Annotated in this window: 56 protein-coding genes, 1 tRNA gene and 2 pseudogenes (1 of these 59 only partly in view); 5 read left to right on the top strand and 54 right to left on the bottom strand. The window is 56.9% G+C overall.

All coding sequences use genetic code 11. From position 1 onward, the window contains the following. Window positions 1–613, top strand: the 3' portion of a protein-coding gene (gene panC, locus KORM41_RS03485; protein ID WP_068144762.1) for a pantoate--beta-alanine ligase. 245 nt of this gene lie to the left of the window's left edge; only the last 613 of its 858 coding nucleotides appear in the window; its start codon lies off the left edge, out of view; its stop codon occupies window positions 611–613. Between the two features lie 38 nt (window positions 614–651). On the opposite strand, the gene KORM41_RS21685 is transcribed toward panC, so the two are convergent. Then, the gene (locus KORM41_RS21685) at window positions 652–1,986 is read right to left on the bottom strand and encodes a winged helix-turn-helix domain-containing protein (RefSeq protein WP_068144560.1); all 1,335 of its coding nucleotides are present in this window, start codon (window positions 1,984–1,986) and stop codon (window positions 652–654) included. A gap of 182 nt (window positions 1,987–2,168) precedes the next feature. Between KORM41_RS21685 and KORM41_RS03495 the strand changes: the two genes are divergently transcribed. Further along, window positions 2,169–3,539 (top strand): S41 family peptidase, encoded by a 1,371-nt coding sequence (locus tag KORM41_RS03495; RefSeq protein WP_068144565.1) that lies wholly within the window; start codon window positions 2,169–2,171, stop codon window positions 3,537–3,539. A 98-nt stretch (window positions 3,540–3,637) separates the two neighbouring features. Here KORM41_RS03495 and KORM41_RS03500 read toward each other — a convergent pair whose 3' ends face one another. From KORM41_RS03500 to KORM41_RS03520, 5 genes are all read right to left on the bottom strand, one after another. Next, window positions 3,638–5,293, bottom strand: coding sequence for a M20/M25/M40 family metallo-hydrolase (locus tag KORM41_RS03500; RefSeq protein ID WP_068144568.1), 1,656 nt, complete (start codon window positions 5,291–5,293; stop codon window positions 3,638–3,640). Between the two features lie 36 nt (window positions 5,294–5,329). Then, window positions 5,330–6,130: a response regulator gene (locus KORM41_RS03505; RefSeq protein ID WP_068144571.1), complete on the bottom strand. Its 801-nt coding sequence runs from the start codon at window positions 6,128–6,130 to the stop codon at window positions 5,330–5,332. A gap of 12 nt (window positions 6,131–6,142) precedes the next feature. Continuing rightward, a complete protein-coding gene (gene mgtE / locus KORM41_RS03510; RefSeq protein ID WP_068144575.1) occupies window positions 6,143–7,615 on the bottom strand; it encodes a magnesium transporter in 1,473 nt (490 codons plus the stop codon). A 177-nt stretch (window positions 7,616–7,792) separates the two neighbouring features. Continuing rightward, window positions 7,793–7,879 (bottom strand) — tRNA-Leu (locus KORM41_RS03515). A gap of 115 nt (window positions 7,880–7,994) precedes the next feature. Further along, the gene (locus KORM41_RS03520) at window positions 7,995–8,237 is read right to left on the bottom strand and encodes a FliM/FliN family flagellar motor switch protein (RefSeq protein WP_068144577.1); all 243 of its coding nucleotides are present in this window, start codon (window positions 8,235–8,237) and stop codon (window positions 7,995–7,997) included. Window positions 8,238–8,419: 182 nt separating this feature from the next. Here KORM41_RS03520 and lipB point away from each other — a divergent pair. Further along, a pseudogene (gene lipB / locus KORM41_RS03525) lies at window positions 8,420–9,055 on the top strand (lipoyl(octanoyl) transferase LipB); the annotation flags it as partial. Between the two features lie 158 nt (window positions 9,056–9,213). On the opposite strand, the gene KORM41_RS03530 reads toward lipB, so the two are convergent. From KORM41_RS03530 to KORM41_RS03585, 12 genes are all read right to left on the bottom strand, one after another. Beyond that, the gene (locus KORM41_RS03530; protein WP_068144581.1) at window positions 9,214–9,507 is read right to left on the bottom strand and encodes an acylphosphatase; all 294 of its coding nucleotides are present in this window, start codon (window positions 9,505–9,507) and stop codon (window positions 9,214–9,216) included. 10 nt (window positions 9,508–9,517) lie between these two features. Further along, window positions 9,518–10,681, bottom strand: coding sequence for an acetylornithine deacetylase (gene argE / locus KORM41_RS03535; RefSeq protein ID WP_068144582.1), 1,164 nt, complete (start codon window positions 10,679–10,681; stop codon window positions 9,518–9,520). 1 nt (window position 10,682) lies between these two features. Further along, entirely contained in the window at window positions 10,683–12,668 is a 1,986-nt protein-coding gene (gene accC / locus KORM41_RS03540) for an acetyl-CoA carboxylase biotin carboxylase subunit (protein WP_068144584.1), read from the bottom strand. 12 nt (window positions 12,669–12,680) lie between these two features. After that, entirely contained in the window at window positions 12,681–12,917 is a 237-nt protein-coding gene (locus KORM41_RS03545; protein WP_068144587.1) for a hypothetical protein, read from the bottom strand. Further along, on the bottom strand, window positions 12,910–13,131 hold the full coding sequence (locus KORM41_RS03550) for a hypothetical protein (protein WP_068144590.1): 222 nt from the start codon (window positions 13,129–13,131) through the stop codon (window positions 12,910–12,912). Before KORM41_RS03550 ends, KORM41_RS03545 begins: the two co-directional genes overlap by 8 nt. Window positions 13,132–13,154: 23 nt before the next feature. Beyond that, complete coding sequence (locus KORM41_RS03555; RefSeq protein WP_068144593.1) at window positions 13,155–14,687, bottom strand: acyl-CoA carboxylase subunit beta; 1,533 nt, start codon at window positions 14,685–14,687, stop codon at window positions 13,155–13,157. Between the two features lie 105 nt (window positions 14,688–14,792). After that, a complete protein-coding gene (locus KORM41_RS03560; RefSeq protein WP_068144596.1) occupies window positions 14,793–15,506 on the bottom strand; it encodes an ATP12 family chaperone protein in 714 nt (237 codons plus the stop codon). Between the two features lie 3 nt (window positions 15,507–15,509). Next, the gene (locus KORM41_RS03565; RefSeq protein WP_068144599.1) at window positions 15,510–15,959 is read right to left on the bottom strand and encodes a hypothetical protein; all 450 of its coding nucleotides are present in this window, start codon (window positions 15,957–15,959) and stop codon (window positions 15,510–15,512) included. Between the two features lie 4 nt (window positions 15,960–15,963). Beyond that, the gene (locus tag KORM41_RS03570) at window positions 15,964–16,638 is read right to left on the bottom strand and encodes an HAD-IA family hydrolase (protein ID WP_068144602.1); all 675 of its coding nucleotides are present in this window, start codon (window positions 16,636–16,638) and stop codon (window positions 15,964–15,966) included. Then, entirely contained in the window at window positions 16,635–17,615 is a 981-nt protein-coding gene (locus KORM41_RS03575) for an RluA family pseudouridine synthase (protein WP_068144605.1), read from the bottom strand. The genes KORM41_RS03570 and KORM41_RS03575 overlap by 4 nt, the downstream gene beginning before the upstream one ends. Continuing rightward, on the bottom strand, window positions 17,612–17,989 hold the full coding sequence (gene crcB, locus KORM41_RS03580; protein ID WP_068144607.1) for a fluoride efflux transporter CrcB: 378 nt from the start codon (window positions 17,987–17,989) through the stop codon (window positions 17,612–17,614). The genes KORM41_RS03575 and crcB overlap by 4 nt, the downstream gene beginning before the upstream one ends. A gap of 77 nt (window positions 17,990–18,066) precedes the next feature. Next, complete coding sequence (locus KORM41_RS03585; RefSeq protein WP_068144611.1) at window positions 18,067–18,951, bottom strand: hypothetical protein; 885 nt, start codon at window positions 18,949–18,951, stop codon at window positions 18,067–18,069. Window positions 18,952–19,109: 158 nt separating this feature from the next. On the opposite strand from KORM41_RS03585, the gene KORM41_RS03590 reads away from it, so the two are divergent. Next, window positions 19,110–20,840 (top strand): bifunctional metallophosphatase/5'-nucleotidase, encoded by a 1,731-nt coding sequence (locus tag KORM41_RS03590; protein WP_231727120.1) that lies wholly within the window; start codon window positions 19,110–19,112, stop codon window positions 20,838–20,840. A gap of 2 nt (window positions 20,841–20,842) precedes the next feature. Here the strand turns inward: KORM41_RS03590 and KORM41_RS03595 are convergent, their stop codons facing one another. The 7 genes and pseudogenes from KORM41_RS03595 to KORM41_RS03625 all read right to left on the bottom strand — a co-directional run bounded on the left by KORM41_RS03595 (window position 20,843) and on the right by KORM41_RS03625 (window position 27,230). Continuing rightward, a complete protein-coding gene (locus KORM41_RS03595; protein WP_068144617.1) occupies window positions 20,843–22,174 on the bottom strand; it encodes a replication-associated recombination protein A in 1,332 nt (443 codons plus the stop codon). A gap of 2 nt (window positions 22,175–22,176) precedes the next feature. Beyond that, on the bottom strand, window positions 22,177–23,637 hold the full coding sequence (locus KORM41_RS03600; protein WP_068144765.1) for a DegQ family serine endoprotease: 1,461 nt from the start codon (window positions 23,635–23,637) through the stop codon (window positions 22,177–22,179). Between the two features lie 174 nt (window positions 23,638–23,811). After that, window positions 23,812–24,279: a hypothetical protein gene (locus KORM41_RS03605; RefSeq protein ID WP_068144621.1), complete on the bottom strand. Its 468-nt coding sequence runs from the start codon at window positions 24,277–24,279 to the stop codon at window positions 23,812–23,814. Next, window positions 24,276–25,082 carry an FAD:protein FMN transferase gene (locus tag KORM41_RS03610; RefSeq protein ID WP_068144623.1) on the bottom strand — a complete coding sequence of 269 codons (807 nt, stop codon included), beginning with the start codon at window positions 25,080–25,082 and terminating at the stop codon, window positions 24,276–24,278. Before KORM41_RS03610 ends, KORM41_RS03605 begins: the two co-directional genes overlap by 4 nt. Further along, a complete protein-coding gene (locus tag KORM41_RS03615; protein WP_068144627.1) occupies window positions 25,075–25,617 on the bottom strand; it encodes an FMN-binding protein in 543 nt (180 codons plus the stop codon). The genes KORM41_RS03610 and KORM41_RS03615 overlap by 8 nt, the downstream gene beginning before the upstream one ends. Window positions 25,618–25,638: 21 nt before the next feature. Then, window positions 25,639–26,577, bottom strand: a pseudogene (locus KORM41_RS03620) (DUF6662 family protein). 125 nt (window positions 26,578–26,702) lie between these two features. Beyond that, the gene (locus KORM41_RS03625; protein ID WP_068144629.1) at window positions 26,703–27,230 is read right to left on the bottom strand and encodes an NUDIX hydrolase; all 528 of its coding nucleotides are present in this window, start codon (window positions 27,228–27,230) and stop codon (window positions 26,703–26,705) included. A 128-nt stretch (window positions 27,231–27,358) separates the two neighbouring features. On the opposite strand from KORM41_RS03625, the gene KORM41_RS03630 reads away from it, so the two are divergent. Beyond that, window positions 27,359–28,414, top strand: coding sequence for an acyltransferase family protein (locus KORM41_RS03630; RefSeq protein ID WP_068144631.1), 1,056 nt, complete (start codon window positions 27,359–27,361; stop codon window positions 28,412–28,414). Window positions 28,415–28,471: 57 nt separating this feature from the next. Here the strand turns inward: KORM41_RS03630 and KORM41_RS03635 are convergent, their stop codons facing one another. The 29 genes from KORM41_RS03635 to tuf form a co-directional block, all read right to left on the bottom strand. Further along, a complete protein-coding gene (locus KORM41_RS03635; RefSeq protein WP_068144632.1) occupies window positions 28,472–29,527 on the bottom strand; it encodes a calcium-binding protein in 1,056 nt (351 codons plus the stop codon). A gap of 243 nt (window positions 29,528–29,770) precedes the next feature. After that, entirely contained in the window at window positions 29,771–30,193 is a 423-nt protein-coding gene (rplQ, locus tag KORM41_RS03640) for a 50S ribosomal protein L17 (RefSeq protein ID WP_068144636.1), read from the bottom strand. A 133-nt stretch (window positions 30,194–30,326) separates the two neighbouring features. After that, the gene (locus tag KORM41_RS03645) at window positions 30,327–31,343 is read right to left on the bottom strand and encodes a DNA-directed RNA polymerase subunit alpha (RefSeq protein WP_068144638.1); all 1,017 of its coding nucleotides are present in this window, start codon (window positions 31,341–31,343) and stop codon (window positions 30,327–30,329) included. 89 nt (window positions 31,344–31,432) lie between these two features. Then, on the bottom strand, window positions 31,433–31,822 hold the full coding sequence (gene rpsK, locus KORM41_RS03650) for a 30S ribosomal protein S11 (protein WP_068144641.1): 390 nt from the start codon (window positions 31,820–31,822) through the stop codon (window positions 31,433–31,435). A 51-nt stretch (window positions 31,823–31,873) separates the two neighbouring features. After that, entirely contained in the window at window positions 31,874–32,242 is a 369-nt protein-coding gene (gene rpsM, locus KORM41_RS03655) for a 30S ribosomal protein S13 (RefSeq protein WP_068144644.1), read from the bottom strand. 114 nt (window positions 32,243–32,356) lie between these two features. After that, window positions 32,357–33,004: an adenylate kinase gene (locus KORM41_RS03660; protein WP_068144647.1), complete on the bottom strand. Its 648-nt coding sequence runs from the start codon at window positions 33,002–33,004 to the stop codon at window positions 32,357–32,359. Then, window positions 33,001–34,332, bottom strand: coding sequence for a preprotein translocase subunit SecY (gene secY / locus KORM41_RS03665; protein ID WP_068144649.1), 1,332 nt, complete (start codon window positions 34,330–34,332; stop codon window positions 33,001–33,003). The genes KORM41_RS03660 and secY overlap by 4 nt, the downstream gene beginning before the upstream one ends. Window positions 34,333–34,384: 52 nt before the next feature. Further along, the gene (gene rplO, locus KORM41_RS03670; RefSeq protein ID WP_068144652.1) at window positions 34,385–34,840 is read right to left on the bottom strand and encodes a 50S ribosomal protein L15; all 456 of its coding nucleotides are present in this window, start codon (window positions 34,838–34,840) and stop codon (window positions 34,385–34,387) included. Window positions 34,841–34,863: 23 nt separating this feature from the next. Next, entirely contained in the window at window positions 34,864–35,052 is a 189-nt protein-coding gene (gene rpmD, locus KORM41_RS03675) for a 50S ribosomal protein L30 (RefSeq protein WP_068144658.1), read from the bottom strand. A gap of 6 nt (window positions 35,053–35,058) precedes the next feature. Beyond that, window positions 35,059–35,631, bottom strand: coding sequence for a 30S ribosomal protein S5 (gene rpsE / locus KORM41_RS03680; protein ID WP_068144662.1), 573 nt, complete (start codon window positions 35,629–35,631; stop codon window positions 35,059–35,061). A gap of 23 nt (window positions 35,632–35,654) precedes the next feature. Beyond that, entirely contained in the window at window positions 35,655–36,008 is a 354-nt protein-coding gene (gene rplR / locus KORM41_RS03685) for a 50S ribosomal protein L18 (protein ID WP_068144664.1), read from the bottom strand. Between the two features lie 12 nt (window positions 36,009–36,020). Then, complete coding sequence (gene rplF / locus KORM41_RS03690; protein ID WP_068144667.1) at window positions 36,021–36,554, bottom strand: 50S ribosomal protein L6; 534 nt, start codon at window positions 36,552–36,554, stop codon at window positions 36,021–36,023. A gap of 15 nt (window positions 36,555–36,569) precedes the next feature. Further along, window positions 36,570–36,968, bottom strand: coding sequence for a 30S ribosomal protein S8 (rpsH, locus tag KORM41_RS03695; RefSeq protein ID WP_068144671.1), 399 nt, complete (start codon window positions 36,966–36,968; stop codon window positions 36,570–36,572). A gap of 12 nt (window positions 36,969–36,980) precedes the next feature. Continuing rightward, complete coding sequence (gene rpsN, locus KORM41_RS03700; RefSeq protein ID WP_068144676.1) at window positions 36,981–37,286, bottom strand: 30S ribosomal protein S14; 306 nt, start codon at window positions 37,284–37,286, stop codon at window positions 36,981–36,983. A 24-nt stretch (window positions 37,287–37,310) separates the two neighbouring features. After that, the gene (rplE, locus tag KORM41_RS03705) at window positions 37,311–37,871 is read right to left on the bottom strand and encodes a 50S ribosomal protein L5 (protein ID WP_068144679.1); all 561 of its coding nucleotides are present in this window, start codon (window positions 37,869–37,871) and stop codon (window positions 37,311–37,313) included. Further along, window positions 37,864–38,181 (bottom strand): 50S ribosomal protein L24, encoded by a 318-nt coding sequence (gene rplX / locus KORM41_RS03710; protein ID WP_068144682.1) that lies wholly within the window; start codon window positions 38,179–38,181, stop codon window positions 37,864–37,866. Before rplX ends, rplE begins: the two co-directional genes overlap by 8 nt. Beyond that, the gene (gene rplN / locus KORM41_RS03715; RefSeq protein WP_068144685.1) at window positions 38,182–38,550 is read right to left on the bottom strand and encodes a 50S ribosomal protein L14; all 369 of its coding nucleotides are present in this window, start codon (window positions 38,548–38,550) and stop codon (window positions 38,182–38,184) included. Window positions 38,551–38,596: 46 nt separating this feature from the next. Next, window positions 38,597–38,833 (bottom strand): 30S ribosomal protein S17, encoded by a 237-nt coding sequence (gene rpsQ / locus KORM41_RS03720; RefSeq protein ID WP_068144687.1) that lies wholly within the window; start codon window positions 38,831–38,833, stop codon window positions 38,597–38,599. 11 nt (window positions 38,834–38,844) lie between these two features. After that, complete coding sequence (gene rpmC, locus KORM41_RS03725; RefSeq protein ID WP_068144690.1) at window positions 38,845–39,036, bottom strand: 50S ribosomal protein L29; 192 nt, start codon at window positions 39,034–39,036, stop codon at window positions 38,845–38,847. A gap of 19 nt (window positions 39,037–39,055) precedes the next feature. After that, complete coding sequence (rplP, locus tag KORM41_RS03730) at window positions 39,056–39,466, bottom strand: 50S ribosomal protein L16 (protein ID WP_068144693.1); 411 nt, start codon at window positions 39,464–39,466, stop codon at window positions 39,056–39,058. Window positions 39,467–39,497: 31 nt separating this feature from the next. Beyond that, window positions 39,498–40,193: a 30S ribosomal protein S3 gene (gene rpsC / locus KORM41_RS03735; RefSeq protein ID WP_068144697.1), complete on the bottom strand. Its 696-nt coding sequence runs from the start codon at window positions 40,191–40,193 to the stop codon at window positions 39,498–39,500. Next, on the bottom strand, window positions 40,193–40,573 hold the full coding sequence (gene rplV, locus KORM41_RS03740; protein WP_068144700.1) for a 50S ribosomal protein L22: 381 nt from the start codon (window positions 40,571–40,573) through the stop codon (window positions 40,193–40,195). The genes rpsC and rplV overlap by 1 nt, the downstream gene beginning before the upstream one ends. A 2-nt stretch (window positions 40,574–40,575) precedes the next feature. Then, complete coding sequence (rpsS, locus tag KORM41_RS03745; protein ID WP_068144706.1) at window positions 40,576–40,857, bottom strand: 30S ribosomal protein S19; 282 nt, start codon at window positions 40,855–40,857, stop codon at window positions 40,576–40,578. A 12-nt stretch (window positions 40,858–40,869) separates the two neighbouring features. After that, window positions 40,870–41,706, bottom strand: a complete 837-nt coding sequence (gene rplB / locus KORM41_RS03750) for a 50S ribosomal protein L2 (protein ID WP_068144710.1) — start codon at window positions 41,704–41,706, stop codon at window positions 40,870–40,872. A 3-nt stretch (window positions 41,707–41,709) separates the two neighbouring features. Beyond that, window positions 41,710–42,003 carry a 50S ribosomal protein L23 gene (locus tag KORM41_RS03755; RefSeq protein ID WP_068144713.1) on the bottom strand — a complete coding sequence of 98 codons (294 nt, stop codon included), beginning with the start codon at window positions 42,001–42,003 and terminating at the stop codon, window positions 41,710–41,712. Further along, the gene (rplD, locus tag KORM41_RS03760; protein WP_068144717.1) at window positions 42,000–42,620 is read right to left on the bottom strand and encodes a 50S ribosomal protein L4; all 621 of its coding nucleotides are present in this window, start codon (window positions 42,618–42,620) and stop codon (window positions 42,000–42,002) included. The genes KORM41_RS03755 and rplD overlap by 4 nt, the downstream gene beginning before the upstream one ends. Before the next feature lie 5 nt (window positions 42,621–42,625). Next, window positions 42,626–43,378, bottom strand: coding sequence for a 50S ribosomal protein L3 (gene rplC / locus KORM41_RS03765; protein ID WP_068144722.1), 753 nt, complete (start codon window positions 43,376–43,378; stop codon window positions 42,626–42,628). 5 nt (window positions 43,379–43,383) lie between these two features. After that, complete coding sequence (rpsJ, locus tag KORM41_RS03770) at window positions 43,384–43,698, bottom strand: 30S ribosomal protein S10 (RefSeq protein WP_068144725.1); 315 nt, start codon at window positions 43,696–43,698, stop codon at window positions 43,384–43,386. Between the two features lie 53 nt (window positions 43,699–43,751). Beyond that, complete coding sequence (gene tuf, locus KORM41_RS03775) at window positions 43,752–44,942, bottom strand: elongation factor Tu (RefSeq protein ID WP_068144728.1); 1,191 nt, start codon at window positions 44,940–44,942, stop codon at window positions 43,752–43,754.

The raw sequence follows: 44,942 nt of genomic DNA on the forward strand, positions 1-44,942 counted from the left end.
CCGGAAAAAGCTGGCCGATACACCCGCAAGCCTTGTGTTTGCCCCAAACGGCGCTGAAATGTACCGCACCGGGCACGCCTCCACCGTAACCGTAGCGGGCCTGACAGACCGCTTCGAAGGCGCGTCCCGGCCCGGCCATTTTGACGGCGTCGCCACGGTGGTGACAAAACTGTTGCTGCAGTGCCTGCCGGACGTGGCCATCTTTGGCGAGAAGGACTATCAGCAGCTGGCGGTGATCCGCCGCTTTGTCGCAGACCTTGATATCCCGGTGGAGATCATGGGCGGCGCGCTGATCCGGGAAAGCGACGGCCTCGCGGCCTCCTCCCGCAATGCTTATCTGAACGCTGAAGAGCGGGCGATCGCAGGAAAATTCAATGTGATTTTGAAGGAACTGGTCGCAGATGTCTCAGCCGGCGCGGACTTGCGCACTGCGGAACAAGCCGCCAGTGACAAGCTGCTAGAAGCGGGTTTCAAGGCCGTAGATTATGTCTCAATAGTTGACGCCAACTCATTGGAAATTATTGATAAAATCACCACACCTGCACGCGTGTTGGCGGTCGCCCGCATCGGCAGTGTGCGCCTGTTGGACAATATGGCGATAGAGGCCCGCTGAAGCCTCACCCTTGCGCACAGCACCTTTTAGCTTTGAGGCTACCGGGCGACCGGCGCGTCTTCACACCCATGTTCCGGGCCAAGTTTTTCGACCAATACAGAACACAGCTGCTCGGCCTGAGCCTCGTCTCCAGCCTGCCTCAGGATCGCGGCAAGGTGCTTGGTCGCCTCAGGTTCATAGGGCGCGATTTCAAGCGTGCGCCGATACCATAGCTCGGCTTCTTCCAGCCTGCCGGCGTCCTCTTTTTTCTTGCCTATAAGAGCACCAATCGCCGCTTGCCAAGGGCCGACCCGTTGCGGTTCCTGGTCGTAAACCTGACCCATGGTCTCAAATGCGGCCTCCAGCATCAGGACGCTCTGCTGCTGATCGCCCTTGATGTCGTATATCTCGCTCAGATTGACCATCGACTCCCAGGCGGTTTCATCAACCTCGATGGCGCGCAGATAAATCTCTTCGGCAAGGTCGATACGGTTCTGCATCGCATAGACCAACCCCAACGCCTTCAGGGCGTCGGCGTCCCTTGGGGTCAGCCTTACTGCCCTTTCGGCCAGGGCTGTCGCCCGTGCAAGTATCCTCATGGCCGAATCCGACTGGTGCATGTCACGCGAAAGCGCCTCCTGCACGCTGCTGGCCCCTGTGGCGAAAGGCGTGCTTGGCCACCTGATGACACGCTGCACCAACGCATTGGCAAGCCCGGCCTGTGCCGCCGCCAGGTCTGTGTCCAGGGCCAATGCCTTTTCATAAAGCGCGATGGCTGTTTCATTGTCCTGTTGCGTGAACTGCATATAGAGATCATTTGCCCGCGCTGTCAGTGCCGCGGCCTTCGAAGGCTCCGCCTCTCTGGGCTTCAGCACAATGAAAAGGGCCAGGGCGACAACGGTCGCAAGCCCAACAACAGCCAGCAGGACGGGTATCTTTGGGCTGGGCTTCGCGCTGACACCTGCCGTTACCGGCAACAATAGGCGGTATCCGCGGCGCGGCAGTGTCTCGATATAGGCCGGGTCTTTGGCGGAATCGCCCAGCGCAGCCCTAAGGCGGGACACTGTGCGGGCAACAGTATCCTCGCCAACCACCACGCCTGCCCACAGGCGTTCCTCTATCTCCCTGCGCGATAGGACCGCACCGTTCGCCACCGCTAGCAACAACAACAAGCCCATAACCTTGGGTTCAAGCGATACTGTTTCATCGCCCCGCACAAGCCGGCCAGTGTCAGGATGGACAGTCCAGTCGCCCACTTTGAAGGGCACTTGCTGCGGTATTTGCTTCATATTCTTCATGCTCATGAAGCGGATAGTAGCGGAGACAAATTCCAAAAACAGCAGGAATTTCAATGTTGTCAGGCTTTCGTCAGGAATAAAGGAGCCGCCCCACATGGACACGGTTCGAGATTGCCCGCATGACCGATGCATCGAGTTTCCATGTGGAGAATAAAATGAATACGAAGAAGTTACCGATAGCGAGAAGACTGATAGCGAGAGGGTTGGCCGTTCTGCTTGTCCTTTGGACAGCACCATGGGCACAGGCAGAGCCAAAGGAGAATAACCCTACCATTCCAGTGGAAGTAATCCGCAGCGATTTTGAGGCCCTATATGCTGGCCTCAAGCGTGCGCACGTCGACCTTTATGCCCACCGCACCAAAGCCGCCTATGACGCCCGCTATCAAGAGATGCTCACATCATTCAACCGTCCGCTCAGCTTGTTCGAAGTACGGGTCGCCTTCCAGAAGTTTGTTGCATATGGCAATGTCGCACACGCCAGGATCGAATTCCCGGAAGACGTATATCGCGATTTCCGGGACAAGGGCGGCCGGAGTTTCCCCATCTACCCCCGGATCGCTGGCGACCATGTTTATGTTGGGGAAAACTATTCCGGCAATGCGGACATCCGCTCAGGCGATGAGATCCTGGCCCTGAACGGCGAACCAATCGCCAACTGGCTGGCAAGGACAGCCGCACATATCTCTGCCGACACCGACTATATCGCCCACTCAATTCTTGAATTCGCCCTTCCACAGTATTTGTGGCTTGAATTGGGGGAAAGGCCCTATTTTGACCTGACATTAAAAGCACAAGACGGCAACATCCTGGATGTTCAGGTGAAGGCCACGACGCGGCAAGAACAGACACTTGCGGCGGATAATCAACCAGCCCGATTTGCACTTAACGGCGCGGAGCGGACAGCGAAAATGCTCACAGCCCAAACGGCCTACCTGCGGCCCGGTCCATTCTACAACTTTGAAAACCCCGCAGCTGTCTGGGACAACAGCGCCTTTCTTACCTTCACAGACGATGCGTTCGAGACCTTCATCAAAGAAGGCGCCCGCCAGCTGATTATCGACCTACGGGAAAACCCGGGCGGGGACAATTCCTTCAGCGACCCGATCCTGGCGTGGTTTGCAGACAGGCCTTTTCGCTTCTGTTCGGCCTTCCTGGTCCGTTCGAGCGATGAAGCAGCAGCGTCGAACCAGGCACGGCTGGATGCCAATCCGGCAGCCAAGGAAGGAATATCAGGCCGCTATGCACGCATGTATGCCGAAACGCCGCGCGGAGAGCTGTTCGACTTCGATATAGACTATGCTGAGCCGCGCAAGGGCGAACGCTTTGAAGGCCAGGTCTATATCCTTGTCAATCGGCACTCCTTTTCCAATGCCGTGACGATGGCGGCCATGGCGCAGGACTATGGCTTTGCAACCATTGTTGGGGAAAAAACCTCCGACATGGCAACAACCTATGGCGCGATGGAAAGCTTCACCCTGCCCGCGACCGGGATTTCCGTTGGCTTCCCAAAAGCCCATATCATCCGCCCCTCTGGCACACGGGAATCAGACGGCGTCACGCCGGACTGGGAAATTCCTTCGCCGATTGCCCCAACCAAGGAAGATGTCGTCCTGCAACAGCTGCTGGAGCGACTGGAGGCTAAGGGATAAGGGCTGGGTGAACTCGCGCATCCTGCGCCACTGAGCCAGATACAGAAAAGGCCCGAAGGCTGTGCAACCTTCGGGCCTTTTTTCCTTGATTGAAGCGCCTAGTCCTGAGCGACCTCGGCGTCATCGTCTTTCTTGTCCTTTTCGCGCTCGCGGGGCTCCGGCTCGCGCGGGAAGCGCTCCTCGCGCATCGCGGCGTTATAGACAAAGCTGGCCATGATCACGGCTGCCTGCTTCAGGTCCTTTTCAAACGCATGGTCATAGGTATCGACTGTGCTGTGGTGCAGGCGGCTACCGTAATCCAGCGGGTCCTGAATGAACTGGAAGCCCGGCAGGCCAATGTCATCAAACACCTCATGGTCCGTGCCGCCTGTGTCGTTCATGGTAACGGTGTCCGCGCCCAGATCATGGAAAGGCTCCAGCCACTCAGTGAAAATGGCGGCGGCGGCAGCATTGCCTTCGGCGTAGATACCGCGGATTTTGCCCGAGCCGTTATCCAGGTTGAAATAGGCTGAAAAACGCTCATAGTCCGGCTTCTTGGCAATCGGGAACATGCCGAATTCCTTGGCATAGGGTTCCATATATTTCAGCTTTTCATCATCGCTTTCCGGGCGCGTCGCCAGATGGTTCTTCACATATTGGTACGAACCGTAATAGCCCTGCTCCTCGCCGCCCCAAAGCCCGATCCGGATGGTGCGTTTGGGCTGGAACCCAATGGCTTTCAGAATACGCACAGCTTCCATGGTCACCGCCACACCCGCGCCATTGTCCACCGCACCGTCACCCATGAACCAGCTGTCAAGGTGGGCGCCCAGCATCACAACTTCAGGGTTGCGGCCCCGGCCCGGGATTTCCGCCAGTGTGGAATAGGACTGCATATCGTCCGTGTAATAGGTGGCCTTCACATCCAGGCTCATGCTCACGGCCTGATCATCCTTCAGCAGGCGAACGGCGCGGTCATAATGCTCTGACGCCATGCGCACACCCGGCAGCCCGGGCAGATGACCTTGCAGATACTGATAGCCGGTGGCTCCAATCAGCATGTTGCGGCGCGGCGAGCGGCGCACCACGGCAACTGCCCCCTCTTCTTCCAGGAAATCCGTCAGGTAATAGCCCCAGCTTTTATAATCAGTCCAGCCATCTTCCCCCGGGTGGCCTTCAGGGACGTCATAGGTGCTGATATTCTCAAGCTCTTCTTCCGTATAGCGGCGGATCGGCTCGTTGGCACGGCGGCGGTCTTCCGCGTTCATCTCGGTCGGATCCTTGTAGGGCGATACCGCATCCACAAGAACAATCTTGCCCTTGAGCTTACCCTTGTATTTCTCAAAATCGGCCTTCGATTTCATCGGCGCAAAAATCACATCCCCCGTCACCGGGCCCTCGGTGCCCGGATACCAGCTGATCGGAAGCGCATGAAGCTGGTCTGTTCGCGGCGCTGTCATGCGCACGTCCACGCTTTCCCACGTCCAGCCAGGCCCGAACTCAAACCCTTCAAGGTGCGCGTTCTCCAGCCCCCATTCCGTCAACTGATCCCGCGTCCACTCATTGGCCTGCATCATGGCAGGTGTGCCCGTCAGGCGCGGCCCGATGCGGTCCGTGAGATGCCTGAGCGTTTTCATCACCTGCGAATGGTTGAAACCTTCATCCCGGATTTTGGAGATGACGCCCAGGTCAGGCGCGTCACCGGCGCAAGCAGCACCGAAAATGCCGCTGAAACCAAGTGCAACAGATGCTGCAAGGATCGATTTTTTAAACATGACTTTCCTTTTGAACCAGATGACGGCGCTGCGGCCCTACAGCCCGTCGGTATACCATTCATATTGCTGGAACGGCTTCAGGGGCTCCATGCCGGAAAGCACAAAGCGCGTGTCGCACGACCAGTCTTCGAAACGCTTGAGAAGCGGCCACAGTTCCCGCTTCCAGGGCGGATTGACGCGGTTCACAGCGCCAATCATATAGTCCGGAAAGCGCAGATAGTGGCCGAAGGTGTGGCTTTCCTCGATAATGATTTTTGACAAACGCCCCAGGAAACAAACACGTTCCACAAGCCGCATGCCGTAATCCTTCGGCACAGTCGCCACTTCTTCCGCGATGCGCGCGCTGACCCGTTCGGTGATGGCGTCGTCTACCTTGATATGGTCTTCCACATGGGTAAAGGCATCGCCTTTCATGGCGTTGGCGTCCACCAGCGCGCGGCGCCTCAGGTCTGATGGCAGCTCCTGGAAGCCGCTAACCATCCAGAAGGCAATCCGGTTCCTCAGCCGCTCCACCGACCCGCCCTTGATGACAAAATCATCGCCGCCGGCCCGCAGGCCGCCGCGGATGATGTCAATATCGTCATACCCTGTCAGGTAAATCACCGGCATATTCTTCAGGCCCTGCTTTTCCAGGGAATCGACAAAGTCGAACCCGCCTTCGCCCGGCATCTGAACGTCGCTGATAATCAGGGACGGCCGGTGCGCACGGGTGGTGGCGATCGCCTCTTCAACGGTTTCCGCGATCAGGGTTTCAAAACCGAATTGCTGGACGGCGGCGGCCTGAATTCGCAGGACGACAGGCTCATCATCCACCAGCAAAACGAGGCCTTTGTCCATGTGCAAAGCGTCCTAGAGCAGAAACAGGGCGGCCAGCCCCAGGAATGCGAAAAAGCCCACCACATCAGTGATCGTGGTCACGAACACGCTGGAGGCGATGGCAGGATCAGCGCCCGCCTTATTGAGCCCAAGGGGCACAAGCACACCGCTGAGCCCCGCGACAACCATATTGACCAACATGGCGATCGCGAACAAGAGCCCCAAACCGGCATTGCCGAACCAGATCCAGGCCACCAGACCGGAAAAGACAGCCAGCGCGAAGCCATTGACGGCTGCGGCTGCGAGTTCCCGGTTCACCACGCGGAGGGCGTTGGTTGAGCTGAGGTCCTTGGTGGCGATTGCGCGCACGGCAACGGTCATTGTCTGGGTGCCTGCGTTCCCTCCCATGGAGGCCACAATGGGCATCAGAACCGCCAGCGCCACCATCTGTTCGATCGTGGCGTCGAAAAGCCCGATGACCACAGACGCCAGGATCGCGGTACCAAGGTTCACGAAAAGCCAGGTAAAGCGGTCTTTCGTTACTTCAAGGAAGTTCTCGTTTACGCCGGATTCTTCAGACACACCGGCAAGGGCCAGGATATCTTCCTGGGCCTCGTCGCCGATCACTTCGACCACGTCGTCAACCGTGACCACACCGACCAGCCGCTGGCTCTGGTCCACCACACCGGCGGAAATCAGGTGGTATTTGCTGAACTGGTAGGCCACTTCTTCCTGGTCGGCCGTGACATCCACAAGCGTTGGGTCATCATCCATGATCTCGCCGATGGTCACAGGGCGGTGGGTGCGCATCACGCGAGACAGCGGCACTGTCCCCACAGGCTTGTGCGACGGATCAACCACGAAGATGTCATAGAAATCGTCCGGGATATCCTCGTTCTCAGAACGCAGATAGTCGATGGTCTGACCCACTGTCCAGAACTGGGGCACCGCCACCAGGTCGCGGCTCATCAGACGGCCGGCGGATTCTTCCGGATAGCTCAGGCTTTCCTCGATCGCCACCCGGTCGTCAGCTGCCAGCGAGCGCAGAACCTCTTCCCGGTCCTCATCGTCCAGTTCACCAAGAACGTAAACGGCGTCATCGGTCTCGAGCTCGGTGACCGCGTCGGCGATCTGCTCGTTGGGCATATGCTCATAGAGGTCGTCCTGGGCCGCGCCCTCAACCTCGATAAGCACGTCAGGGTCCAGCCGTTCGCCAAGTAGCTCGATGAAGCCAACACGCTGCGGCGACGACATAACCTCAAGAAGGTCGGCGATGTCTGCGGCGTGCAGGTCTTCAACCAGATCGACAGCCTGGTCCTGGTTGTTTTCCTTAACCGCGCTCAGGACCTGCTGGATAAATTCCTTGTCCTGGTGAACTTCAAGTTCGGGCCCTTCGTCCAGCTCTTCCTTAGCCTGCTCTTCCTCGTCGTGGGGCGGCTCGCCTTCGGGTGGCATGGTCAGCACATCATCTTCGGGCAGATCTGGATTTTTTTCCTTTTCAGCCATGTATGCCTCCCCTGATTTGCTCGAAATAATGTTGGTTTTTTGGCGCACCCCCAACTGGTGCCGCTATTCATTCTTAAGTGATAAAAGAAAGCCCCAAAGGTTTCCAGCGAAAGGTGGAGAAAAGATGCGCGCCGCAATAAAAAGAAAACCCGCAGGGCGTTCCCTACGGGCTTTCATTGGTGCGGCCGAGAAGACTCGAACTTCCACGGGTGTTACCCCACAGCGACCTCAACGCTGCGCGTCTACCAATTCCGCCACGGCCGCGAGGTCGGGCGCTTATCTATCAAGGAAGCCCCTGCCCCGCAAGCGGAAAATGACATGATTTTGAAACTATCTGAAAAAGCCCGGTTTTCCTGACGGTCACAGGCGGCTGGGGAGCCTAAACCTGAAGCTGGCTCATCATCCGCGTGATGGACACACCGATCTTTTCGCCCACGATCATGATCTCGCCGCGCGCGATCAGCTCATTGTTGGCGTATACCCAGCATTCGTCTTCATGCTTGGCGTCCAGGTCGATCACCGCACCCCGGCCCATCTTCAAAAGCTGGCGAATAGGCATGTGGGTACGCCCGAGCACGACGGTGATTTCAACGGTAACCCTGTTAACAGCCTGATAATTCATCATTTCCTCGTCTGGAAAACGCTGGGGCCAGCTTGCCACGGCATCCTTATCAAATGATTAACCCAAAAGATCAGCACACTTCAAGCACCGTCATGGCCCGCCTCACAGGAAACTTTCTTGGCTCACACGCGCAAAAGCGGTATGTAACGCCCAAGGTTTAGGTATTTTGTGAGTTTTTGGCCATGGCAGACCAGTTTCCCCTTGAGTGGCGAATCAGCGACGAGCTTGTCGCCTACCCCGATGCGCTTGAAGAGATGGAAGAGCGTGTGCGTGCGATTCGTGCGGGCGAGGCGGCTGAGATGGTCTGGTGCCTGGAACACCCGCCGCTTTATACCGCCGGCACCAGTGCCGACCCTGCCGATCTGGTAGACCCGGACCGCTTCCCCGTCTATGACGCGGGCCGCGGCGGGCAATATACCTATCATGGCCCGGGCCAGCGCGTGGTCTACTTCCTTCTGGACCTGAAGAAGCGCGGCAAGGACGTGCGCCAGTTCATCTATGGGCTTGAGGAAGTGATCATCCAGTCGCTGGCCAAGTTCGGCGTGACGGCAGAGCGCCGCAAGGGCCGCGTGGGCGTTTGGGTTGAGCGTGGGGGCGGACGCGAAGACAAGGTTGCCGCCATCGGCGTACGCGTGCGCCAGTGGGTGACTTATCACGGCATCGCCATCAATGTGGAACCTGACCTCAGCCATTTCGAGGGCATCGTGCCCTGCGGCATTTCCGAACACGGCGTGACGTCGATGGCAGACCTTGGCCTGCCGATCACCATGGATGACCTGGATGTGGTGCTCAGGGAAGTGTTCGACGACATTTTCGGCATTGAGGCCCGCCCGATGACGCTCCAGTACCAGGAAGCGCCCGAAGGCCCCAAGGCCAAGCAGCCGTATGAAGCCCAGCCGACCGAAAGCGGCGAAGTCGAAACGGGCGAGCGACCCGAGGAAAGCCATCCGGTTTTCCAGATTTAGCCTGCAAAGGACTAGACCGTCGGTTTGATCTCGAACCGGAGCCGCACCATGCCCTGCGCCGGTTCTTTCTCCACACGGTCCACATCAGCCGCCGGCGGCCCGTTCAGGCACATCTCCAGCATCAGGTTCACATCTTCTGCATGGCCGTAGAAAAGCGCTTCTACCGTACCGTCCAGCCGGTTCCTGACCCAGCCGTGAAGGCCAAGGCGCCGGGCTTCCTCTTCTGTCCAGCCGCGATACCACACGCCCTGTACCTTGCCATAGATGCGGGCGCGCACTGCGATCCATTTGGTAGCGTCAGACATGCAGGACCTCTCAGCTGCCCATTACTTCAGCCAGACGCTTCATGAAAGCGTCGCAGGCGTCAAGCTGGCTTTTGTCGATAAATTCATCCGGCTTGTGGGCCTGGGCAATATCGCCGGGGCCGCATACCACGGCCGGGAAATCGATGCTTTGGATATGCCCGGCTTCGGTGCCAAAGGCCACCACGGTGGTGTCGTTGCGGCCCGCGAGCGCAAGCGCTAGCGTCTCCGCGTCTGAGCCCGGCTCAGCCTTGAGGGGCGGCAGATAGGCCCACACGGTGTTTTCGGCCCGGCATTCGGGGAAGCTGGCCTGAAGGTGCGGGTTGATCACATTATCAAGGAAATCGGTATATTCCTTGAGGATCGCCGCAGGGTCTGCTGTGGGCACCGCGCGGAACTCCCAATCGAACTCGCAATAATTGGGGATGATATTGAAGGCGCTGCCGCCGGATATCGGCCCCACATTGAAACTGGTGTAGGTGGGGTCAAAACTTTCGTCATGGGGCCCGTGAATGCGCGCCTTGGCGCCCAGGCTGCCGATAAAAGTGATCAGTTCCGCCGCCACAGCCACCGCGTTGATACCGTCCTCGGGCCTGCTTGAATGCGCTTCCCTGCCCCAGATGCGGGTTTTCGACACATACTGGCCCTTGTGGGCGTTCGCCACCTGCATGCTTGTGGGCTCGCCCACCACCACCAGGCGCGGCGCGGCAATATGATCCTTCATCAAAGGTAGAAGCGACTGGATCCCCAGACAGCCGACCTCTTCATCATAAGTGAAAGCGAAATGGATTGGGCGTTTCAGTTCTGCCGCCTTGAAAGCCGGAACCGCCGCCAATGCGCTGGCGATAAAGCCCTTCATGTCAGCGCTGCCGCGCGCATGTAGCTTGCCGTCTTTTTCGGTCAGCTTGAACGGCTCAGTCGTCCAGTCCTGTCCGTCCACCGGCACCACATCCGTGTGGCCGGAAAGCACAACACCGCCCGGCACATTGGGCCCGATGGTGGCGATGATATTGGCTTTTGAGCCTTCCTCATTTAGCTGAATTTCAGATTCTATTTCAAAGTCTTGCAAGTAACTTTGAATGTAACTGATTAGCTCAAGATTGGATAGGCGGCTGGTGGTGTCAAATGCCACCAGCCTTTCAAGAATTGCATCAGTCGTGTGTGTTTCGCCCGCCACCCTATTCGAACTCAAGGATCACGGCATCAACCGCAAGGCTGTCGCCCGCTTCGGCGTTCACGGCCTTCACGACGCCGTCTTTTTCGGCGCGCAGGATGTTTTCCATTTTCATGGCTTCAACAACTGCGAGCGCCTGACCGGCCTTCACCTCATCGCCTTCAGCCACATTGAGGGACACCACAAGGCCCGGCATCGGGCACAACAGGAACTTGGATGTGTCCAGCTCCACCTTCTCTGGCATCAGCTTGTAAAGCTCTGCGGCACGTTCGGTCTGGATACGGATATCCATCGACACACCATCGCACGTCAGCCTCACGCCAAGCGGCAGGCGGTCGATTTCCATGGCGTAATCGACATCGTCAATCGTGGCATGGAACACCGGCTGGCCAGGCATCCAGTCACTTGTGATCTCAATGTGCTTCTTGCCGATGATGACTTCTGCATGATCTTCGAGCGGCAGGATACCAGTGGTGACGCTGTCGCCGTTGATGGAGATCACCCAAGGGCGCTCCTGCGGGCCGTGTGGCTCTGAAATCTGGCCATCAATCTGCGTCTCGCGGGATTTTTCAACCGCGTTGATAAAGGTGGCCGCCGCAATCATGGCTTCCTTCACTTCGTCCCGCAGCACGCCGCCTTCAAAGCCGTCAGGATATTCTTCGGCGATGAAATTTGTGGTCATGTCGCCGGACTGGAAGCGCGGGTGCGCCATCAGGGCCGCAAGGAACGGGATATTGTGGGCGATACCGCGAATATAATATTCGTCCAGCGCCCGGCGCTGGGCCGCGATGGCCTCATCCCGCGTTTTGCCCGTGGTGATCAGCTTGGCGATCATCGGGTCGTAGAACATGGAGATTTCAGCGCCTTCATAAACGCCAGTGTCAACACGCACGGCCTCATCCTCGGACGGGCGCACATAGCGCGTCAGACGGCCAATGGACGGCAGGAAGCCACGGAAGGGGTCTTCCGCATAGACGCGCGTCTCGATGGACCAACCGGTCAGCTTCACATCGTCCTGCGTGAGCGCCAATTTTTCGCCGTTCGCAACGCGCAGCATCTGCTCCACAAGGTCCACGCCCGTGACCTGCTCGGTCACAGGGTGTTCCACCTGCAGGCGGGTGTTCATTTCAAGGAAATAGAAGTTCTTGTGCTTGTCCACAATGAACTCAACCGTACCGGCACTGCAATAATCCACAGCTTTCGACAGTGCCACGGCCTGCTCGCCCATGGCTTTGCGGGTTGCTTCGTCAAGGAACGGGCTTGGCGCTTCTTCAACCACTTTCTGGTGACGGCGCTGGATCGAACATTCGCGCTCGCCCAGGTAAATCACGTTGCCGTGCTTGTCGCCCAGCACCTGAATTTCGATATGGCGGGGCTCTTCAACGAACTTCTCGATAAATACCCGGTCATCGGCGAAGGATGTGCGCGCCTCATTCTGGGCGGAAATAAAGCCTTCCTTGGCTTCTTCGTCATTATAGGCGATGCGCATGCCCTTGCCGCCACCGCCCGCGGACGCCTTCAGCATCACGGGATAACCGATCTCGGCAGAGATTTTGGCGGCCTCTTCGGCGTCCTTGATGATGCCCATATGGCCCGGCACGGTGGAAACGCCGGCTTCCGCCGCCAGTTTCTTTGATGTGATCTTGTCGCCCATGGCGTCGATGGCCTTCGGGTCCGGCCCGATAAAGGCAATGCCCGCCTTCTGCACCGCTTCCACGAAGCTCGCGCGCTCTGACAGGAAACCGTAGCCAGGGTGGATCGCTTCAGCGCCTGTGTCCTTGGCGGCCTGCAGGATCTTGTCAGCCAGCAGGTAGCTTTCCGCCGCCGCCGGTGGGCCGATATGCACGGCCTCATCCGCCATTTCCACATGCAGCGCGTCGGCGTCAGCGTCGGAATATACGGCAACCGTCTTGATGCCCATGCGCCGTGCGGTCTTGATCACGCGGCATGCAATTTCACCCCTATTGGCAATCAGGATCTTACTGAACATAAAACGGGTCCCTTATTCCTTGTTTTTCTTCCACCGGCGCCCAGACGCCAGGTACCAGAGCGCGCCAATCACAGCCGCCCCCAGCATGAAATAGATGCTGCCACCGCCCTTGCTGAAGAAGGTGGCGCCAAGCGCAAAACCAAATACACCACCCAGGATGAAGGCCCAGATAGCAACGGAGCGTAATTCGGAGCGTTTGGCGATACCGCCAACCTTGTCTTCCGCGTCTTTGGGGATTGGTCTAGCCATCGGATTTTTCATCCTGTTTGTCGTCCTTGCCGATGTCCTTCATCATGTCGGCGTTCTTTTTGAACAACCAGAAGGCAAAGCTGAACATCAAGAGGCTCACACCGCCAGTGTAGCGCATTGGCTCTTCGGTGCCGAAGCCCAGGTAAGTGCCGACGATCATGATGATGCCCACGATCAGGCAGCCCCATATGCCGATTTTCTGTGCCGTCGTCATAGGTATCCCTCCCCAATCTCAGCTCACAGCGGAATGTTGTCGTGCTTCTTCCACGGGTTCTCAAGATGCTTGTTCGCAAGCTTCTTGAGCCCAGTGATGATGCGCTTCCGTGTGGAGTGCGGCATGATTACCTCGTCGATATAGCCGCGCTGCGCCGCCACGAACGGGTTGGCGAACAGGTCTTCATACTCTTTGGTGCGCTCGGCGATCTTGTCGGCATCATCCCGGTCCTTGCGGTAGAGGATTTCCACCGCACCCTTCGCGCCCATCACGGCGATCTCAGCCGTCGGCCAGGCGTAATTGAGGTCGCCGCGCAGATGCTTGGAGGCCATCACATCATAAGCGCCGCCGTATGCTTTGCGCGTAATGACGGTGATTTTCGGTACAGTTGCTTCACCATAAGCGAACAGAAGCTTGGCGCCGTGCTTGATGATGCCGCCATATTCCTGGCTTGTCCCCGGCAGGAAGCCCGGCACGTCCACCAGCGTGATGATCGGAATATTGAAACAGTCGCAGAAGCGCACGAAACGCGCCGCTTTCTTAGAGCTGTCGATATCCAGGCAGCCCGCCAGCACCATCGGCTGGTTGGCAACAATACCCACAGTTTCGCCGTCCATACGCGCAAGACCGATGATGATATTGCCTGCGTGATTTGGCTGAAGCTCAAAGAAATCGCCCTCATCAACCATCTTGTTGATGACTTCATGCATGTCATAGGGCTTGTTGGCGTTCGACGGGATCACACTGTCGAGCGACTTTTCAATCCGGTCAGGCTTGTCGAACGTCGCGCGAACCGGCGGTTTCTCGCGGTTATTGAGCGGCAGGAAGTCATAGAAGCGGCGAAGCTGCGCCAGTGCTTCCACGTCATTTTCAAAGGCCTTGTCGGCCACACCGGATTTGGTGGTGTGGGTGCTTGCCCCGCCCAGCTCTTCCTGGGTTACCACTTCGTTCGTCACGGTTTTCACCACATCAGGACCGGTCACGAACATGTAGGAGCTGTTTTCCACCATGAAGATGAAGTCTGTCATGGCCGGACTATAGACCGCGCCGCCCGCACACGGGCCCATGATCATGGAAATCTGCGGGATCACGCCGCTGGCCAGCACGTTTTTTTGGAACACGTCGGCATAACCACCAAGGGCTGCCACACCTTCTTGGATGCGCGCGCCGCCGCTATCGTTAAGGCCGATCACCGGTGCGCCAACCTTCATGGCCATGTCCATGACCTTGATGATTTTCTGCGCGTGTGTGGCCGAGAGCGAACCGCCAAATACGGTGAAATCCTGGCTATAGACATAGACAAGGCGGCCATTGATGGTGCCAGAGCCGGTCACGACGCCGTCACCCGCGAATTTGGTATCGCCCATGCCGAAGTCGTTGCAGCGGTGCTCAACGAACATGTCATATTCTTCGAAGCTGTCTTCATCGAGGAGAAGCTCGATCCGCTCCCGCGCTGTCAGCTTGCCGCGCGCATGCTGCGCATCGATCCGTTTCTGCCCGCCACCAAGGCGCGCCTGCGCCCGCTTTTCTTCCAACCGCTCCAGGATTTCTTTCATAGATCCGCCTTCCCTCGGTTTTATTGTGCAGGGCAGCAAACCCTATATTTTGCGCCCCTTTGCGGCCATCACCGCCAAATTTGTTGACCCTTATTATCCTGTCACTCAGACAGATTCCAGCGTTTTCGTTCGCAGGTGCGAAAGGAACTCCGCCGCCGCGACAAGGTCGGCATAGGCGGCGTCCCGCTTTTCTTCCACTTCCTGATCGAGCCCCCACAATTCTTCCTGGTGCAGGCTATCAAGGATACTGGCCTGCCACACAGCTTGAAGCGGACTATAGCCCTTCATGTAGGCCAGCGCCAGAACGAGCGACCCAAGCCCGTTTGTGAAAGCATGCAGCACCGTCAGCTCAAAGGCGTCATGGCCGGCAACTTCCGCTATCAGCGCCTTCAGCGCTGCGTCGGATTGCTGAATGGGCATGATGCCGTCAGTCACCTGAAGCTCAGCGCCCAATGTGTCGCGCGCCCAGTCCAGATACGGGTTCCAGACATCCTTCTGGCGCGCCACTAGGTCTTTGGGCTCGTCCGCGCGGTAGCACAGAAGGTCCGTGCCGCCGAAGGCCGCGACCTCGCGCACCACATCGTCGTGGCGCGGCGCCACACGGTCGAGTGCTGTATAGGCCAGCTGGGTTTTGGGCATGTTGGCGGGAACGATTTTGTCGTCTTGCGCGCGCCACTCTTCCGCCACGGCTTCCGCGAGCGCCTTAGTCGGCAGCACCAGGGTTGCCCTCGCCTGGGTTTTCACCAAGCGGCCATCCAGCGTGACCACATGGCCCGTGTCTGCGGCTTCCGTCGCGACTATCTCGTAAAATCGTTTCATGGCTCAGTCGTCTGTTTTCTTTGTTGGTTCAGATGTTTTCTCAACCTGCATCTGGCGCGTCACTTCAGCCAATTTGCGGCGCGAGTGGCGCGCCTGCTTGCGTTTGCTGGCCATGCGCTTTTCCGCCAGGCCAGATTCCACTTCGAACGACCCGGCGTAATTCAAGCTGGATTTTTCCTTCTCGCGTCCCTGCCTCACGACCACGTCATAGCCCAGAAAGCGGTTACCAAGCTGCGGCTGCCGGTAGCACAGCAGCAAAAACATGGCGAGGAAAATCAGAAAACCAATCAACAACACATAGAGGAAATCCCCGTTTTGCGCCGCCAGGGCAAAATAGGCGACCACCGCCAAAATACCGGTGATTGCGGATGCAATGAGAAAACCGATGCGCGGACGCAAAGCTTCCGCCTGAAGGTCATCCTGTTCTTGCTTGTTGAGTTTGTCGCGTATCATTGTCTTATCCAATCAGGGCCTTAACAGCCTTGGGTATGTCGTAAAAGCTGGACGCCACATGCGCGGCCCCCGCGCCCGTAAGCTCGTCCGCATGGTGATAGCCCCAGTCAACACCGATCCCACCGCAGGGGGCGTTTTGGGCCATCATCATATCAAAGCTGGTATCGCCGATCATCACTGTCTGCTCTGCGTCACTCCCGGCCTCCACAATCGCCGTGTGGATCATGGACGGGTGCGGTTTCGACGGGTGCCCGTCGGCGGTCTGCAGCGTAACAAAATGATGACCGATGCTGTGTTCCTTCAAAACACGCTCCAGCCCGCGCACGCTGTTGCCTGTGGCAACACCCAGCACATAACCTTCGCCGTTCAGCTGCTCCAGCACCTCAAGCGTGCCAGGATAGAGTGGGTCTGGCCCTGCCGCCTGCTCTACCCGACGCTTGTAGAAATTGGCTTTGTATTTTTCCGCTGCCACCTCATGAAAGGCGCGCTCGGCCTCGGGCAGCAGGGCGGCCATAGCTTCCACAAGGCTGAGGCCCACAATGTTCCTGACCTCTGCATCGCTAAGGATCGGCAGGCCAAGTTCCTCGAACGTGTCGTGCATGGTGCCGACGATCATATGCTGGCTGTCCACCAGCGTGCCGTCACAATCAAAGATTACCAGCCGGTTGGCCGCACTCATGCACCGTCCTCCACAAGCGGATCTTCATATTCGCCAACCTCGAACCCGAGCATCGCGAAGCTTTCCGCCATATGGGGCGGCAGTGGTGCTGTTACGCTGGCGCGACCGCCAGCCGGGTGCGGGAAACGCACCGTATGGCTGTGCAGATGAAGTTTCTTGGAAATCGCGCCCGAAAGGAACGCATCCGCCCCGCCATATTTGCCGTCGCCCACAATGGGGTGGCCCATTTCCGCGCAGTGCAGGCGCAGTTGGTGCGTGCGGCCCGTGTGCGGCTTCAGCTCCAGCCAGGCGGCCTGGTGGCCAGCGTTATCGACAACGGCATAGTCCGTCAGCGAATGCTGGCCGTCAGGGTCAACCACCATGCGTTCATTGCCCTTGATGGGTGCCTTGGACATATTCAGGATGATCCGGCCATCGCGAGGGTTCGGGCAACCGATCACCAGCGCCCAATAGCGCTTGTCGGTTTCCTTGGTCTTGAAGGCGTTAGCAAGCGCCGCTGCAGCGTTGGGCGTACGGCCCAAAAGCAACACGCCTGATGTGTCTTTATCCAGCCGGTGAACAAGGCGCGGGCGGTGCTCCGACCCGAACCTGAGCGCGTCAAGAAGGCCATCCAGATGACGCGATTGCCCCGTACCGCCCTGCGTTGGCAGGCCAGCGGGCTTGTTGATCGCGATCACATGGTCGTCCTTATAGAGCACCCAGCTTTGGACTTCCTTGATGTCCTTATCGCTCAGGCGCGGCTTCGGCTCCCGCTTTGGTGCTTCCGGCAGGTCGCCGAACGGCGGCACACGCACCACCTGGCCCTTCTCAACCCGCTCAGGCCCCTTTACCCGCTTGCCGTCCAGCCGGACTTCGCCCTTGCGCATTTTCTTCTGAAGCGTGCCGAACGGCACCTCAGGAAAATGCCGCTTGAACCAGCGATCGATGCGAATGCCGTCGTCGTCCGCCTTTACCGTGATATTCTTTACGCCACTCATAACAAAATCCGTCCCAGCCGGATGCCGGCAAAAAGCCCGGCCACACCCAGCGCCAATGATCCAAAGGCATACAGCGATGCCAGCATCCATTCGCTGCGTTCGATCAGTCGCACGATCTCCAGCGAATAGGTTGAAAAAGTCGTGAAGCTTCCAAGGAAGCCAACTGCCAGAAGGCCGCGCATTTCCTGCGACACCGACAGGCTATGGGCAAAGGCTGTCACCAGGAAGCCCATGATCAGGCTGCCCAGGATGTTCACCGCGAAAGTGCCATAGGGAAATCCAATCCCCACCGCACGCATGATCGCGCCCGCCACAAAGTGGCGGGAAAGCGCACCAGCGGCGCCACCAACAGCAATTGCAAGCAGCATCTGCATGCCAAATTCCTTAAAAGCCCATCAGGCCAGTGTAGCCCGGAAGAAAGGTGCCAGCCCATCTTCTCTTGAGCATATAGTTATTCGATACCGAAAACCCAACCTTCGGTGCGGCGCACCATAGCCGAGAGTGCATCGGGATTCCAGTATTTGCGGTCATGGTGAATATGCCTGAGTGCGGCGGCGGTCACACAGGCGTCTGCTGCATGGTCTGTAAAGCCCAGGCCAAGGCGCGGCATACGCCTTGTGCCCAGCGCCTGCAGGATGGGCCTTAAGGCCACCATATCCCTGATTTTGCCCCGGTGGCCGCCCATGGCGGCAAAGGCAGCCGCGTAAATTTCCACCACCACAATACGGGCATTCGATATGTCATCAAAGGGCCAGATGGCGATGTGACCCTGATCGTTCAACTGATGCAGCATCGCCATGGTCGACAGGCCCGAAAGCCCCACCTGGCTTGGTCCGATCAGGTGAAACACGCTTTCGCATGGCCCTGCGCCGCTATCCACCGCCAACTGTTCGGGCACGCGCATGCGGCGGCTATAATACTCGCCCCTCAGCGTCTCCCCGCCCCGGCTCCTGAGGTAATAGGCCGCGTGCTCATCGACAAAAGGCCCGCCATACAGGTCGCCGCCCGCGCACAGGTCGGCCACATGGGCCCACAGGGCTTTCACATCCGCCGGCAGTACATCACCCGGCAGATAGGCGCCTTCATCCACAAAAGGCATGCCGAAGGACGAATCGATACCTACAAGCACCCTTTCGCCTGCCCGGCGCCCCACGCCACCCGAAAGCCAGTTCGCGCAGTCCTGGCGGCTCCAGCGGCTTTGGCCGGATGGCGGCACAACCATCTTGGGCGCGCCCTCACCCGCTTCGCACACGGCAGCAGCTAGCCCGGCGTGGCGCTTTCCCTTGGCGCCCGTCCAGTCGATCCCGACAAAATGCGTGAAGTCAGCGTGTGGCATAATACCTCATAGGTTTAGTTCTTCCCTTGCTGGCTGTGCGGCGTTACCCTGCCCGTCGGATTTTATCAAGGGGGACAGATATGGCCAGCACCACAAGCAGGGTACACCCAGGACCTTCACGAACAACCCGCCTGTTGGGAAAAATCGGGCTGTTGGCCATGGTTGGCGCCGGGGCCTATGCCGTCTATGTGGCGGAAAGCCATAAAGCGCCCGAAAGCGCCACAGTTCTGTTCATGAATGACATCTACCGCATAAATGGCATCAAGCGCGGCGAGGAAGGCGGCCTGGCGCGGATCGCCAGCATTCGCAAGCAGCTGGAAGAAAAGCACGGCGCGGTGCTTGTCCTGCATGCAGGCGATGCCCTTTCGCCTTCCCTTCTGGGCGACATGTACAAGGGCGCGCAGATGGTGGAAGCCCTGAACCTGCTGGACGGCGATGATGACAGCGACAACCGCCTTTTCATCACCTTCGGCAACCATGAATTTGATGCCTCCAGCTGCGACAGGCCCGACGCCCTTGTGGCCCAGGTCGGCGCATCCGATTTCACCTGGCTTGCTGGCAATATGGATTTTAGCAAATGCACGACTGAGCCCGGTTTTGACCCGCTGGCTAACGCCGATAACGTCATGCCCCGTAAAATTGTCACCCTGCACGGCATCAAGATTGGCGTCTTCGGCGTAACCATCAACAATTCAGTATACGCAGGCCTGCTGACCGACCGCGAAGGCACAAGCTCGATCACCGAAAGCTATATCGCGGCGGCAAAAAGGCTGAGCGCGGACCTTCGGGCTGACGGGGCAGAGTTTGTGATTGGCCTTACGCACCTGGCCTCCTTCCAGGATAGCGCAATCCTTGAGACATTGGGCGACGCGGGGCCGGACCTGATCATCGGCGGGCATGACCACGCGGCCATGAAAATCGGCCCCATTGGCGGGCGCTTTATTTATAAACAAACCGCAGATGCCCGCGACGTGGGGGCCATTACACTGACCCGCGCGGACGACGGCAGCATCAAGGCGTCCGACCGCACTGTTTATGCCCTGAAGGGCAACTCGCCTGCAAAAGATCCAACCGTGCAGGCCTATGTGGACCAGAAGATGGCTGAGCATGAGCAAGCCTTCTGCACAAAGAAGGGGCTTGGCGAAGGCTGCCTTTCTGACGGCATGGGCACCACACAGGTTGTTTGGCAGCTGGAAGAAAACAGCAACCGGGAGATGGAAACCGCCATCGGTAATTGGCTGGCTGACCAGATGCTAACGCCAGATATCCCGACGTTCGACCAGTGCGATGCCAGCACGCCCACCGTTGGTTTGCTCGCAGCTGGTAGCCTGCGCCTGAATTATGACCTGCCTGCTGATTTTGACCTGAAACGACGGGAAGTAGAAGAACTGTTCCCCTTCTCTCTGCCGCTTGTGGCGATATGCATGACAGGCACGGAACTGAAGGCCGCGCTGGAAAACGGGCTGGGCGCACCGGGTGAAGGCCGCTGGCCGCACCTGAGCGGTTTGGGCGTGCGCTATAGCTTCGGCGGCAGCCGGGGCACGGCAGAGGTGCATGCGGTAACGGCGAACGGCATGCCCGTTGGACCGACAGACCCTGTGCGCGTTGTCACCAACGGCTATACGGCTTCCCGCGGCGACGGCTACCATATGTGGCCCGTGTGCGGTGCCGGCAGCGGCATTGACTGGAACGCAGATGGCGCCAGAAGCAAATGCGAATCCCGCATCATGTCAGGGCTGGAGAGCAAGACGGCCGTACCTGTTATGAACGGCGACGCGGTCTTTGACCTGAAGACTTGGACACTTGAGGCCTTCCACACAGCAGACGGCAAAGGCGTGGGCCCGGCAGAGGACCTGACGGATGAAACCCGCCGCGTAATAAAGGAATAGGCTTAATCGTTTTCCGCGTCAGGCTTGGCTTTTGCGGCATATTCGGCGCGGATACGGGCAAAATAGGCCTGCCGTTTCTGGATTTCCCGTTCGAACCCGCGCTCGACGGGACGGTAGAATTCCTGCCGCGGCATGTCTTCGGGGAAATAATCCTGCCCTGAGACACCAGCTTCGGTGTCATGGTCATAGGCATAGCCCGCGCCGTAACCCATATCCTTCATCATCTTGGTTGGTGCGTTCAGGATATGCGACGGCGGCATCAGGTTCCCATTGGCCTTGGCCGCTTTCTTGGCCGCCTTTTCCGCCTTGTAGGCCGCGTTCGACTTGGGCGCGGTTGCCAGATAAATCACAGCCTGTGCGATCTGGCTCTCCCCTTCCGGGCTGCCAAGGAACTCATACGCGTCCTTCGCTGCCAGCGCCTGATGGATGGCCTCAGGGTCCGCAAGGCCGATGTCCTCGCTTGCGAAGCGCACAAGACGGCGGATGACATACAATGGGTCCTCGCCCGCCGTGAGCATCCGTTCGGTCCAATAAAGAGCGGCATCAGCGTCAGAGCCCCTCAGGGACTTATGCAACGCGGAAATCAGATTATAGTGCCCGTCACGGTCCTTGTCATAAGAAGGCGCGCGCTTCTGCAAGAGCTTCGCAAGGTCTTTCGGGCCCAGCGTTTCGCCGGAAGCCAGATCATACAGGGTTTCCACGCAGTTCAAGAGGAACCGGCCGTCCCCGTCTGCCATCGCCTTAAGTTGCAGGCGCGCGTCACCGTCAAGCGGCAGCGGTGCGTCCATCTCGGCTTCCGCGCGGTCCAGAAGCTCATCCAGAGCCGCATCATCATGCCGGTTTAGGACCAGCACCTGCATTCTTGAGAGCAGCGCACCGTTGATTTCGAACGACGGGTTTTCCGTGGTGGCACCGATCAACGTAATGGTGCCGTCTTCAACATACGGCAAAAAGCTGTCTTGCTGGGACCGATTGAAGCGGTGGATTTCGTCCACGAACAAAAGCGTGCCCCGCCCACCCATGCGGCGGGCCTTGGCGGCCTCGAATACCTTTTTGAGGTCTGCGACACCTGAAAAAATCGCCGATATCTGCTCAAATGCCAGATCGGCATGGTTCGCTAGGAGGCGCGCGATGGTGGTCTTGCCGGTGCCCGGTGGCCCCCACAGGATCAGGCTGGAAATCCGGCCCGATTTGACCATGCGGCCAAGCGCGCCATCATCGCCCAGAAGGTGGCTTTGGCCGACAACCTCTTCAAGCGCCTTGGGGCGCAGCCGGTCAGCGAGCGGACGCGGTGCGCCCGTCTCAAGACCAGCTTGCTCAAAGAGGTTCGACATGCTTACTGCACCACGCGGCAGCGGTAAGACCGGCCCTGCCCCGCCAGCAAGCATTCCTGCACCCGGCCACGACGCAGTATCTGGTAAAGATACTGGTCTTCGTTTTCAGGCAGTGCGACCTCAAGGTCAGCCACGCGGGATACGTCCACATTGTTGACCTTCAAGAGGATATCGCCCGGCACCAGAAGCTGGTAACGAGCTGCAGGTGTGCGGCCATCCACCTTCAACACCACCACGCCCTTGAGGAACGGGTCGATCTGCAGTTCGTCATTGAAGCGGGGCGACAGATTGCCCACGGTCACGCCCTGGAACGGATGACGGCCATCAAGCTTGGTCACGTTGCGCGCGGGGTCCTCCGGTGGCAGGGCCAGTGTGGCGTTACGCTGCTGGATAAAGCCTTCGGACAGGACAGCAAGCGGCACCTCTGTGCCCGCGTCCATCGTAGCGATACGGAAATTCAGGCCCGGTTCGTCGATGACTTCCTTGCCGTCAATAGCCATGATCACATCGCCCGGAAGGATTCCTGCATTTGCCGCTGGGCCGCCTTCATAAACTTCGTCCACCAGCACGCCGCCCGCCCGGTCGAGGCCCAGGCTTGCTGCCAGGTCACCCGTGACATTCTGGCCACGTACGCCAAGCCATGGCCGGGTCAGCTGGCCTTCATTGAGCGCCGCTTTAAGCACAGACTTCACCATATTGGCAGGCACCGCAAAGCCGATGCCGTTTGAGGCGCCTGTGCGGCTGTAGATGGCTGTGTTGATGCCCAGAAGCTCACCGTTCATGCCCACAAGCGCACCGCCTGAGTTACCGGGGTTTACGGCTGCGTCTGTCTGGATGAAGAAGCCGAAATCGGAAATGCCCTGCTGCGTGCGGGCCGTGGCGGACACAATACCACCCGTTACCGTCTGCCCCACACCGAAGGGGTTGCCGATAGCCAGCACGATATCACCCACCAGAACATTGTCGGAATCCGAGAGGCGCAGGCTTGAAAGCGGCTCATCACCCGCATCGATCTTCAGGATCGCCAAGTCTGTGCGCGGGTCCGCCAGCACGATGGTGGCGTCAAACTCGCGCCGGTCATTCAGCACCACCTGAATTTCATCCGCGCCTTCAATCACGTGGTTGTTGGTCACAATCACACCGTTTGGCCGCACGATCACGCCGGAGCCCAGCGAGCCCTGCACGCGTTCCTGCGGCGCGCCGAAGCTGAAGCGGTCGCCAAAGAAGCGCTGGAACAATGGGTCATCAAACAGGGCAGACCGGCGCGACCGCACGATCTTCTTCGTATAGATGTTCACGACCGCCGGTGCCGCTTCCGACACGATCGGGGCGTAGGAAAGCTTCACCTGCATATCGGACTGGGGCACCATGCGGGCCACATCCCCGTCTTGCGCCTGTGTGGCGGAAAAGCTTGCTGTGATGCCAGCGATCAATAGTGTGATTGCTGTGATAACGCGCTTCATGAACATACCTCTTGTTTCCGGTTTTGATCCAAATCCGGCACTGTTACGGTGTCGTTGAATTTTTCCCTGCCTTTATATGGCGGAGCCGGTGACCATTCGCAAGGGCCATGGCGACAGGATGCCTTCCCTGCGCGGCAGAATTGGCGCAAAAGTTGGCCAAAGAAAGGCCGTTGTTCAAGCTTTTCGCTGCAGGAGCACACCTGCACGGTGTTCGCGTGCGCGGAATTTACCAACGCTGATATGATAGAAAAGGAACAGAGGCGCAATGATACCGGCAAGCGTATGCGCCGCGCTAGAGAGCAAGCTCAGGTCCTCGTCGCCAAAATAATATATGCCGACGCCTGTCACGGCCAGCAAGAGCATGCCGCCCACAAGCGTGAAGCCGGAGACAAGGTTTCCCCGAATACGCCAGCCGTGGCGGATATGCACGGTCCATGTGGCACCGAACAGCATCAGAAGCCAGAAAGCCACCAGCGCGTGGGCAGCCACAACCGGCAAGCGCATGCTAAATTCAAGCCGCCAGGGCACATCCCATTCCAGGCGCATATCCAGAAACGTGGGCACCAGCAGAAGGCCCGTCACCAAAGTGGCGAGTGACACCCCATAAAGCATGGGCCGAAACGATTTCGGATAGCCTTTCATTGTGCTTGCGCATCCCCAATCAATTGTCCGCCAAGGCGTCCTATCAGATCACGCGCGCCATCGCCAGCCGAAAGGCACGCCACTTTTGTCAGTGCATCTGCCCGCCATGCCTGGGCCGCCATCACCGTCATGGTCCGTAACGCAGGAAGTGTGTCACCCACGATCCTGCCCCGGAAGCGGCCGTCTTCTGCCTGCTGGCCGCCTGAACTGGCAATGGCGCCGTCCGCCAAAATACCCGCAGGCACAAAGCTTTCGCCCTGCCGTATGCTGATGGGCGCGCGGGCATTGCCAAACACGCGCAGGTCGCCGCCTGCGTTAACTGCGCCGCCCCACGCGCCATGCCGCTTCAGCACGGCCACGGCACGATCAACCGCATAGCCCTTGGCAATACCGTCGAGCGTGAGCAGAATCCCTCGCCTTAAGCGCACACTGTTCCCATTGATTTCGATATCGTCTGCACTGCCTCTCGAGCAGGCTGGCGCAAAGCCATGATCCGGTAAAATGCCCAGCGCGACCATCTGGCCGCCAAGGGTGGCGTTGAACAGGCCACCGGATGCCCGCGTCATCGCGCGGGCAAGCCGTATCACCCGCACGGCATCACGGGGCATGGTGGCCCACGCCCCATCCGCCAGATTGAGCCGCGTGAGGTCACTTTCAGGGGACTGAAAGCTCAGGCTTTTGTGGATTGCCTCCACGACGGCAAAAGCCGCAGAGACTGCATCCATGACCAAAGCTTCGCCTCCCGTCGCCGAGATTTCGACAAACGTCCCAAGAAGGGGCCGTGTGCGCAATATCTCAGCCATCGGACAGCATGACCTCCACAAGGGCCAACAGGCGGTGTACCCCATCTGTGACATTGCGGCAGGAAAGCGTCGCTCCCGAAATGTTGGGCACGTCATCACCCAGCTTGAACCTGTCATCAAGACTCTTGCCTACAAGGTTCTGGCGCCAGTCTGCCTCCATGATCTCATCGCCGTGGGTTTCACGGTAGCTCATCACCTCGACGCCCAGCACATGGCCATCCGGCGAAATTGCCGCCGCATAGGTGATGAATTCATGCTTGCCCACGACGTCATCGACAATGAACCAGCCCAGCGTCTGGTCGCCTGCCATGGCCCGCCAGACCTTCTGTTCATCCCAGCGCTGGCGAACACCAGAAAGCTTCTTGATCGCCTTGCGCTGGTCCTTGGACAGGCTCAGGTGGCTGGCCTGGAAGCTGTCAGCACCCGGGAACAGTGCAGCCTGGGCCTGCGCAACGGACAGATAGTCTTTCGCATAGACAGACTGGCTAATCCCCACAACTGGCAAGGCCAGCAAAATACCGATATGTCGGCTCATCTGATTGCTCCACTGGCCTGATTAAAAGTTGAACCCAATCTTGAAAAGAAGCTCATTCTTGGTTTTCTCGATAAGATGCAGGCCGTCCGGCTGACCTTCGTAGGTTTCGCCGCCCCCTGAAATCTGTGGCAGGTAGGTGAGCGTCGCCCAGAATTTCTGGCCGCCATAATGAATGGACGGGCCACCGAACCAGCTATAGCGCTCCTGGCCGACTTCGGTTTCAAACTCGGTCTGATACTCAAGCTCCGCGCCAATATACCAGTTTGGGGCAAAACGGTAGGAAAGGCCGGTGCCAGCGGTAATCTCAAGTTCCATTTCCGGGTCAGTGGGCCATTCGAAGTCCGCAGGCAGGCCTTCAATTGCGCCGCGGTCGGAATATGTGCCCTCAACAGAGAGGTTACCCATCCAGATCAACTGGCCCTCGAGGAAATATTTCTGGCCGATGAACTCCAGCTCCAGGCTCAGGGTATTCTTGTCCTGTCCGGAATGCGGATCAACCCAGTCATAGTCGAGCGCCACGTAGCTCGCGAGACCGAAGTCATCCAGCGCTGGGCTGAGGAACATATATTTGCCTGTCAGTTGCACACCGGCCAGTTTCGGGCCGAAGTCGCCTTCAAGTGGCAGGTAACCATCGATAAGAAGGCCTTCGGTGTTGACCGAACGCGCCTTGAGGGCAGTCCCGAACTGGAAGCGGTTCGAGACGCCATATTCATATTCCACTTCATAATCGACGGCATCATAGTCGCCCTACCCCTTGCCTGAGCGCCAGTTGATCTTTGCGTATAAGTCGCTTGCGCCTTTGGGAAGCACCTCGGCACCCTTGACATGCCCCAGAAGGTTTTCGTCTGCCTGAGCCGCACCAGAGCAAGCCACAAGGGCTGCCAGCGCGCTCGCTGAAATCAGCTTAAAAGTCATTGGATTAGTTCCTATCAAATCTGTGCGTTCTTGTTTTTTCCGCATCAAGCGGTGCGCAGGACGATAGGAGTCCTGAACTCTAATTGCAAGTCATTCTTATTATTATTTGCAACAAAGGCCAATCCCGCAGCTCTCCCCTCTCAGCGCGATGTAGGTTTGGTTCTTCTTGACTAAAACGGAATGCCCAGACGGGCGGCCAAGATAAGCGCTACGTCAAGGTCAAGCATCTCGCCGGAGCGCAGAAGGGCTTTGAACTCATCCCTTTCCAAGCCAAGCGGCGCGCCGATCACGCCCGGGTCTTCCTCGGGCTCGGCCACCTTTTCACAGTCAAACGCCAGGAAGATATGCTTTTTAGCCGTTGAATAAGCCGTGACATAGGTGGTGGTGACAGGCTCAATCCGACCGCTGTAGCCAGTTTCTTCCAGCAGTTCCTTGGCTGCGGTCTCAGCTGGCGTGTCACCCGGATCTATCATGCCCGCTGGAAGGTCATAGGTGAAGTGGCCCGGCCCGGGCCTGAACTGCCGCACGATCAATATCTTGCCGCCCTTGGTAACAGCGCCGACGACTGAAAATTCAGGAAGCGTGGTAACTTGATAGCGGTATTCGCGGCCCTTGTGGCTGTAGGTACGGTCTTCCACCCCCACATATGGGCTGCTGTAGACCATATGAGATTGCTTGAGGATAACATCTTCACTCATGGGGAAGCTCCTTCGCTGCAGGGAGACACGCTCGCGCGTTTTGGTGCTGGAAAAACCGACCTGCACTTGGCTGCGCTCCGAGGATCATGTAACATCAGGCACCGAGGGGCAACATCAGGGAAGCAAAAATGGGGAAGGTTGAACGGGGGGCTGCGAGCCAGGGCTTCTTTCAAAATGTCCATTGGTTTCGGGGCTTGGCGATCCTGTTCATCGTCGCGACCCACGCCAATGACCTGCTGGTGTGGCCTGAGAGCTCATCCCTCGCCCAACTCAGCCAGGCTATCATCCGTGAAAGCTCGCTGTGGTTCATCTTCATCGCCGGCTTCCTTTTTCTGCACCTTGCCCCGCGCCATACGCCTAGTTCCTATTTCAAGAGTAAGCTCAAGAACGTCATCATGCCCTATCTGATCTGCTCAGTCCCGGCATTGGCCTTGACGCTGACCCTGTATCCCGAGAATTTACCGGCTGCCTTGACCGACCTGACGCCCTTGAAGCAGGCTTTGGTCATGCTGCTGACCGGCAGCCATATGGCGCATTTCTGGTTTATCCCAGCGATCGCGCTGGTCTATCTGATCGGGCCGGGATTGCTGGCACTGGAGCGACGGGGAACTCTCTATTGGCTGCTTATCCCGCTGTGTCTGTGGTCCCTGGTGATGAGCCGGGACGGCCTCCAGCTTGTGACCGGTCTGGGTCTGGTGGCGGCGCCTGCATCCAAGGCCCTCTATATGTTGCCGGCCTATATTGCGGGCATGGCCATGCGGCGGCACTATGACCTGCTCGATCCCCTTATTCGCAAGCACTGGTTACCGCTGACTGCAATGACAAGCATCCCCTTTGCCTTCCTGCTGACAGGTGCCCTGCCTGGTCTTCACTGGGCCTTTGCCTGGAAACTGATGTCTGCTGCACTGGTGCTGACGGCCTTGGGCACGCTACCGAAGGGGCTGCCGCTGCGGCCCATTGAAACTCTGGGCACCTACAGCTTCGGCATCTATTTCGTCCACGGCTACGCCCTGAAGGCGCTATCCTTTGTGCTGCAGGGGCAAACAGCCCTGGCGGATATATTGACCGCCGACTGGTTGGGCTATGTACTGCTGACGACAGTGACCGCCCTTGCCTGCACCCTTGGGCTGGTTTCCTGCCGCAAGCTGCTGGGGCACCGAAGCCGCTATCTGGTCGGCGTATAAAAAAGGGCGACCAAAAGGCCGCCCTTGCCATAGTTCTTGCCATAGTACCGCTAAGGGTCAGTCGTCCAGGTAATGGCCGACCTGGATTGCGTGCATATCAGTAGCACTCACTCCGACAAGGAACATCGAGCCCTCCCCGCTTTCAATCAGCAGGCCTTGCTGGCCATCAATTTCAGCCGGGACAGCGTTCGAAATTGCGTCTTGGAAGTCACTGAGCTCGTCTGCATCCGCCACGAAGATGGTGTCAGTTTGCACATCAAAGTCTGTGACGGTGTCGCGGCTGCCGTCGAATTCGAAAAAGACGATGTCGTAGCCGGAACCCGTGCTGATGACATCATTGCCAGTGCCGCTATAAATACTGTCGTTGCCGGAACCGCCATTAAGCGTATCGTCGCCGCAACCGCCATTAAGCAGGTCACTGCCGCTGCCACCATAAAGCACATCGACACCGCCTTCACCCCAAAGCGTGTCATTGCCTTCGCCGCCATAGAGGGTTTCCACGCGGGTTGAGCCTGGGCCATCGAACTGATGGAAATACTCCGGGTCGCCATCACCGCCGAAGACCAGGTCGTTGCCGGCACCGCCAAAGATGACGTCCACGCCGCCAAAGCCACTCAGGACATCATCGCCGGCGCCGCCTCCCATGGTGTCGAAGCCATTGGCACCATAGAGCGTATCATCACCCGCGCCGCCCCAAAGCTGGTTAGCAAAGCCTGGCTGGTATTCAAGGCTGGCGCTACCAGCATCGATTTCTTCATAGTCGACGATACCGTCGTCATCGCGGTCAAACCAGTTGCCGCCAACGATCACATCAGCGCCCGCGCCGCCAAAAAGCTTTTCAGCGAGTCCTTCTGGTGCGGGCCTAACCAGATAAAGGATATCCTCACCTGTGTCTTCGGTCATACGGCCACCGGAGCTGTCGTCCGCTGCGGCATACTGGCCGCCAACCATGATATCATCGCCGTCGTCGCCATGGATGCGGTCCTGCCCGATATCGCCGATCACCAGGTCATTGCCTGCCCCAGCCGAGATAATATCGTTGCCCTGGCCACCAGAAACCGTGTCGTCCCCATCGCCACCAACGATGGTGTCGTCCAAAATAATGTCGGTCATATTGTCCCCCAATATACTCATATCTGTCGTGTCAAAGCGCTGGCTGCTGCCAGTCGCGTTATTCAGATAGCCATCGTTAACTGAACGGCTGATGAATGGCGAGTAAACCAAAGAGGGAAATGGAAGAACTTTTGAGGGAAGTCATTCTGATTTGTGCTGGGGCCTGCTGCGAAGCGGAAGCCAAAATAGAAAAAGGGCGCCCCGGGTGGGACGCCCTTCTCTAATCGTGAATTGACGGTTGGCTTATGCCGCGTCTTCAGCCTCGTCCATGTCAGCGGTTGGGCCGCTGTCCTGGCCTTTGGCGTCTTCGTTGCGGTCAACCAGCTCGATCACAGCCATCGGCGCGTTGTCGCCGTGACGGAAACCAGCTTTGAGAACGCGAGTGTAACCACCGTTACGCTCTTTGTAGCGGTCAGCCAGCTCGTCGAACATTTTGGAAACCAGCGTTTCGTCCTGCAGGCGAGCAATCGCCAGACGACGGTTGGCAAGGCCACCCTTCTTCGCAAGCGTGATCAGCTTCTCAACGATCGGTGCCAGGTCTTTTGCCTTTGGCAGAGTCGTAATGATTTGCTCGTGCTTGATCAGCGCTTGGCTGAGGTTCATGAACATAGCCTTACGGTGGCTAGCGGTCCGATTGAGTTTGCGGCCAGATTTACCGTGACGCATTGTCTTACTCCTGGTTGCCTGTCCGGCCTTGGGTAACCAATTTACCTAGTACCGGCAGGTGTCCCACGTTTGGTGTGGGAGGTTTTAAAAAAGAGCTTTGGGCCCCTCGGATGAGAGGCCCTGTGCCCTAGGCTTAGTATTCTTGCTCAAGTTTCTTGGCGAGCTCTTCGATATTCTCAGGCGGCCAAGCTGGGAGTTCCATGCCGAGGCGCAGGCCCATGGACGCGAGAACTTCCTTGATTTCGTTGAGCGATTTGCGACCGAAGTTCGGCGTGCGGAGCATTTCTGCTTCGGTTTTCTGAACCAGGTCGCCAATGTAGACGATGTTGTCGTTCTTGAGGCAGTTTGCCGAACGAACGGACAGTTCCAGTTCGTCCACTTTGCGCAGCAGCTGACGGTTGAACGCTGGTTCTTCGTCTTCTTCCGGCTTGGTGGCTTCTTCTGGCTCGTCGAAGTTCACAAACACAGCCAGTTGGTCCTGCAGGATGCGGGCAGCGAATGCCAGGGCATCTTCAGGCGTTACTGTGCCGTCTGTTTCAACTTCCATCGACAGTTTGTCATAGTCGAGAACCTGGCCCTCACGGGTGTTCTCAACCTTGTAGCTTACTTTCTTCACTGGGCTGTAGAGCGCATCCACAGGAATAAGGCCAATTGGCGCGTCTTCCGGACGGTTGCGGTCTGCAGGCACATAGCCTTTGCCAGAGGAGACAGTCAGTTCCATGTTCAGCGTGGCACCTTCATCGAGGTGACACAGAACAAGGTCTTTATCCAGGATCTCAACGTCAGCTACTTCGCTGATGGCGTCGGCTTTCACCTCACCTGGGCCGGAAGCGGTCAGGTGCAGGCGCTTGGAGCCGTCGCACAGAACGCGAACGGGAAGCTGTTTGATGTTGAGAACGATGTCCGTCACGTCTTCGCGCACGCCTGGTACGGAAGAGAATTCGTGCAGAACACCTTCAATTTGGATCGCTGTAACAGCACCGCCCTGCAGGGACGACAGCAGCACGCGACGCAGGCCGTTGCCCAGCGTCATGCCATAGCCCCGCTCAAGCGGCTCTACAACGATTTTGGCTTTACGAAGCGGGTCTGCACCCGGCTCAATCGTAACGCCATTTGGTTTAATCAGTTCCTGCCAGTTTTTCTGGATCACGGTGTAACCCTCTTTTTGAATGACGCTGTTATTACAAATTCAGCGCCAAAGGATTCGCGCCAATACTCTTTACCCGAAACTCGTGTGCGTTATACGCGGCGGCGTTTGGGTGGACGGCAACCATTGTGTGGAATTGGCGTTACGTCACGAATGCTCGTGATAACGAAGCCAATTGCCTGAAGCGCGCGCAGAGCGGACTCGCGACCAGCGCCAGGACCCTTCACTTCCACTTCCAATGATTTAACGCCATGTTCCTGGGCTTTCTTACCAGCGTCTTCTGCAGCAACCTGTGCAGCGTAAGGCGTCGATTTACGAGAACCTTTGAAACCCATCATACCTGCAGACGACCAGGAGATTGCGTTACCCTGTACGTCTGTGATTGTAACCATCGTGTTGTTGAACGATGCATTTACGTGAGCAACACCATTGGTGATGTTTTTCCGCTCACGGCGCTTAACGCGCCCAGTGTCTTTAGCCATCTCTAGCAGACCCTATAATTATGGGGAGTCCTAAACAGCGGATACCCGAGATTACTTCTTCTTACCTGCAATCGGAACAGCTTTACCCTTACGAGTACGAGCGTTTGTGCTCGTGCGCTGACCGCGTGTAGGCAGTTTTGCACGGTGACGGAGACCACGATAAGACTTGAGGTCCATCAACCGTTTGATATTCATCGCAACTTCACGGCGGAGGTCACCCTCAACAGTGAAATCGGTATCGATCATTTCACGGATCTGAATAACTTCAGAGTCCGTCAGTTCCGACACACGACGCTCACGGGGGAAACCAAGCTTTTCGCAGATTTCCGTGGCCTTGGTGCGGCCAATACCGTGAATGTAGGTCAAAGCGATTTCTACTCGCTTGTTGGTCGGAATGTTAACGCCAGCAATACGCGCCACGACCGTTTCTCCTAATAAACAAGTTCACGTCTATACATACGAATCACAAGACGTGTTGAAGCCGGGGATTATATGAACTAACCCCCGTTCGTCAACCGTCAAGTGACAGTTTCTTTACGCAGTCAAGACTGCGTCAATTTGTGCAGCAACTTCATCGATGGCAGCCATGCCATCAACTTGCTGCAAAGTCCCCTTATCAGCATAATATGGCAACACAGGCGCCGTATCTGCGTAATAAGCTTTCAGCCGGCTTCCAAACGTCTCTGGATTGTCATCCTTACGACGGGTGAATTCCGTGCTACCACACTCATCACACACACCTTCCACCTTCGGCTTCAGGTTTGTGTCATGATAGCCAGCGCCGCATTTGGCGCAGGTATAACGTCCGCACACCCGGTCCACCAGCGCTTCGTCATCGACTTTCATTTCGATAACGGCGTCAAGGTTCAGGCCTTGGTCTGCCAGCATCACATCAAGTGCTTCGGCCTGCGCAACGGTGCGCGGGAAGCCATCCAGGATGAAACCGTTCTTGCAGTCTTCTTCCTGGATACGGTCACGGATGATGCCGATTACGATTTCGTCGGTTACAAGGCTGCCGCTGTCCATCGCAGCTTTGGCGGCCTTACCCATTTCGGTACCAGCGGCAACAGCTGCGCGCAGCATGTCGCCGGTGGAGAGTTGCACCAGACCACGGGACTTTTCGATCCGCTGAGCCTGCGTGCCTTTACCGGCACCCGGAGGGCCAAACAGAATGATAATCACCGGCGGCCCCCTTTCAGGCGTGTCTTTTTCAGAAGTCCTTCATACTGCTGTGCCATCAGGTGCGAATGGATCTGGCTTACTGTGTCCATGGTCACATTCACAACGATCAGAAGGCTTGTACCACCAAGATAGAATGGTACGGCCGCCTGGCTGATCAGCACTTCAGGGATGACACACACGATGGACAGGTAGGCAGAGCCAATAACCGTCAGGCGCGTCAGGACATAATCAAGATACTCGGCGGTACGCTTGCCTGGGCGAATGCCCGGCACGAAGCCGCCGTGCTTCTTCAGGTTATCGGCCGTGTCTTCAGGGTTGAACTGAATAGCCGTGTAGAAGAAGCAGAAGAATACGATCATTGCCACGTAAAGCGCGATATAGAGCGGCTTGCCCGGGCCGAGGATCGCCGTCACGGTGCTCAGCCACTCTGGGCCGCCAGCCTGATACAGGTTGGCAACGGTCAGAGGCATCAGCAGAAGGGACGATGCGAAGATCGGCGGGATAACGCCAGCCACATTGAGCTTCATTGGCAGGTGCGACTTGTCACCCTGGAACACGCGGTTGCCCTGTTGGCGCTTCGGATACTGGATGATGATCCGGCGCTGGGCGCGTTCACAGAGAACGATGAACCAAACCAGGGCAGCAGCACCTACCAGCAGCGCCAGCAGGATGCCAAGCGACATAGCGCCCGTACGGTTCAGCTCGAAAGCCTGTGCAAGGGTCGATGGCAGTTCCGCCACGATACCTGCGAAAATAATCAGGGAAATACCGTTACCGATGCCGCGCTGGGTGATCTGCTCACCAAGCCACATCAGGAACATGGTACCGCCGACAAGGGTGATCACCGTTGTCATGCGGAAGAAGAAGCCTGGGTCAACCACAACGCCCGGCTGGCTTTCAAGGCCGGTTGCAATGGCATAGCCCTGCACCACGGTCAGCAGCACAGTGCCATAACGCGTATATTGGTTGATTTTCCGGCGACCCTGCTCCCCTTCCTTTTTCCACTGAGCCAGTGTCGGGCTCATGGTGGTGAGGAGCTGCATAATAATGGAGGCCGAGATATAGGGCATAATGCCCAACATGATGATCGAGGTGCGTTGGAGTGCGCCGCCGGAGAAGGTATTCACCATATCCAGCATGCCGCTACCCATCTGCGCGAACATATTTGCTACTGCATCGGAATCCAACCCTGGAAGGGGGATATAGCTACACAGTCGGTACACAATAAGTGCACCCAGGGCGAACCAAATTCGTTTTTTAAGCTCTTCGGCTTTGCCGATTGATGCCAAACTAATATTGGACGCCAATTGTTCCGCAGCGGATGCCATAAATACTCCAAGCCCCTTGATCTGTTTTTATATCTCGGCCTACGCTTTTGCTTTAAGCGACGGTAACCTTGCCGCCAGCCTTTTCAACAGCTTCTACCGCACCTTTGGATGCGCCAGTTACTGTGATGTCGACCTTGGCTTTCAGTTCGCCTTTAGCCAGCAGACGTACGCCGTCGATAACCTTGCCAACAACACCGGCTTCCACCAGGGTTTCGACAGTGATTGGCTTCTTGGCGTCCAGTTTCTTGTCGTCGATCGCCTTCTGCAGACGGCCGAGGTTGAGAATCTGGAAGTCTTTCCGGTTCATGCTGGTGAAGCCACGCTTCGGCAGACGACGGTAGATTGGCATCTGACCGCCTTCGAAGCCGTTGATAGCTACACCAGACCGGGCTTTTTGGCCTTTGTGACCAGAACCGGCGGTTTTACCTTTGCCGGAACCGATACCACGACCCACACGCGTTGCAGATTTGCGAGCGCCTGGGTTGTCACGAAGTTCGTTGATTTTCATCAGTCTTCTCCGAACGCGCCGGCTTAATCTTCAACGCGCACCAGGTGGTGCACCTTGTTGATCATGCCGCGTACAGCAGGAGTATCCTCGAGCTCACGCGTTTTGTGCATTTTATTAAGACCCAGGCCCACCAGCGTCTGGCGCTGGTCAGCTTGGCGGCGGATTGGGCTACCAATCTGGGTAACTTTAATAGTCTTTTTCTTCGCAGCCATTGATCATTACTCCGCTTGAGCTTCGTCAGCAGCGTCATCAGCACCGTCAACGACTTTGATGTCGCCACGACGAGCTACGATGTCAGCTACCTTCTTGCCGCGGGCCGCTGCGACCTGACGTGGCGAGTTCTGCTTCGTCAGAGCATCGATCGTAGCGCGTACCATGTTGTACGGGTTCGAAGAGCCCTGCGATTTAGTTACCACGTCCTGTACGCCGAGTGCTTCAAACACTGCGCGCATCGGACCACCTGCGATGATACCCGTACCAGCTTGAGCAGTACGCAGCAGTACCCGACCAGCGCCCCAACGGCCCTTGATGTCGTGGTGCAGCGTGCGGCCTTCGCGCAGCGGTACACGGATCATGTTTTTCTTAGCAGCTTCAGTTGCCTTCCGGATGGCTTCAGGAACCTCACGGGCCTTACCATTACCGAAACCTACACGGCCACGTTGGTCACCAACCACTACGAGAGCGGCGAAACCAAACCGACGACCACCTTTAACAACTTTGGCTACGCGGTTAATGTGAACCAATTTCTCAATCAGTTCGCTTTCTTCGCGATTGCGTTCTGGGCGTGCCATTGGATTTCCTTTCTATACTTTTCTTAGAATTCCAAGCCGCCTTCGCGCGCCGCCTCAGCAAGAGCCTTCACACGGCCATGGTAGATGAAACCACCACGGTCGAAGACCACTGATTTGACGCCCGCAGCTTTGGCTCGCTCGGCAATCAACTTACCAACTTTGGAAGCGCCCTCGATATTCTTGGACGAATCTTCACGCAGGTCCTTCTCAACGGTGGAGGCAGCTGCAAGAGTTGCACCTTTCACATCGTCGATAATCTGCGCATAGATATGCTGGTTAGTACGGTGAATAGAAAGACGCGGCCGACCGCCTGCGCGCTTCTTAAGCGCGGTGCGGTTGCGCTGGCGGCGCCGTTCAAATGTATTATTAGAAGCCATTCGTGCCACCCATTACTTCTTCTTACCTTCCTTGCGGAAGATATATTCGCCTGCGTACTTGATACCCTTGCCTTTGTATGGCTCAGGCTTACGGAATTCGCGAATCTTGGCTGCAGTTTCACCGACTTGTTGTTTGTCGATGCCGGAGATAATGATCGTGGTCTGATCAGGCGTCTCAATCTTGATGCCTGCTGGAACCGGGAAATCAATATCGTGGCTGTAGCCAAGCTGCAGGTTAAGGGCAGAACCCTTCATAGCAGCACGGTAACCAACACCGGTGATCTCAAGCTTCTTGGTGAAGCCGTCGGTTACACCTTCGATCATGTTGGCAACCATCGTGCGCTGCATACCCCACATGGAGCGAGCACGCTTGGTTTCGTTAACTGGCGTTACTGCGATGCCGTCGTCGTTCTGGGCAACGATTACCTCAGGAACGAAAGTCATTGCGAGTTCGCCTTTAGGGCCTTTAACCGTCAGGTCCGCGCCGTTCAAGGAAACGGTCACGCCGGACGGGATCGCCACTGGCTTTTTACCGATACGGGACATGTCTTCTTCCCTTCCTTAGAATACGGTGCAAAGAATTTCGCCGCCCACATTGCTTTCCCGCGCTTCAGCGTCGGAAAGCACACCTTTCGGTGTGGAAACGATCGAAATACCAAGGCCGTTGTGAACACGTGGCAAGTCACGAACTGAGCTATAGACGCGACGACCTGGTTTGGACACACGATTGATCGTGCGGATAACCGGTTCGCCTTCGTGATACTTGAGCTCGATGGAGATGGAGGCTTTGTTGCCTTCACCTTCTTCACGCGAGTAGCCGCGAATGTAACCTTCACGCTGAAGCACGTCCAAGATGCGCTGACGCGTCTTGGAGGCTGGCGTGGATACAACGGATTTGCGAGCTTGCAGACCGTTGCGGATACGGGTCAGCATATCGCCGATCGGATCTGTCATCGACATGAGCCTATCCCCTTACCAACTGGATTTAACGACGCCCGGGATCTTCGCAGCGGAGCCAAGCTCACGCAGCGCGATACGGGACATCTTGAATTTACGGTAGTAACCACGTGGGCGACCCGTTACTTCGCAACGATTGCGAAGACGCGTCTTAGCGCCGTTACGTGGCAGTTTAGCGAGCTGGAGTGCAGCAAGCCAGCGCTCGTCTTCGCCCAGGCTCTTGTCATAGACTTTAGCCTTAAGCTCAGCGCGCTTGGCAGCATACTTCTCTACCAGCTTTTCCCGCCGTGCGTTCTTGTTCATGGCACTTTTCTTAGCCATATCAAAACCCTCCTTCGGCTGCCGTTATTTCTTAAACGGCATGTCAAAACCGGCGAGAAGCGCACGCGCTTCCTCATCGTTTTGAGCCGTGGTGCAGATGATAATGTCCATCCCGCGAACCTGATCTACTTTGTCGTAGTCAACTTCTGGGAAGACGATTTGTTCCTTCAGGCCCATTGCGTAGTTGCCGCGGCCGTCGAAAGACTTCGGGTTTACGCCCTGGAAGTCACGAATACGTGGCATTGCAATGGTGATCAGACGATCAAGAAACTCGTACATACGTTCGCTACGCAGAGTCACTTTCACGCCAAGAGGCATGCCTTCACGCAGTTTGAAACCTGCGATGGACTTGCGAGCTTTCGTAACAACAGGCTTCTGACCAGCGATGGCTGTGATCTCGTCAACAACCTTGTCGATCTTTTTCTTGTCGGCAACAGCTTCACCAACACCTACGTTGATGACAACTTTGTCGAGCTTTGGAACCTGCATCGGGTTTTTGTAGCCGAACTGCTCCTGCAGGGAAGCACGTACTTTTTCTTCATACATTGTACGAAGACGTGGCATTGCCTTAGTTGCTTTAGCCATCGATCACCTCCCCGGACTTCTTCGCAAAGCGAACCTTGCGACCGTCTTCGAGAACTTTGAAACCAACACGAGAAGGAGCGCCGTCTTTCGGATCTTCAATCATCAGATTGGAGAGCTGAATAGCCGCTTCTTTCGTCTCAATACCGCCTGCACTCGCCTGAGTAGGACGATTGTGCTTCTTGATCAGGTTTACACCCGAAACAAATGCACGACCTTCTTTAGGGAGAACGGACGTGATTTCGCCGCGCTTGCCTTTGTCTTTACCGGCAATCACAACGACCTTGTCACCTTTTTTAAGTTTCGCGGCCATTTAGAGTACCTCCGGTGCAAGCGAGATGATTTTCATATGCTTCTTTGCACGCAGTTCACGCACGACCGGGCCAAAAATACGGGTACCGATCGGCTCATGGTTCTTGTTTACAAGTACTGCTGCGTTGCGGTCGAAACGGATGGCAGTGCCATCGTTACGGCGAACTTCTTTAGCAGTACGAACGATGACGGCGCGATGCACGTCACCTTTCTTAACACGACCCCGTGGGATCGCTTCCTTTACGGAGACGACAATAATGTCGCCTACTCCAGCGGTTTTGCGCTTGGAACCACCAAGCACTTTAATGCACTGCACCCTCTTGCCCCCGGAGTTATCGGCCACGTCGAGGTTGGTTTGCATCTGAATCATGGGTTACACCCTTTGTTATTGCCGACGAATAGCAAGAAGGTGAGGCCTAAGCCTCACCACCTACTACACGCCAGGTCTTCAGTTTCGAAATAGGACGACACTCCTCAATGCGGACTGTCTCCCCAACCTGAATTTCGTTGCTCTCATCGTGAGCGTGGTACTTCTTAGAGCGTCGAATAATTTTGTCAAGCAAAGGATGCTTAATCCGACGTTCTACTTTTACAACAACGGTTTTGTCGCCCTTGTTGCTTACCACAGTTCCTTGCAAAATACGCTTTGGCATGGGTTTACTCCTTACGCCTCAGCCGACTGGCCCAGGATCGTCTTGATCCGGGCTACGTCGCGACGGATCTCGCGTACGCGAGCCGTGTTTTCGAGTTGGCCAGACGCCGCCTGAAAGCGCAGATTAAGCTGCTCTTTTTTCAGGTCTTCGAGCTCTTTACGGAGCTCGTCTTGCGACTTTTGGCGAAGATCAGCTGCCTTCATCATTTTTCTCCGTTAGCTCTTAATGCATCCGTTCCACGATGCGAGTCTGAACAGCGAGCTTTGCAGCTGCGCGCTCAAATGCACCGCGGGCCAGTTCTTCAGAGACGCCGTCGATCTCGAACATGATGCGACCAGGTTTAACCTTGGCCACCCAACGATCGACAGAGCCTTTACCTTTACCCATCCGAACCTCGGCAGGCTTAGCCGTTACTGGAGTATCAGGGAAGATACGGATCCAGACTTTACCAGAACGCTTCATGTGGCGGTTCATGGCACGGCGGGCTGCCTCGATTTGACGAGCCGTTACACGGCCAGGAGTGGTCGCTTTGAGACCAAACTGACCAAAGTTCAATGACGTTCCGCCTGGGGCAGAGCCGTGGATACGGCCTTTGTGCATTTTGCGGAACTTAGTACGCTTCGGTTGCAACATCGCTTGTCGCTCCTACTCTAGCCGTCCCAGCCTAGCGGCGGGACGGGCCTCCTTGGCTTTGAACTTCGTTAGCACGGCGTTCATGAGCCATCGGGTCGTGTTCCATGATGTCGCCTTTGTACACCCATACTTTGATGCCGCAGATGCCGTAGGCAGTCAGGGCTTCAGCTACACCGTAGTCGATGTCAGCACGCAGAGTGTGCAGCGGCACGCGGCCTTCGCGGTACCATTCGGTCCGTGCGATCTCTGCACCGCCAAGACGGCCGGCACAGTTGATCCGGATACCACCGGCACCAAGACGAATTGCGCTTTGTACCGCACGCTTCATCGCACGACGGAACGCAACACGACGCTCCAGCTGTTGTGCAATGTTGTCGGCGATCAGTTTCGCATCAATTTCCGGCTTGCGGACTTCGACAATGTTCAGGCTCACTTCAGCAGATGTGAAGTTGGCTACCTTGCGGCGGAGCTTCTCAATGTCGGCGCCTTTTTTACCGATGATCACACCCGGACGAGCCGAGTAGATGGTCACGCGGCATTTTTTCGCCGGACGCTCGATCACAACTTTGGAAATGCCGGCTTGCGACAGTTCTTTGGTTACGAACTCACGGATTTTCAGGTCTTCATGCAGCATCGAGCCGTATTCTTCGCCTTCGGCGTACCAGCGCGAATCCCAGGTGCGGTTCACACCCAGGCGCAGACCAACAGGGCTTACTTTCTGACCCATTATGCAGTCTCCTCTACTTCGCGCACAACGATGCGCAGGCGGCTGAACGGCTTAACGATCTTGCCTACGCGACCACGAGCACGGGCACGGAAACGCTTCATCGTCAGTGCCTTGCCCACAGTTGCTTCAGCAACAACGAGGCTGTCCACATCCAGGTTGTGGTTGTTTTCTGCGTTTGCGATTGCAGACTGCAGAACTTTCTTTACGTCGATCGCGGTGCGGCGGCGGTTGAAGCTCAGGCTTGCCAGAGCTTTTTCCACTTTCATACCACGAATTGACTGCGCCACGAGGTTGAGTTTCTGTGGCGAGCCGCGAAGCATTGTAGCGGTTGCTACTGCTTCGTTATCCGCCAAACGGCGTTTTGCAGATTGCTTACCCACAGTTATTTCCTCTTCGCTTTCTTGTCCGCAGCGTGACCGTAGTAGGTCCGCGTTGGAGCGAATTCACCCAGCTTGTGACCAACCATGTCTTCGGTCACATAAACCGGAATGAACTTTTGCCCATTGTAGACATTGAAGGTCAGGCCAACGAAGTTCGGCAGAATTGTAGACCGGCGAGACCAGGTCTGAATTACTGCAGCCGTTTTGCCGCTTTCCAGGGCGCCTTCCACCTTCTTGAGAAGGTGCATGTCAACGAAAGGGCCTTTCCATACAGAGCGTGCCATATTCAGGACTCCTTAGCGTTTCTTGCGCTCGTGGCGCGACCGGATGATAAGCTTGTCAGTCTCTTTGTTAGACCGAGTCTTCTTACCTTTCGTTGGTTTACCCCATGGCGTCACTGGGTGACGACCACCGGAAGTACGGCCTTCACCACCACCATGTGGGTGATCAACCGGGTTCATGGCAACACCACGAACGCTTGGGCGTTTGCCCAACCAACGGTTCCGGCCCGCTTTAGCGAGCTTCGTGTTTTGATTATCAGGGTTGGATACAGCGCCAACGGTTGCGACACACTCGCCGCGTACCACGCGTACTTCACCCGAAGACAGACGGAGCTGTGCGTAACCGCGGTCACGACCGATCAGCTGGGCATATGCACCAGCGGAACGAGCGATCTGGCCGCCTTTGCCTTTCTTCATCTCCACATTGTGGATGATGGTACCGATTGGCATGTTGGCGAGCGGCATCACGTTGCCTGGTTTCACGTCTACTTTGTCACCGGCAATCACAGTGTCGCCAGGGGCGAGGCGCTGTGGCGCGATGATGTAAGACAGTTCACCATCTTCATATTTGATCAGGGCGATAAATGCGGTCCGGTTAGGATCGTATTCAAGACGCTCAACAGTTGCTGGAACGTCCCATTTCGTCCGTTTGAAGTCGATGATCCGGTAAGAGCGCTTGTGACCACCACCAATGCGACGGGCAGTGATGCGGCCTTTGTTGTTGCGGCCACCGGATTTGGTGAGACCTTCGGTCAGCGCTTTTACAGGCTTGCCCTTGTGCAGACCGTCACGGTCAACAAGAACGAGGCCACGCTGGCCCGGGGTCACCGGTTTATATTGCTTGAGTGCCATCGGTTAAACCCCCGTTGTCACGTCAATACTGTTACCTTCAGCAAGCGTTACCATGGCTTTTTTGTATTCGGCGCGCTTGCCGGTTACACCACGGAAACGTTTTACCTTGCCTTCTTGGCGCAGCGTATTGACCTTCTTCACCTTCACGTCGAAGAGAGCTTCGACAGCGGCTTTGATCTCTGGCTTAGTAGCATCGATCGCAACCTTGAAGGTTACTTGGTTGTTTTCAGAGCCGAGAGTCGCCTTTTCGGTGATTACAGGGCTCTTGATCACGTCATAATGCTTGACCATGCTCATTTGAGCCTCTCCTCGAGTTTGGCGACTGCAGCTTTGGTGAGAACCAGCGTGTCACGACGCAGGATGTCGTACACGTTCGCACCTTGGCTTGGCAGCACATCAACATTCGGAATGTTGGCAACGGCGCGCTTGAAGTTTTCATTCACTTCAGCACCGTCAACGAACAGAGCATTAGCAAGGCCGAGCTTCTCGAGCTTGGCTGCCAGTTCTTTCGTCTTGCCTTCCTTCAGTTCAGCAACATCAACCACGATCAGCTTGCCGTCTGCTTGTTTAGCGGACAGAGCCGATTTGAGGCCGAGCTTGCGGATTTTTTTCGGCAGATCGAAGCCATGATCGCGCACAACAGGACCGAAAGCGCGACCACCACCGATGAAGATGTTGGAGCGACGGTCGCCGTGACGAGCGGTACCACCACCTTTTTGGCGGCCCCACTTTTTACCAGTGCGAGCGATGTCGGAACGGAACTTCACAGCGTGAGTACCGGCCCGGCGCTTGGCAAGCTGCCAGTTCACCACACGGTGCAGGATGTCTGCACGTGCAGTCACACCGAAGATAGCCTCATCGAGTTCGATGTCGCCGGCTTTCTTGGCGTCTAATGTAAGGACGTTCGTCTTCATGACGCTTATTCCTCGTTAGCTTCTGCAGGCGCTTCTGCTGGTGCTTCAGCCGGAGCCTCAGCAGCAGGAGCTTCTGCTTTCGCAGGGGCGCGGAATGCAGCCGGCATCGGCAGACCTTCCGGAGCAGCCTTCTTCGCAGCGTCAGAGATCAGTACCCAGCCCTCTTTGGAACCAGGGATACCGCCTTTAACGAGGATGAGGCCTTCATCAACCCGCGTTTCAACAATTTCAAGGCTCTGCACAGTTTTGCGGACATCACCAAGGTGACCAGCCATCTTCTTGCCCTTGAACACGCGGCCTGGGTCTTGACACTGACCCGTGGAACCGTGTGAACGGTGGGAGATGGATACACCGTGGGAGGCACGCAGACCGCCGAAGTTGTGACGCTTCATCGCACCAGCAAAACCCTTACCCTTGGACGTGCCAACAACGTCAACGCGCTGGCCTACCAGGAAGTGATCTGCAGTCAGTTCAGCACCAACTTCAACGAGCGCATCAGCGGCAACACGGAACTCAGCGAGTTTCGCTTTTGGCTCAACTTCTGCTTTCGCGAAGTGGCCACGCTGTGCCTTCGAAACGTTCTTTACTTTACGGGAACCCGCACCAAGTTGCAGAGCGGTGTAACCGTCTTTCTCAATCGTGCGCTGGGCAACAACCTGACAGCCGTCGAGCTGCAGGACAGTTACAGGCACGTGGTGACCGGCGTCGTTAAATACGCGAGTCATACCAAGCTTTTTTGCAATCAAACCAGTACGCATGGGTCTTATCCTTGCAGTTTGATTTCAACATCAACGCCAGCAGCGAGGTCGAGCTTCATCAGCGCGTCTACGGTCTGTGGAGTTGGGTCGACAATGTCGAGCAAGCGTTTGTGGGTACGCATTTCGAATTGTTCACGAGACTTTTTGTTTACGTGTGGGCCACGCAGTACCGTGAATTTTTCGATCCTGGTTGGCATCGGGATAGGCCCGCGAACCATGGCGCCCGTACGCTTAGCCGTGTTGGCGATTTCACCGGTTGCTTGGTCAAGCACACGGTGGTCAAAAGCCTTCAGGCGGATGCGAATATTTTGCGCTTCCATTGATCTAACACCTTAACAGTGGCGCCGGAACAAGGCCCGGCGCCGTGATTAAATTACGCGATGATTTTAGCTACAACGCCGGCGCCAACGGTACGGCCACCTTCGCGGATTGCGAAGCGGAGGCCTTCATCCATGGCGATCGGAGCGATCAGCTCAACAGTCAGGTTCACGTTGTCACCAGGCATTACCATTTCGGTGCCTTCTGGCAGTTCAACATTACCGGTCACGTCAGTTGTACGGAAGTAGAACTGTGGACGGTAGTTCGCGAAGAACGGCGTGTGACGACCACCTTCCTCTTTAGTGAGGATGTAAGTCTCGGCAGTGAACTTGGTGTGTGGCGTGATCGAGCCAACGTGTGCCAGAACCTGGCCACGCTCAACGTCATCACGAGCTACACCACGCAGCAGCGCACCGATGTTGTCGCCCGCACGACCTTCATCAAGAAGCTTGCGGAACATTTCAACGCCAGTAACAGTTGTCTTCTGAGTGTCGCGGATACCAACGATCTCGATCTCTTCGCCAACTTTCACGATGCCGCGCTCAACACGACCAGTACATACAGTACCGCGACCGGAGATGGAGAATACGTCCTCAACAGGCATCAGGAATGCACCGTCAACAGCACGCTCTGGCTGTGGGATGTAATCATCAACGGCTTTCATCAGCTCGATGATCTTGTCTTTACCGATGTTGTCGTCACGACCTTCGAGAGCTGCAAGAGCAGAACCAGCTACGATCGGAATATCGTCGCCTGGGAAATCATACTCAGACAGAAGCTCACGGATTTCCATCTCAACAAGCTCGAGGAGCTCTTCGTCGTCAACCTGGTCAACTTTGTTCATGAACACAACAAGCGCTGGTACACCAACCTGACGAGCAAGCAGGATGTGCTCGCGTGTCTGTGGCATTGGACCATCTGCTGCGTTAACAACCAGGATAGCGCCGTCCATTTGAGCCGCGCCCGTGATCATGTTCTTCACATAGTCAGCGTGACCTGGGCAGTCAACGTGCGCATAGTGACGTGCTTCAGTCTCATACTCAACGTGTGCAGTAGAGATCGTGATACCACGCTCACGCTCCTCTGGAGCCTTGTCAATGTTCGCGAAGTCTACAGCTGCACCGCCGTATGCTTCAGCCAGAACTTTCGTGATCGCAGCTGTCAACGTCGTCTTACCATGGTCAACGTGACCAATAGTACCGATGTTGCAGTGCGGCTTATTACGTTCAAACTTTTCTTTAGCCAT

The organism is Kordiimonas lipolytica (genome assembly GCF_001550065.1).

Coding starts and splice junctions, on each gene's coding strand:
- rplX (WP_068144682.1), bottom strand. CDS start 38,181: ATGGCCGCGAAACTTAAAAAAGGTGACAAGGTCGTTGTGATTGCCGGT.
- rplN (WP_068144685.1), bottom strand. CDS start 38,550: ATGATTCAGATGCAAACCAACCTCGACGTGGCCGATAACTCCGGGGGC.
- KORM41_RS03530 (WP_068144581.1), bottom strand. CDS start 9,507: ATGTCTGACGCTACCAAATGGATCGCAGTGCGCGCCCGCATCTATGGC.
- KORM41_RS03595 (WP_068144617.1), bottom strand. CDS start 22,174: ATGTCGAACCTCTTTGAGCAAGCTGGTCTTGAGACGGGCGCACCGCGT.
- KORM41_RS03550 (WP_068144590.1), bottom strand. CDS start 13,131: ATGACGACGGCACAGAAAATCGGCATATGGGGCTGCCTGATCGTGGGC.
- rpsC (WP_068144697.1), bottom strand. CDS start 40,193: ATGGGTCAGAAAGTAAGCCCTGTTGGTCTGCGCCTGGGTGTGAACCGC.
- rpsE (WP_068144662.1), bottom strand. CDS start 35,631: ATGGCACGCCCAGAACGCAATCGCGAAGAAAGCGAACTGATTGAGAAA.
- KORM41_RS03500 (WP_068144568.1), bottom strand. CDS start 5,293: ATGTTTAAAAAATCGATCCTTGCAGCATCTGTTGCACTTGGTTTCAGC.
- rpsN (WP_068144676.1), bottom strand. CDS start 37,286: ATGGCTAAGAAAAGTGCCATGAACAAGAACGCACGGCGGGAAAAGCTG.
- KORM41_RS03615 (WP_068144627.1), bottom strand. CDS start 25,617: ATGAGCCGACATATCGGTATTTTGCTGGCCTTGCCAGTTGTGGGGATT.
- KORM41_RS03520 (WP_068144577.1), bottom strand. CDS start 8,237: ATGAATTATCAGGCTGTTAACAGGGTTACCGTTGAAATCACCGTCGTG.
- rplR (WP_068144664.1), bottom strand. CDS start 36,008: ATGGCTTCTAATAATACATTTGAACGGCGCCGCCAGCGCAACCGCACC.
- rplO (WP_068144652.1), bottom strand. CDS start 34,840: ATGAAAATCAACGAACTTCGTGACAACCCAGGCGCTCGCAAATCTGCA.
- KORM41_RS03630 (WP_068144631.1), top strand. CDS start 27,359: ATGGGGAAGGTTGAACGGGGGGCTGCGAGCCAGGGCTTCTTTCAAAAT.
- accC (WP_068144584.1), bottom strand. CDS start 12,668: ATGTTCAGTAAGATCCTGATTGCCAATAGGGGTGAAATTGCATGCCGC.
- rplQ (WP_068144636.1), bottom strand. CDS start 30,193: ATGCGTCACGGTAAATCTGGCCGCAAACTCAATCGGACCGCTAGCCAC.
- rplD (WP_068144717.1), bottom strand. CDS start 42,620: ATGAAGACGAACGTCCTTACATTAGACGCCAAGAAAGCCGGCGACATC.
- rpmD (WP_068144658.1), bottom strand. CDS start 35,052: ATGGCTGCGAAGAAAAAGACTATTAAAGTTACCCAGATTGGTAGCCCA.
- KORM41_RS03755 (WP_068144713.1), bottom strand. CDS start 42,003: ATGAGCATGGTCAAGCATTATGACGTGATCAAGAGCCCTGTAATCACC.
- KORM41_RS03625 (WP_068144629.1), bottom strand. CDS start 27,230: ATGAGTGAAGATGTTATCCTCAAGCAATCTCATATGGTCTACAGCAGC.
- KORM41_RS03505 (WP_068144571.1), bottom strand. CDS start 6,130: ATGGACAAAGGCCTCGTTTTGCTGGTGGATGATGAGCCTGTCGTCCTG.
- mgtE (WP_068144575.1), bottom strand. CDS start 7,615: ATGGCTGAAAAGGAAAAAAATCCAGATCTGCCCGAAGATGATGTGCTG.
- rpsK (WP_068144641.1), bottom strand. CDS start 31,822: ATGGCTAAAGACACTGGGCGCGTTAAGCGCCGTGAGCGGAAAAACATC.
- tuf (WP_068144728.1), bottom strand. CDS start 44,942: ATGGCTAAAGAAAAGTTTGAACGTAATAAGCCGCACTGCAACATCGGT.
- KORM41_RS03555 (WP_068144593.1), bottom strand. CDS start 14,687: ATGAAAGAAATCCTGGAGCGGTTGGAAGAAAAGCGGGCGCAGGCGCGC.
- KORM41_RS03570 (WP_068144602.1), bottom strand. CDS start 16,638: ATGAGTGCGGCCAACCGGCTGGTAATCTTTGATTGTGACGGCACGCTG.
- KORM41_RS03590 (WP_231727120.1), top strand. CDS start 19,110: ATGGTTGGCGCCGGGGCCTATGCCGTCTATGTGGCGGAAAGCCATAAA.
- rpsH (WP_068144671.1), bottom strand. CDS start 36,968: ATGTCGATGACAGATCCGATCGGCGATATGCTGACCCGTATCCGCAAC.
- rplP (WP_068144693.1), bottom strand. CDS start 39,466: ATGTTGCAACCGAAGCGTACTAAGTTCCGCAAAATGCACAAAGGCCGT.
- KORM41_RS21685 (WP_068144560.1), bottom strand. CDS start 1,986: ATGTGGGGCGGCTCCTTTATTCCTGACGAAAGCCTGACAACATTGAAA.
- KORM41_RS03545 (WP_068144587.1), bottom strand. CDS start 12,917: ATGGCTAGACCAATCCCCAAAGACGCGGAAGACAAGGTTGGCGGTATC.
- rpmC (WP_068144690.1), bottom strand. CDS start 39,036: ATGAAGGCAGCTGATCTTCGCCAAAAGTCGCAAGACGAGCTCCGTAAA.
- KORM41_RS03635 (WP_068144632.1), bottom strand. CDS start 29,527: ATGACCGACATTATTTTGGACGACACCATCGTTGGTGGCGATGGGGAC.
- KORM41_RS03575 (WP_068144605.1), bottom strand. CDS start 17,615: ATGAGTGGCGTAAAGAATATCACGGTAAAGGCGGACGACGACGGCATT.
- secY (WP_068144649.1), bottom strand. CDS start 34,332: ATGGCATCCGCTGCGGAACAATTGGCGTCCAATATTAGTTTGGCATCA.
- crcB (WP_068144607.1), bottom strand. CDS start 17,989: ATGCAGATGCTGCTTGCAATTGCTGTTGGTGGCGCCGCTGGTGCGCTT.
- KORM41_RS03565 (WP_068144599.1), bottom strand. CDS start 15,959: ATGATACGCGACAAACTCAACAAGCAAGAACAGGATGACCTTCAGGCG.
- KORM41_RS03560 (WP_068144596.1), bottom strand. CDS start 15,506: ATGAAACGATTTTACGAGATAGTCGCGACGGAAGCCGCAGACACGGGC.
- KORM41_RS03610 (WP_068144623.1), bottom strand. CDS start 25,082: ATGGCTGAGATATTGCGCACACGGCCCCTTCTTGGGACGTTTGTCGAA.
- KORM41_RS03600 (WP_068144765.1), bottom strand. CDS start 23,637: ATGAAGCGCGTTATCACAGCAATCACACTATTGATCGCTGGCATCACA.
- rpsJ (WP_068144725.1), bottom strand. CDS start 43,698: ATGGAAGCGCAAAATATTCGCATCCGCCTGAAGGCTTTTGACCACCGT.
- KORM41_RS03585 (WP_068144611.1), bottom strand. CDS start 18,951: ATGCCACACGCTGACTTCACGCATTTTGTCGGGATCGACTGGACGGGC.
- rplC (WP_068144722.1), bottom strand. CDS start 43,378: ATGCGTACTGGTTTGATTGCAAAAAAGCTTGGTATGACTCGCGTATTT.
- rpsS (WP_068144706.1), bottom strand. CDS start 40,857: ATGGCACGCTCTGTATGGAAAGGCCCTTTCGTTGACATGCACCTTCTC.
- rplB (WP_068144710.1), bottom strand. CDS start 41,706: ATGGCACTCAAGCAATATAAACCGGTGACCCCGGGCCAGCGTGGCCTC.
- rpsQ (WP_068144687.1), bottom strand. CDS start 38,833: ATGCCAAAGCGTATTTTGCAAGGAACTGTGGTAAGCAACAAGGGCGAC.
- rplF (WP_068144667.1), bottom strand. CDS start 36,554: ATGTCCCGTATCGGTAAAAAGCCAGTGGCGATCCCGTCCGGCGTGACC.
- KORM41_RS03605 (WP_068144621.1), bottom strand. CDS start 24,279: ATGAAAGGCTATCCGAAATCGTTTCGGCCCATGCTTTATGGGGTGTCA.
- rplE (WP_068144679.1), bottom strand. CDS start 37,871: ATGGCTAAAGCAACTAAGGCAATGCCACGTCTTCGTACAATGTATGAA.